This is a genomic window from Methanoculleus sp., assembly GCF_035363275.1.
In the GTDB taxonomy this organism is placed as follows: Archaea; Halobacteriota; Methanomicrobia; order Methanomicrobiales; family Methanoculleaceae; genus Methanoculleus.
The window spans coordinates 1-48,874 of sequence record NZ_DAOSET010000017.1 but is presented as its reverse complement, the minus strand read 5'-3'; the positions used below and the strand labels follow the sequence as shown (position 1 = coordinate 48,874).

Sequence of the window (48,874 nt, the reverse complement as noted above, 5' to 3'; positions counted from 1 at the left end):
CCTTTCATCATCTTCACCGGCCGGGGACGTGAGGAGGTCGCAATCGAGGCGCTGAACAACGGTGCCGACTTCTACCTCCAGAAGGGCGGGAACCCGAAGACACAGTTTGCCGAGCTTGCAAACGCGGTGCGACAGGTTGCCGGGAGGCGAAGAGCAGAGGTGGCGGTCCGCAGGGGTAAAGAGCTGTTGCATAATGCCGAAAGCATTGCTCACCTCGGCAGCTGGGAGTTCGACCACAGGACCGGGCGGCTGACCTGGTCGGACGAGACCTACCGCATCTCCGGCCTTGACCCCGCAGAACCTGCGCCGACCTATGAGGCGTTCCTCTCGATGGTCCACCCGGATGATCGAACCCGGGTCAATACCGCGTACTCCGCCTCGATCGCGGACGGGAGGGACGCATTCGAGGTCGAGCACCGTCTCCTTCGCGGCGATACCGGAGAGGTCCGGTACGTCGTCGAGCGGTGCGAGCACCAGCGGGACGAATCCGGCAGGGTCTTCCGCTCCATCGGGATGGTGCATGACATCACGGACCGCAAACTCACCGAACTCGAACTGCTCTCGCAGCACGAGGAACTGCAGGCGGCCTACGAGCAGCTGGCCGCCGTCGAGGAGGAGCTCCGGTCGAGTTTTGACGACCTTGCCGGGAGCCAGCACCGGCTTCTGGAGAGCAAGGAACACTACCGCCAGATCTCCGAGAGCATCTCCGACGTCGTCTACTCGTGTGCCCTCGAGCATTCGGGCGAGTACACCATCGACTGGATTGCCGGAGCAGTGCATGAGATCACCGGGTATACAAACGGCGAGATCCTCGCGATGCGGTGCTGGAAGGCTATCATCCTCCCGGACGACATGCCCGTCTTTGAGCGCGAGATCTTCTGGCTCTCCCCGGGGACATCGTCGTTCTTTGAGATCCGGATCGTCCGCCGGGATGGTCCGGTCCGGTGGCTCCGTGTCTCGGCCAACTGTACCGACACCACGAACGGCGAGATAAGGTTGTATGGCGGGTGGCAGGACATCACGGACCAGAAGGAGGCCGAAGAGGCGTTGCGGGAGAGCGAGCTGCATTTCCGCACCCTTGCAGACAGCGGCCAGGCCCTGATCTGGACGTCCGGGCTGGACGCAAAATGCGACTACTTCAACGAGCCGTGGCTTGCCTTCACCGGCCGGACGCTCGAGCAGGAGACCGGCGACGGCTGGGTCGAGGGGGTGCACCCGGACGATCTCACGCGATGCGTCGAGACCTACATGGGTGCCTTTGCCCGCCGCGAGCGGTTCAGCATGACCTACCGCCTGCGGCGACACGACGGTGAGTACCGCTGGATCCAGGACGACGGCTCCCCCCGGTATGACACCCACGGCAACTTCCTCGGCTATATCGGGCACTGCCTGGACGTTACCGAGCAGAGACGGGTGGAGGAGGCGCTGCGGGAGACTGCGGAGAAGATGGAGAGCATCTTCCGCGCCGCCCCCACCGGCATCGGGATGGTGGTTGACGGGCTCATTACGGAAGTCAACGGACGGCTCTGCGAGATCGTCGGCTACACCCGCGGCGAACTCATCGGCCAGCCCGTAGAATTGCTCTACCCGGATGAAGGGGAGTACGAGTCTGCCATGCAGGTGGTGTATGCAGAGATCACGAAGGCCGGGACGTGCACCCTTGAGACCCGGTCCCTCCGCAAGGACGGCGGGATCATCTATGTTCTGCTCTCCATAACACCACTCGATCCGGCGGACTTCTCCCGGGGCGTGACGTTCACCGCCCAGGATATCACCGTGCGTAGAGCAATGGAGCGGGAGATCGAGTATCATGCCGGGGAACTTGCCCGGCAGACGAACAGCCTCGCGGTCGCGAACAAAAAGCTCAACCTGATGAGCAGCATCACCCGGCATGATATCCTGAACCAGCTGACGATCCTCCTCGGGAATCTCTCGTTTGCAGAGGAGGCCGTCCAGGAGCCCGAGGTCTCGGAGTACCTTGCCCGGGTGCAGAGTGCCGCCGACCGGATACACCGCCAGATCGAGTTCACCCGGGACTACACGGATCTCGGCGTCAGATCGCCGGAGTGGCAGCGAATATCCGATGCAATCCAGACGGCGGCACTTCATGGGTTACCCATCGACGACGAAGCCGGGGATCTCGTGGTCTACACGGATCCAATGCTCTCTACGGTCTTTGCCAACCTGATGGACAACACGATCCGGCACGGGGAGTCGGCGACCCGGGTCCGCGTCCGGTATCGGCCGGAGGAGAACGGGGACCTCACCCTTGTCTGGGAGGATGACGGCACCGGGATTCCTGCTGAGGAGAAGGAGCGGATCTTTTACCGTGGGTTCGGGAAGAACACGGGGCTTGGACTCTTTTTGATCCGGGAGATCCTCGAGATCACCGGGATCGGCATCACCGAGACCGGAGAGTCCGGGAAGGGAGCGCGGTTTGAGATGCGCGTGCCCCGCGGGGGATACAGAATCCTGGAGTAAAGAGGTTGCGTCTCAGATCGTCCGCACCTCCCCGGAGCCGGGCCTTCTTCCCGGGTATCGCCTGCCGTACCGGGATTTAGCCTGGAGCGCCCCTCGCTTGCCGGCGTCGGCGGCAGGGACGGTTCGCTCACTCTACCCGTTCCAGGGCCAGAGCCCCCAGGTATGCCATGGTCTGGAGGATGTCCTTATTCTCCGGCGTAAGCACCTCCTCCGGGTCCCTGAACGCGAACGCCAGGACGCCGAACGTAACCCCGGATGCCTTCATCGGAACGTAGTGTCCTATGCCCATCGGGAGGGTATCGGTGCCTCTCCCCGCTGTCCGGCCGTTCTCGAAGGCCCACCGGGCAATCGTCCGCTCTTTTGGGGTGAGCGGATAACCGGGGTCCCCGACGTTCACGAAGAGCCCCCCCGTATCCGGCGTGAGAACGGCAAATGCTCCCTCGCCGAACTGCTTCATGTGTCGATAGAGCGTATCGAAGATCTCCTGGCGGTGTGCGACGTTCACCAGATCGCGGGAGAGGACGGTGACGGCCTCAACCGTTGCCTCGCTCCTCCGTATCTGCGGGAGCAGGTAGCGGAGCCTTGTTGCGAGACCGCTGATGATGAACGCAATGACCACGTATCCCACAAATGAGATGAAATACTCCCAGTCGGTGATTGTAAGCGTGTAGTAGGGAACCACAAAAACGAAGTCGAAGATCAGGATGCTTACGATAGCGGTGATGATCGCTGTGCCCCGGCGGAACAAGAGCGCTGCCGCCACCACCGGAATCAACTGGATGATGAGCATGTTTGACGAACTGATGACATTTCGCAGGAAGTAATTCATAATCGTCACAAGCGCGATGAGTATTGCGCTGACGACGAGATCTGAGTTCACAAATTGCGGCAGTTGCCTGTGGATTGGGATGCTTACCGCCGCTTTCGGTTCGTAGAGGAAGATATCGATCCCCTTTGACCGGACCATGATGCGGTATACGGGAGAGTAGAAGATGTCCAGTCCGCGGGGTTTACCGAGCATGATCATGGTGACGTTGTGCTGCCGGGCATACCGGATCAGCTCCCCCGGAACGTCCCCTCCGCGGTAACGGACGATCCGCCCCCCGAGGTTCCTTGCCGTCTCCATCGCGTCGTTGAGCCACCGCCGTTCCCGGTCCGTGAGGTTCTGCTCGCTCTCGGTCCCGATGGAGATCACGATCCAGTCCGCACGGAACCTGTCCGCAAGGCGGTATGCCGCACGAACCATCTGGTCCGCCGTCGGGCCGGGGCGTATCCCCACGAGAAGCCGTTCCCCGGCAGGCCACGGGCCCGGGATGGCCCTTGCCCGCATGCAGGTGAGCATCTGGCGGTCGGTGACCTGCGCCATAAACCGGAGAGCGATCTGCCGGAGCGCCAGGAGATTCTCGACGCTGAAGAATCGCCGGACGGCCTGTTCGGCCATATCCCGGACATAGACCTTCCCGGCGCGGAGGCGGATCCGGAGTTCCTCCGGCGGGATATCTATCAGGCGAATCTCGTCGGCATCGTAGAAGAACGTGTCCGGGACCGTCTCCGCGACACGGATGCCCGTGATCTGGGCGACGATGTCGTTCTGGCTCTCGATGTGCTGGATGTTGACGGTGGTATAGACCGATATCCCCGCGTGAAGGATCTCCTCGATGTCCTGGTAACGTTTTATGTGGCGGCTCCCCGGAGCATCGGTGTGCGCAAGCTCGTCGATGAGGACGATCTGCGGGCGCCGCCTGAGAATCGCGTCGATATCCGGCTCCCGCAGCGTGAGTCCCCGGTAATCGCTGCGAACCGGGGGGATTGCTTCGAGCCTTGCGGCGAGCGCGTTCGTCTCTGCCCTGCCGTGCGTCTCCACATACCCGATCACGACGTCGAGCCCGTCGCCCCGGTGGCTGAGTGCGTCCTCCAGCATCGCGTAGGTCTTCCCGACACCGGCGGCGTAACCCAGGTAGATCGTCAGCTGCCCCTTCCCGGCTCTCTGCTCCGCCCGCTCTGCAACGGCGAGCAGGTCCTCCGGCAGAGGGCGGCCTTCCTCAGCGATCCTTTCTGCCGTGTTCAGTCCCTCCCGTCCAGGCGGTCCAGCTCACGGTTGAGCGAGAGGACATTGATGCAGGGTTCTACGAACGGGGCCGGCAGGCTCTCTGCCCAGGCGAGAACGAGCGCGTGGACTTCGTTCTCCGGGAGACCGCGCGCCTCTGCGACGGCGGGGACCTGCACCAGCGCGGCATCCAGACTGATCGCGGGGTCAAGACCGCTCCCCGAAGCCATGACGAGATCGGACGGGATCGGGCCCTGCACGCCGGCGTTCCGGAGAGCCCTCACCCGGTCCGCGATATGTTCGAGGAGCAGGGGATTTCCGGGCGCAAGGTTCGACCCTCCGGAGGCGGAGGCGTTGTAAGCGGTGATCGGTGTCTCCGAGGGGCGGCCCTGGAAGTAGAACGGTGCGCTGAAGTTCTGGCCGATCAGGTCCGAGCCGATCACCCGGCCCTGGCCGTCGACGACCAGGCTCCCGTGGGCCTGGTACGGAAATGCCGCACCGGCGATGAGCGTCACTGCCAGGGGGTAGGCGAATCCCGTGATGGCGAAGAGGACGAGGAAGAGGAGCAGACCGCTTGTTACTGCCTGTCGTATCGCCGTCATGGGTATACTCTCTACAGAACTCCGGCGATCAGGAGGTCGAGCGCTTTGATGCCGATGAACGGGGCGGCGAGGCCCCCGATCCCGAAGATGATCAGGTTGTAGGCAAAGAGCCTCGATGCCGGCATCGGTTTGAACCGCACTCCGGCAAGCGCGACCGGTATCAGGAGCGGGATGACCAGGGCGTTGAAGATGACCGCGGAGAGGATGGCCGACTGCGGGGTGGCGAGGTCCATGATGTTCAGGACGGCGAGCTGCGGGTAGATCCCGACCAGTGCAGCCGGGATGATGGCGAAGTACTTGGCGATGTCGTTTGCTATGGAGAACGTGGTGAGGGCTCCGCGGGTCATCAGGATCTCTTTGCCAATCTCGACGATATCCAGCAGTTTGGTGGGATCGCTGTCCAGATCGATGATATTGGCCGCTTCCCGCGCCGGCTGGGTCCCGTTGTTCATGGCCACCGCCACATCGGCCTGGGCGAGGGCGGGCGCATCGTTGGTCCCGTCGCCGGTCATGGCGACCATGTAGCCCTCGTCCTGCGTCTCGCGGATCAGCCTCAACTTGTCGTCCGGCTTCGCCTCGGCAAGGTAGTCGTCCACACCCGCTTCCGCTGCGATTGCAGCCGCGGTGAGCGGGTTGTCGCCCGTGATCATGACCGTCCGTATCCCGATCCGGCGAAGGTCGGCAAACCGTTCCCGGATGCCGGTCTTTAAGATATCCTTGAGGAAGATCACGCCGAGGACCGTCTCGTTCTCGGCCACCACGAGCGGCGTGCCTCCTGCCGATGCAATCCCGTTCACTTTCGTCGCCAGGTCCGGGGGCACCGTTCCTCCGCGTTCGGGGACGAGCCTCGTGATCGCGTCGGCGGCTCCCTTCAGGTACAACGTCTCGCCGCACTCGGCGCCGCTCACCCGGGTGGCGGCCGAGAACGGGATGAACCGTGCACCCGGGGGGCAGGCCGGTGCGGTGCCGGTCTTCTCCCGGACAAGGGCAAGGATGCTCCTCCCTTCCGGCGTCTCATCGGCGTACGAGGAGAGAAGGGAGGCCTGCATCAGTTCGTCCCGGGACTGCCCTTCCACCGGGACGAACTCCGTCGCCTGGCGGTTTCCAAGGGTGATCGTCCCGGTCTTGTCGAGGAGCAGGACGTTGACGTCGCCTGCCGCCTCGATCGCCCGGCCGGAGAGTGCGACGATGTTGCGCTGGAAGAGCCGGTCCATGCCGGCGATCCCGATCGCCGGGAGGAGTGCCGCGATGGTCGTCGGGGCCAGGCAGACGAAGAGTGCGACCAGCACCGTGAGGCTCGCAGGAGCGCCTGAACCGGTGAACGAGGCGCTGTAGGCGGATACCGGGTGAATGTTGCCGACGACTGCCAGGAAGACGGCGGTCAGCGCCAGGAGCAGGATCTCGAGCGCGACCTCGTTGGGCGTCTTGCGCCGTTCGGCCCCCTCGACCATGGCGATCATGCGGTCGAGGAAGGTCCGGCCGGGCTCCGTGGTTACCCGGACGATGATCTCGTTTGCAAGCACCGTTGTCCCCCCCGTCACCGCGCTGCGGTCCCCTCCCGCCTCGCGCACCACCGGCGCGGACTCTCCGGTGATGGCCGCTTCGTTGACGAGGGCGGCTCCCCTGACCACCTCCCCGTCGCCGGGGATAATCTCGCTTTCCCTCACCAGGACGAGGTCGCCCGGCCGGAGGTCGGAGGAGGCGACCTCGTTTGCCGGGGCATCGAACGTCTCTCTCTCGAGGCGGCGTGCGGGCACGCTGGTGCGGGACTGCCGGAGCGACGCCGCCCGCGCCTTTCCCCTCCCCTCGGAGAGGGATTCAGCGAAGTTAGAGAAGAGCACCGTCAGCCAGAGCCAGAGGGAGACGAGGCCGGTGAATAACGACTGTTCTCCGGTGGCGGCCGAGAGGCCGACGAAGAACCCTGCCGTCGTGACGATCCCCCCTACCTCCACCGCCAGCATCACGGGGTTCTCGATCTGCCTGCGCGGGTCCAGCTTGAGCACGCTCCCGACTAGTGCTTTGCGGATGAGACCCGGTTCGAAGGCCCCGAACCGGGGGTACCGCTTCCTGGCCATCGGGCTACCCGCCTCCGAAGAGCAGCAGGTGGTCGGCGATCGGCCCCATGGCGAAGAGAGGGAAGAACGTGAGCGCCCCGACGATCAGGATCACCAGGATCGTCCAGACGGTGAACGTTGCCGACGCGGTTGCCAGGGTCCCGGGTCCCGGTGGGACGGTCTTCTTCTGCGCTATCGACCCGGCGAGGGCGAGCATCGCGACCGCCGGGACAAACCGCCCGATGGCCATCGCCGCGGCGCCGGTGAGCGCATAAAAAATCCCTGAAGCGTCGAACCCGGCAAACGCGCTCCCGTTGTTGTTGGACATGGAGGCAAACGTGTAGACGAGTTCGGAGAGGCCGTGCGGACCCGGGTTGTGCATCGCTTCGGCCGTGCCGGGGAGGAGCAGCGCGATCCCCGTGAGGATGAGGACGAGGACGCCCGGCACCAGGACCGTGAGAACGGCCATGCGCATCTCCCGGACCTCGATCTTCTTTCCGAGATACTCGGGGGATCTCCCGATCATCAGCCCGGCGATGAAGACGGCGAGCACGATAAAACCGATAAAGGTATAGAACCCCGATCCCACTCCGCCGAAGACGACTTCGCCGAGCAGGATCAGGAGCATCGGTACCATGCCTGCAATCGGCATGAAGGAGTCGAACATGGCGTTGACCGCCCCGCAGGACGTCGCGGTGGTGGAGGCGGCAAAGAGGGCGGTGCCGCCGAGCCCGAAACGGGCCTCTTTTCCCTCCATCGAGACCCCGGTCACGTCGAACTGCTCCATGAGCGGGTTGCCGCCCAGTTCCGCAACATAGAGCGTGCCGAGGGCGGGGAGGTAGATCGCGAGCATGACGATGTAGATGGCCCATCCCTGCCGCATCGACCCCGCCATCCGCCCGAAGGCAAAGGGCAGCGAGACCGGGATCAGGAGGATCAGGAAGATCTCTACGAGGTTGGCGAACGGTGTCGGGTTCTCGTAGGGGTGGGCGGAGTTGGCATTGAAGAACCCGCCCCCGTTCGTGCCGAACTCCTTGACGGCCTCCTGGGAGGCGACAGGCCCCATGGCGATCGTCTGCGGTCCGGCCGGGCCGTACCCCGCGGCATGCACGTAGGGGTCGACGTTCTGGATGACCCCCTGCGAGACGAGCAGGAGGGCGGCGGCGAATGCAACCGGGAGGAGGATGTAGAGGACGCACCGGGTCACGTCCACCCGGAAGTTGCCGATCCGGTCGGTCGACCGGCGGGTGACTCCCCGCATCACCGCGACGGCGATGCAGATCCCGGTGGCGGCCGAGAGGAAGTTCTGGACCGTGAAGCCGGCCATCTGGGTCAGGTAACTCGCGGAGACCTCCCCTGCGTAGATCTGGTAGTTGGTGTTGGTGACGAAGCTTGCCGCCGTATGGACTGCCGTGCCGGGGTCGAATGCACCGCAGCCTTCCGGGTTCAGCGGCAGGTAACCCTGCAGCAGGAGAAGCGCGAGGAGAGCGATAAACCCGATGCCGTTGAAGATGAGCATCTCCCGTGCGTATCCCTTCCAGTCATCCTCCTCGCCGGCGGACGTGCCGATGAAGCGAAAGAGCCGGGCCTCCAGCGCTCCGGGGATGCCGCGGGAGTAGTCCCCGGAGAACACGTGCGCCATATACCGGCCAAAGAGCACTCCCGTGATGGTGACTGCTGTGAAGAACGCGATGAAGAGTGACCCGTCGAGGAGCGGTGCAGGTTGTGCCATTGCGGACCGCCGATTTCTATCTGCTCGGAAGGATATTCCTATTACTATAAAAGTAACTCCTTCGCGCAACGGCATCCCCCGTGGCAGGATGTCTCGTCCTCTCCCTGCTCGACCATCGGGTCCCGACGGCGGCGGGATCGGTGAAGGGTTATGTTGCTTTCCTCAGCGTAAACCGGAACACCGCCGTATCTCTCCACCAGTCCGGACGGTGAAGCGGCCGAGACTTTCGCCCTGCACCGCTCGAACCGGTGGAAGATCCGGAACATAGCTCCCCTGTCGACGGCCTCTGCACCGCTCCGATTGCCGTTGCGGTTCTCCCTCCCGGCAATCCGATCCCTACATTCATTACCTGCCGGTTCGAGACTCTATCATGAGTCGTTCTCACATTCCACTCCCCGCCGTCCTCGTGGTCCTCGCCGCGGTCTTCGCCTGCGGCTGCACGAGCCAGGAGACCGTGCTCTCCGGCGAGGAGGCGGCAGAGGTGCTTGCCTACGCCGACCCGGTCGCCGATAACGTCATGCAGGGCTTCAACGAGGGCAACTACACGATGTATTCCCGCGACTTCGGCCCGGAGATGAAGCAGGCCCTGGACGAGGCCGCGTTTGAGCGGAACCGTGAGTCGGTCACGTCCCGGATCGGGCTCTATGAATCCCGAAGGGAGCCCGCCGTCACGGAGACCGGTGAGTTCATCGCCGTGACCTACAAGGCGGCATTCGAGCGGGAGGACGGGGTGGCTCTCCGGTTCGTCTTCAAGCAGGGCGATGAGTCGCACCAGCTCTACGGCCTCTGGTTCAACTCGCCGATGCTGCGCAGTTAAAGCGTTCCATCAGAAAAATGAACCTCCGGGGAGGTCCTGGGCTCTTCTTGCAACGGCCCGTATCAGGCCGGCACCTGCTCCTTCTTCTCCCGGTCCCAGTGGCGGTGCTGCGCAATGGCCGTCTTGAACTGGTCGGCAAACGAGGTCACGTTCCCCCGGCTCCCGCAGGTCACGACCCCCATCTCGGCGACGGCCTCTCCCCCGGAGCCGGCATCGACAAAGGCGACCCCCTTGATCCCCGACGCCTTCAGAAGGTCGATGCCTTCTCCTATCGCACCGATCGGCTTGCAGTGTTTGAAGGCCTCGTTGACGAAGTGGATAGCATAACCCTGGTTCTTCAGGGTCTCCACGTGCTTCCCGCCCGGGATGTAGACGGCGTCGTAGACGACGGAGGTGGTGGTGACGTAACTCTTGTCGACCTCCATCTCCCTGCCGTCGGCGGATTTGACCGTGCCGAGGAACTGCGAGATGATCTGCGGGTGAGCCCCACCTTCTTTCAGTGCCTGCTTGACCTGCATCACCTCGTCGTGGTTATACCCCTCCATGGCGAGGATCGCAACCTTCCTGCTCTTGACGGTGTCCTTGACGGTCCTCTCCTGGCTGAGGTTCGGGGATTTCTTCGTCCCGGAGGACGCGCCCTTCTCCGCGGGGGGCGGCACCCCGATCCCTTCGGCGATCCGTATCGCAAGGTCGCCGTCGACGTTGTTGATGAGGTCCACCACCCTTTTGCGGACCCCGAAGTCCGAGACCTTCCCGAGCTCGAAGTGGAAGGCCTTGACGATATGCTCCTTCTCCGGATCCGACATGCTGTTCCAGAAGAGTTTCGCCTGGCTGAAGAAGTCGTTGAACTTCTCGCTCCGGGCCCGGATCTTCTTTCCCTCGATCTTCTCCTGGTAGTGGGCAAAGCCCCCCTCCTTCACCGATGCCGGGCGGGGCTTGTTCTCGCCGAGCGCGTTCGGGAAGTAACTCGCCTCGCCCCTGTTGATCGTCATCCGGTGGTAGCCCTCGCGCTGGTTGTTCGCGACGGGCGCGAGCGGCCGGTTGATCGGGATCTCCTGGAAGTTCGGGCCCCCCAGGCGTATCAACTGGGTGTCGAGATAGGAGAAGAGCCGGCCCTGGAGGAGCGGGTCGTTGGAGAAGTCAATGCCCGGCACGATGTTCGCCGGGCAGAAGGCGACCTGCTCGGTCTCCGCGAAGAAGTTGTCCGGGTTTTTGTTCAGGGTCATCTTCCCGATCCACCGGATCGGCACCTCCTCCTCGGGCCAGAGTTTCGTCGCGTCCAGGATGTCGAAGTCGAAGTTCTGCTCGTCCGCCTCCTCGATCATCTGCACCCCGAACTCGAACTCCGGGTAGTCGCCCATCTCGATCGCCTCCCAGAGGTCGCGGCGGTTGAAGTCCGGGTCTTTGCCGGCGATCTTCTGCGTCTCGTCCCAGACGAGCGAGTGGACGCCGAGCAGCGGCCGCCAGTGGAACTTGACGAACCGTGCCTTCCCCCCGGCGTTGACGAACCGGAAGGTGTTGACTCCGAAGCCCTCCATCATCCGGTAACTCCGCGGGAGCGCACGGTCCGAGAGGACCCACATGATCATATGCGTGATCTCAGGGAGGTTCCCGACAAAGTCCCAGAAGGTGTCGTGTGCGGCGGAGGCCTGCGGCATCTGGTGGTGCTGCTCCGGCTTGATGGAGTGGACGAGGTCGGGGAACTTGATCGCGTCCACGATGAAGAAGACCGGCATGTTGTTGCCGACGATGTCGTAGTTCCCTTCTTCCGTGTAGAACTTCGTCGCGAACCCCCTGACATCCCTGACCGTATCGGCAGAGCCCCGAAAGCCGACGACGGTCGAGAACCGGACGAAGACCGGCGTCTTCTTCTCCGGGTCCTGCAGGAACGCCGCTCGCGTATACTCGGTCATCGGTTCGTAGACCTGGAAATACCCGTGAGCGCCCGATCCCCGGGCGTGGACGACCCGCTCGGGGATCCGCTCGTGGTCGAAGTGCGTCAGCTTCTCGCGGAAGTGAAAGTCCTCCAGAAGCGTCGGCCCCCGCTCCCCCGCCTTGAGCGAGTCGTCGGTATGGCTCACCCGCACCCCCTGGTTCGTCGTCAGGTACTCGCGCTCCGGGTCCTCGCGGACCTTATCGAGCTGCTCCTGTTTGCTCTTTTCATCCACCGTCCTTTTCTCATCCATACTCTCTCACCTGCAACCCTCGTGCCCCGGCCGATCGTACCGCTGATCCCCCGGCGTGCCCCCACATCCCGGTGGGTCATCATAAAAGTAACTGCACGCCGGAGGCAGGCGTGCAGAGCGGTTGCTTTACCCGAATTTCCCTGAAAAACCGGTTTCTCCGGTAAGACTGCCGTCTTCCCCGGGTATTCCCGACCACGGCCGGCCCGGACCCTCCTCCCGGCACGGCCGTGGTGGGCAGCGGGAGAGAGGTGTCTGCACGTCCAGCCGGGCGCTCTCCCCCGCTCGCTCACGGTATCGGTGCTCCTGGAGGAGACCTCTCTTGCGCGACAGAACGGTTAACGTATCGTACCTCCCTACATTGCGCCCTGGTGACAGTGGGACCCATGGATGTCTCGCGGGTATCAAGCAGTCGCCGATCCCCGTCTCTGTCGCGAGTGTGGAGAATAATATGGCAGAAATGGTGCCGCACGGCGGAATTCAGGCGAGCAGGCTCTCGCGAACGCTGAATACGGGAGATGCCATCTTCATCGGACTCGGCTCCATGATCGGGGCCGGGATCTTCACGGCTCTTGCACCGGCGGCGGCTGCAGCCGGGGCAGGGCTGGTTCTTGGCCTCGCGATTGCGGCCACTGTGGCGTACTTCAATGCCAGTTCTTCGGCACAGCTCGCCCGTCTGTATCCCGCTTCGGGTGGCACCTATGTGTATGCCGGAGAACGGTTGAACGAGTTCTGGGCCTGGGTCGCGGGCTGGGGTTTCGTCGTCGGCAAGTTCGCGAGCTGCTCTGCGGTCGCGCTCACCTTCGGCTACTACCTGATCCCGGAGTATGCGCGGTATCTTGCCGCAGGGGCGGTGATCGCATTCACGGTGCTGAATTTCTTCGGGATTCAAAAGACCGCCGGCGCCACGAAGATCATCGTCTCGGTAGTTCTGCTCTCCCTGGCCGTGATCGTTCTCCTCCTGCTTGTCGGCGAGCCGGCGCTCAGCAACCTGCGCCCGGTCCTGGGCCCGAACGGCGTATATGGGATCTTACAGTCTGCCGGAATCTGGTTCTTTGCGTTTGCCGGATACTCGAGAATCGCTACCCTGGGCGAAGAAGTCAAAGACCCGAAGACGTCTATCCCATGGGCAATCATACTGGGCCTGAGCGTCACCCTGGTCGTTTATGCCGCCGTCGCCATCTCGGCGTTGCTCCTTGTCGGGCCCGATCTGCTCTCCCGCTCCGATGCACCCCTGGTGACGGCGCTCGCCGGGGCAGGTTTTGGCCAGTGGCAGTGGATCGTCAGAATCGGTTCGACCTTTGCGACGCTCGGGGTGCTGCTCTCTCTGATGGCGGGCATCAGCCGGATGCTCTTTGCCATGGCGGCTGACCATGACATGCCTTCATACCTCGCCCGGGTTCACCCGATACACAGGGTTCCGCACCTCTCTGAAGCGACGGTCGGCGTAATCCTGGTTGTGGTGGTGATGCTCGTCGATCTCCGTGCGGCAGTTGGGTTCAGTTCCTTCACCGTGCTGCTGTACTATGCGGTCACGAACCTCTCTGCATACACCCTAACTGAGCAGGAGAGGTTGTATGGGCGATCCCTCGCGGTACCTGGCCTTCTGGGCTGTCTCGTGCTTGCGTTTACGCTGCCGGCAACAGCCGTCGGCATCGGGAGTGCCGTCATGCTGGCAGGCATACTGGTTTATCTCATCCGGAGGCGGCGCAGCCCGTGACAGAGACCCGACCGTCAATCCTGGTTCGGGTCGTACGTCGGGATGCCACCCTTTGATCCGGGTAGCGGACGCGAACCTCGTTGAGACCGGCCTGGTCCTGGATGCCGGGCAAGTTCTACCGCCTCCCTCACCCCCCCGGCAGTTATTGCGACGAAGATGCGTGTACGGCATCAGCAGGGTACGTATTGCGAAGTGCTCGGAGCGATCTCTTTTTGGTCGCAGAGATCCACTAAAAAACAAGTCTTATGGCAGATAGACCGACGATCATCTACTTAAACAACGCCGCCACAACCTGGCCGAAGCCCCCGGAGGTGCTGGAGGCCGTCAGGCAATCGCTTGTCCTCCCTGTTTTCGGGTCGGGAAGGACCACCGGCAGCCAGGGTGAGGACTACATCTCACTGGCACGGGAGGCGCTCTCAGGTCTCCTTGCCGCAGGTCCGCCGGAGCACGTAATCTTCACCCAGAACGCGACCGACTCCTTAAATGTCCTCATCCAGGGTTTTCTTGCCGCCAATGGGGATGGCTGCCATGTTATCACGACCGAACTCGACCACAACTCGGTTCTCCGGCCGCTTCACGAGCTCGAGCGGCAGGGCCGTATCCAGCTGACGGTCCTCCCCTTCGAGGACGGCGCCGTCCGCCCCGATACGGTTGAACCGGCCATCACGCCCGAGACCCGGCTCATGGTCACGGCCCACGGGAGCAACGTGCTCGGGTCGGTGCAGGACGTCTCCCGCATCGGCGAAGTCCTGTACGACCACGGCATCTTCTTCATCGTCGACGGGGCCCAGACTGCCGGCCACATCCCTATCAACCTCCGGGACCTCCCGGTCGATGCCTACGTCTTCACCGGCCATAAAGGCTTCTTCGGCATCCCCGGTACCGGCGGATTCTACCTGCGAGACCCGGACTCGATCGCCCCCGTCCGCTACGGGGGGACCGGGACGGACTCCTTCTTGCTCTACCAGCCCCACGAGATGCCGGAGCGGTTCGAGTCCGGGACCCACAACTACCCCGGCCTTGCGGCTCTCGCGGCCGGGGTGAACTATGTCGCGTCGGTAGGGGTGAACGCCATCGCAGAGAAGGCAGAGCGCCAGATGGCGTTTCTCGTCGGGGAGTTGAAGGAAGAACCAAACATCACGATCTACAACGAGTCCCCCCTCCTTCCAATCGTCTCGTTCAACATCCATGGGATGGAGAACGACGACGTGGGATTTATCCTGGCCCGGGCCTACGGGATCGTCGCCCGCACGGGGCTGCACTGTGCGCCCCTCGTTCATCGGGCGATTGACGGGGGGACTGGCTCTGTACGGCTCAGTCTCTCCTGGTTCACCACGGACGAAGAGTGCCGGATTGCCGCACGAGCAGTAAAGGAGATTGCACAACATGCGAATTCTTCGTTCGGTTCGCCATAAATCCTGTGCCGACGGCTCGTTCATGAAGGAGTTCCTCCTCAGTGACCCGGTCCCGGCGGGGTTCTTTGCCTACCTCGGGAACTTCGGGGAGGTTGAAGCGCTCCCCAACCTCGGCGAGGGCTTCTACAGGTTCGAGAAGCCCGATTGGTTCTCCATCAGGGGCCTTGCCGGGGATACTACCGTTGAGGTCAGGTTCAAAAAGGAGGTCATGCACCTGACGGTGGACTTCCTCCATCTCCTTTTCTCCTCCTACCGCGAGGAAGGAACGGATCTCCGGGTGCTGAGGCGGAGGGAGCAGGGGGTCGGGAAACGGGTGAAAGAACACCTGTATGGACATTAACGGGGGAAAAATGCCCGAAGACGTATTCGAACGATTCGCCGAAGAATACGATCGCTGGTTTGAGGAGCATCAGGCCGGGTACCGCGCGGAACTCGCCCGGATCCGGCGCCTCTTCCCTCGCCCGGACTCTCGTGCCCTCGAGGTGGGCGTCGGGTCCGGGCGGTTTGCCGCACCCCTCGGTGTCCCGCTCGGGCTTGAGCCCTCGCGAGCCCTCGGCCGGATGGCGCGGGGACGGGGGGTTGAGGTCATCCGCGGGCGGGCGGAATCGATCCCGCTCCGGGGCGGGTCATGCTCGTCAGTCTTGATGGTGACGGTTATCTGTTTCCTTGACGACCCGGTTCCGGCATTCCAGGAGATCCGCCGGATCCTCGTCCCGCAGGGGACCCTCGTGATCGGGTTTCTCGAGCGCGAGGGGGAGGTTGCACAAAAATACCTGCACGAGAAGGGAAAGCACCGGTTCCTCTCCCGCGCCCGGTTGTATTCGTCGGGTGAGGTTCAAGGGTTTCTCAGGCACACCGGACTTCGCGTCATAGCGATCGACTCGATGGCCGGGTTCTCCGTTATCGCTGCACGGAACGACCGGTAGGAGACTCGCCCCCCCCGTTGCCGGCCTCACGGCTGTGGCGGCTGCGCTCCGCTCCGTGCTTCTCTCATGCCTTCTTCAGGGTAAACCGGAACGCTGCTCCTTCCCCGGGGGTGCCCGGCACCCGGTCGTCGGCCCAGACCCGTCCTCCGTAGCGCTCCACCAGGATCTGCACGAGGTAGAGTCCGAGCCCTTCCCCGACCCCGCGTTTTTGCTGTTCGTATCGGTGGAAGATTGCTTTTTTGTCCTCATCCGGCACGCCCCGACCGGTATCCTCCACCGAGATCCGGACTTCGTCGTCGCACTCTTCAACCCGGATCGCGATCCTGACATCAGGGCCGCCGTGCTTGATGGCATTGCCGATGAGGTTGTTGAAGACCTCGGGGAGCAGGTCGTCTGCCAGGACCTGATGACAGGCCCCGTTATGGTAGATGGCGCCGGTGGGGAACCCCTCGATCGCTCCCCGGATTGCCACGTCTAGATCGGTCTCTTTGAGATCCGGTGAAGCCTCATATATCCGGCGGATCGTGGAGACGGTGCCCAGGATCTCGATGCTTTTGCGGACGCTGCGCTGCAGTTTCTTAACGTATCCGGCTGCTTCTCCCTCCAGGGATTCGATCAAGAGGTCGGCATAGAGGTTCGAGACGTTCTCGGTGTTGCCGATATCATGCGTCAGGATGTCCAGGTAGAGGTTCGCCTCCCGATTCGCGGTCTCCAGTTCGCGGTGAAGCCGGGTGAGTTCTTCAGTATGATGTCTGAGCGCTTCCTGTACACGTTTGCGCTCAGTGACATCCGTGAGGATGGCAATGGCTCCGACGACGGCACCGGCGGCATCGCGGATAGGAGCTGCTGACGTGTCCACCCAGAGCGGTTCCCGGTTCAGGCGGGTAACCATCACCTCTTCTCCCTGCACGGTCTCGCCGTGCAACGCCCGGTAGTAGGGGGTCGCTTCGAGAGGAAGCGGCGTCCCATCCTCCCGCAGGACCCCAAAGACGGCCTGCCGCTCCTCGAAATGAACTGGATCCAGAGATACCGACGCTCTGTCGATCATCTTACGCACCGCTTCGTTCATCCGAACGATAGTCCCGGTGGTATTGTAGATGATGACGCCCGATGCGATCGATGCAAGCGTCGCATCCAGTTCGGTGGCTCTCAAATGCTCTCGTTCCATGACGGCACGGAGTTTCGCCTCGGCCTGCTTCTGCTCGGTGATGTCGGTGAAACTCTCGAGCGCATGCGTTACCCGGCCGGATGCATCTTTCACCGGCTGGGCCACAATGCCGAACCAGCGCCCACGGTGCGGGATATACTTCTCTATCCTCGTGACCTCGCCCGTCGCAAAGGCGGTCCGGGCTGCACAGACCTCGCACGGTTCGCTCATGCCCTCGAATAGACGGTAGCATTTCTGCCCGACGGGCTCATATTCAGGGAAAAATTCCCGGGTCTTCTGGTTGAGCCACACGATCGTCATGTCCGGTTCGACAAGGGACTGCCCCGTATCGAGCGCGGACAGGATGGCACCTACCTCTTCCTTCTCCCTGCGCAGCGCCTCCTCGCCTCTCCTGCGTTCGGTCTCGGCCAGCCTGAGCTCTGCATTCTCCCGTCGAAGAGCATCGATCTCTGCCTGGAGTTCGCTGATCCGCTCTTCGACGAGTCGTTCGGTCTTTGCAGGGCTGTCCTGTCGAACCTCATCCTGTCCGACGGGATCAGACCTTGTCCGTGAGGCTTCTGGGGGCGCTGGCATCTGACCCGGGGGCTCCTATATCGAGCACTAACAATGAGTTTTCCATAGGCAGTAATAACGGTAGCGCTCGGGAACTACGCAGGATCTTCTGGGGTATGGTGGAAAAACGCCTTTATACCAACACTGGGCCGGGGGTTATGAAGTATCGTTAACCGGGAACGTGTCACGCGAGATGATGGAGCAGACCGACGAATGACCGGCGGATTCTCTCGCTCCCGGTTGATTCGGGAGAGCCTCTCCCTCTACTGCCAAAACAGGTCCGCGATCAGATCGGCGGAGCCGGCGTCGACGCCGAGACTATGATGGATGCGCTCCCGGGAGGGTGCGGATGGAGCGGCTGGCCGAGGTGGTGATGCACGGGCGCATGGGCCCGTCGCTCATGGCGACGCATGTCTTTAAGGGCGTTGATAACCCGGAGGAGGCTCTTCTCCTGATGAAGGATAAGAGCCGGGGGACCTGATCAAATCGGTCGTCATCGTGAAGCAGTAGTTCTTCGAATCATCTCCCTTTTTGGACTCGCCGCCCGCGGCCGTCCCGGACGTGCCTACTGCTTCCCCGAGACTTTTGCGATCACGCCATCCAGGTGCTGCCGGTAGAGCGCCTGCGGGTCGAGTTCCGCGAGCCCTTCCGGTGTCCTGACGACCACCCTGCCGATGCCGGCATTCACCAGCATCTTCGAGCACATCAGGCAGGGCGGGTCGTACGAGGGCGCTCCCGTCAGGCGCTCGAACCCGGCCAGGTACATCGTACAGCCTGCCGCGGCCCGTCCCGCCTGCAGGAGCGCGTTCATCTCCGCGTGCACCGAGCGGCAGAACTCGTAGCGTTCGCCGGAGGGGATGTTGTACTGCCTGCGTATGCAGGTGTTCAGCTCATCGCAGTGCGCCTCCCCCCGCGGCGCACCGTTGTGCCCGGTAGAGACGATCTCTCCTGCGGAATTGACCACGACCGCCCCGTAGCACCGCCGGATGCAGGTCGACCGCCGGGCGGTCTCGATCGCGATGTTCATGTACCATTCGGTCCGTGAGGCGCGAGGCGGTACGGCCGGCGCACCGGAAGAGGCGGTATTCCGGTCCGTCATGGCCGCTTCTCCTCCGGGGGCAGGGGTCGGCCCACTCGGGTCTTCGCTCATGATAGATCTTCCACAGTATGGGATTAAAAAGAGGTGTTTTATGTCGAAGGGATGGTTGTTCGCTAAGGGTTTTCAACGCGGTTTGAAGGGGGCCAGGAGATCTCCTGCCATCAGTGTGGCGCCGTCCCCGCCGAACACGACCCCTCGGCGTTCCGACCCGCAAATTAATCACCCCCCGGTTCGACTCTGTATGATGAACCTCCCTCGGGTATCGTCGCTTGCCGTTCTGGTCATCCTTGTCGGGGTCTCTGCATGCGGCTGCATGAGCCAGGAGACCGTGGTATCCGATGAGGAGAAGGCGCGGGTGCTTGAATATGCGGACCCGATCGCCGACAACGTCCTTTTAGGCTTCGATGAAGGCAAGTATACGGTGTACCGCGAATTCGTCACATCCAGGTTAGGGTTCTATGTCTCCAGAGATAACCCCGTCGTTACGGAGAGGGGCGAGTATATCACCGTAACCTACAGGGCGAACTTCGAGCGGGAGGATGGGGTGAGTCTCCGGCTCGTCTTCCGGAAGGGCGACGAGTCGCACCAGCTCTCCGGGCTCTGGTTCTACTCCCCGATGCTGCGTAGTTGAGGCGCTTCACCGGCAGAACTGCGGATGATCGGGACCTACAAGGAGGGCGTTCCCGCCGTGCCCCGCTATCCGCCGGTGTCATCATCCTCAGGCTTCTTGAAGCAGAGGAAGCGGTGCCGGCATCGGACAAGGTCGCGGTCGGCCAGGAGCTGCATCAGCCCGGCCGTCAGGCTCTCGCCCGCGAGGCTCAGAGAAACGATCGAGGAAGCCAGGGACGAGAACGGGTCCGGCAGGCCCCGGCGTCTTGCGGCGTCGCGGACGGCGACGAACGGCCAGTAGAGGGGCGATGCGCTCGAGACCGCGCTCACCTTCATCGCCATGCCGCATCCCTCAAAGAGCGACCGGTACTGCTCCAGCCTCCGGTACACTGCCGCCCCGCTGAAATCGCCCTCGTGCTCCTTGAACTCCGGCTCATTCTTCGCGATCATCTCGATGAGCGTGACATACCCCCCCGGCCGGACAACACGGCAGATCTCCTCTACGGTGCGTGCGAGTTCGTCGTCGTCGACGATATACCGCAGGACCCAGACGGCATTGACGAGGTCGAACACGCCGTCCTCGAAGGCCAGCGGCATGCCGTCGAGGGCATGGTGCTCGGCGTTCTGGATGCCCGCCTCGTCCGCCGCCTGCCGTGCCGCTTCCACCATCTTCGGCGAGAGGTCCACCCCGACGACGCGGTGCACCTGCGGGGCGAACCAGAGCGTCCACCGGCCGACGCCGCACCCGTAGTCGAGCACGGAGTAGTGCGGCTCGAGCCTCACCGCCCTTGAGACGAGGCGCTTCTGGCTGCCGTCGATGTAGGCGTTGTTCAGGTCGTCGACGCTGATCACCGCCCTGAGCGGATGGCGGTGGTGCCGTGCATTCACCTCGTCCCAGGCGTCGCGTTGATAGTCCGAATCGTGCGTGAACTCACCCCGCTTGACTCACTCTTGAATCTCAGGCGAGTATTTAGTGTTTTCGTTATGGGGTGCGGCTCTGTGAGGGGGCTCAGTATACACCCTCGCCCGTCACGAGAACGCCCCTCACCGGGTAAGTGCCGTTGCACGGCCCCCTGAACTCGTGGGATATCCTCTCGAAATAGGTGTTATACTGCCAGCCGAGAACCCACCACTCGTTTCTCCCGTGAAACTCCGATGTGATGGTGAGAACATTCCCTTCGGCCGCATCGAACGAGAGGATTACCGGCACCTCGATGATATACCCGGACGCCCCGGGGCCCAGATAGTAATACTCGTCGTCGGACCTGCTGACGGTGCCGACGACCCGGTACGGCATAAAGAGGGGTTCGGCCCCTACCGGGGTTCTGGTCTCGATCTCGTGGCCGGGGTCGGTATCGAGCATGGAGAGTTCCATATCGACGAGCACCGGCGTCTCTGCCGAATACCTGTCGGAGTAGATATGGGTCGGCTCCGGGAGTTCGGACTCGTTCTGCCCCGGCATGATCGCTATCGGCTCGATGCGGTTTTTGTAGATGGGAGCGAGCCGGTCGGCCGAGATGTTCAGCATGGGAATCCCGTCGACATCCTCGATCCGTACCGAGATATCGCTCCTGTCGAAGTTGCGGAAATAGGCGCGAGAGAGGTTGACGGGAGTCACGTTTGTCCCGGAGTCCGGATCGTAGCGGGACGGGAGGGGGAGCAGGAGGACCGCATTCTCAATGGGGCCCGACGTGGAGATCTTCAGTTCATAACTGTAGGAGGACTGAAAACTCTCTTCCGCGGACCGGTCCAGAGACCCCATGACCAGCGCTATGAAGCCGAACAGGAGTGCGGCGAGGACGACTGCCACGACGAGCACCACCTTCAGCGCCTTTGATAGATTTACCATCGCCTATCAGGGTGTCAGGGAGTTGCTGGTATTATGCCCTTCGATTCTCTCCGGGCCCGTCTCCGCCCCACAACTATATATGCCATGGCCGGTGTCGGGAGCCCGCAGAAGAGGAGGTTTTCATGTCCTACATCACCGTTGGTAAGGAGAATTCGGGCACCATCGACCTCTACTACGAGGACCACGGCAGGGGCGAGCCGGTCGTCCTGGTTCACGGCTGGCCGCTCTCGAGCAAGTCCTGGGAGAAGCAGGTGCCGGTATTGCTTGATGCGGGCTACCGCGTCGTCGCCTACGACCGGAGGGGGTTTGGGAACTCAAGCCGGCCGGCCACCGGCTACGACTACGATACCCTGGCAGAAGACCTGCACAAGATCATGACGGAACTCGACCTCGCCGACGCCACGCTCGTCGGGTTCTCGATGGGCGGGGGCGAGGTCGCCCGTTATCTCGGCACCTACGGGAGCGATCGCGTGGAGCGGGCGGTCTTCATATCCGCGATCCCGCCGTTCCTCTTAAAGACGGCCGACAACCCCGAAGGCGTCGAGGGCAGCACCTTCGACGGGATCATGGAGAGCATCGCCGCCGACCGCCCGGCGTTCCTCTCCGGGTTCCTCTCGGACTTCTACAACGTCGACGTCTATGGGGGCGACCGGGTGAGCGACGAGGTTGTCCGCCTCAGCTGGAATGTAGCGGCCGCCGCCTCTCCTGTGGGCACACTCGACAGCGTCTCTGCGTGGCTGACCGACTTCCGGGGCGACCTTGCGAGCATCGACGTGCCGGTCCTCGTCATCCACGGCGATGCAGACCGGATCGTCCCCCTCGCCGCCTCGGGGAAGCGCACCCACGAACTGGTCAGGGGGAGCCGTCTCGTGGTGGTCGAGGGCGGGCCGCACGGGATCACCTGGACCCATGCCGACAGGGTCAACCGGGAGCTGCTGGACTTCCTCGGGGAGAAGGCCCAGCCGATGGAACCGGTTGCCGGGCTCTCCTGAACGGGCGGGAGGGGTTCCTCCCCCTCACCCAACCGGGACCAGCCCGGCGTTCTTGCCGGTGATGCACCGGCCCCCGCCGCGGGTGACCACGAAGGTGTTCTCGATCCCGACCATCCCGACGCCCCGGACCCCCTTCTTGGGCTCGAGGGCAAAGACCATCCCTTCTTCGAGCGGCTCATCGAACCCTCTCGCGATCGCAGGCGCCTCGTCCACGGCGAGGCCGATCCCGTGGCCCAGGAACTGCGCCCGCCGGCCTCCGTAGCCCATGAAGTTCTCGAGGAACGCGGGCTCCAGGCCGCCGAGTATCGTCTCGTAGATCTCGGAGGGCCGGAGTCCTGGCCGGAGCATCGCGGCCGTTCTATCCTGCACCTCCACGCACCGGTAATGGGCCTCTGCCGCCTCTTCGGGGACCGATCCCCAGAACATATACGTCACGGTCTTGTCGGTGTGGTAGCCCTGCACCCCACAGGCGCAGTCGACAAAGACCAGATCTCCGCTCTGAAGTTTCCGGTCGTGGCTGCCGAGGACCGGGGCGCCGGGGGCCGCTCCCCGGCACCCGCCCGGCCCGTCGAAACTGGTCGGGTAGAGGGAGTTCTCCCCGAAACCGAGCTGGCCGAGGATCATCTCCGTCCCGAACCTACCGAACCGGGCGATGCCATGATGCCCTTCCCGGACCATGCGGGCAAAGACCTCGCCGCCGAGCTCGGCCTCGCTCATCCCCTCGCGGAGCATTGCGGGGACGACGTCCTCGAGGACGTGCCGGTGGATCTTCCCCGCCCGCTCCATGAGAGAGAGTTCGTAAGCGCTCTTCTTCGCCCGGACCACCGTTGCCTGCGCATCGAGCGACCTCGTCTCGCGGAAGGGGAAGTACTTCCGGAACCGCTCGAGCAGCGCGAGGGGCACCGTCTCCGTCTCCACGTGGACCGTCGCCGGGCACGCCCCCATCCCGGCCGCGGCGTCGCGGAAACTCTTCATCGGCCGGATATCGGGGAAGAACGACTCGTCGAGCGCCCTCTCAAGGCTCCTGCGCACCCAGAGCACGGCCTCGCCGTTTTTGGGGACGAGGAGAACGCCGTCCTGCATCGTCCCGGTGAGGTAGAACTGGTTCACCCTGCCAAAGATAGCAGAAAACTCCCACGACGGGTCTTCCGTGTCCATGCGGAGCCGGAACCGCTCCATGCGGTCCCGGAGTTCGGAGGCAGGGGTCTTTCGCTCCATACCCATGATCTCTGCGGCGATGCTATTAACTATGACCGGACGGGCCCGGGCGGCTGGATGCCGCTCCGTGCGGGTTTATGCGATCGCACGGCGCACGCATACCTATCATGGATACTCCCTTTATCTTTACCATGCACGAGAACCTGCCCCGCCAGGGGCCGGGGAGCAATGCCTGTACACGGAAGGCCTTCTCGATGCTTACCGATCTTTCGGCCCAACCGGCGATCCTGGATATCGGGTGCGGGGCCGGGATGCAGACCGTCGAACTCGCCCGGATCTGTCCCGGCTGCCGCATCACCGCCACCGACGTCCACCAGCCCTACCTCGATCAACTTGCCGGGAGCGCGGCATCGGCGGGGGTGGGAGACCGGATCACCACGGTCCGCGCCTCGATGGACGACCTGCCGTTCTCCGACGGATCGTTTGACGTCCTCTGGGCGGAGGGCTCGATCTTCATCATGGGGTTCCGGGAAGGGCTCGTCTCGTGGAGGAGGCTCCTCCGGCCGGGCGGCTACCTCTGCCTCACCGAGGCCGCCTGGTTCGTTGAAGAACCCTCGCCGGAGGCGGCGGCGTTCTGGAACGAGTGCTACCCGGCGATAACAACGGTCCCGGCGAACCGCGCGATCGCCGAAGACGCCGGCTACGAGGTCGTCGCGACCTTCCCGCTCCCGGCATCAGCGTGGTGGGACGATTACTACACGCCGATGATCGAACGGCTCGCGGACCTGCGGTCGAAAGTCGCCGGCAACCCTGAAGCGGAAGGCCTCATCGCGTTCGAGGAGCGGGAGATCGCCCTCCACCGGGAACACGGCAGCGAGTACGGCTACGAGTTCTTCATTCTGCGGAAGAGAGCATAGGGAGGCCGTTACTCTCCCTTCATCTTCCCGATATCCCTCTGAATCTTGCCGATCGCCTTCCAGCGTTTCTTTTCAAGCCTTACAAGCCCTATCTCCGCTTTCGCCTGCTCGAACGCGAGTTCCTGCACGAGCCTCTGATAACTCTCCAGCCGTGCCGCGGGGAGGGTCCCGGCCGCGACGGCCGCCTGCACCGCACAGCCCGGCTCCCCCTCGTGCCGGCAGTCCGAGAACCTGCAGCCCTCTGCGACTTCGAGGATGTCGGGGAATGTGTCGGCGATGCCGGCAAAAGCCGTCCCGATCCCGACCTCCCGCAGGCCGGGGTTGTCGATCATGAGCGCCCCGCCGTCAAGGACGAAGAGCTGGCGGACGGTCGTGGTGTGCCGCCCTTTGCCGTCATAGTCCCGGGTATCCGAGGTCTCCTGCACCGGCCGGCCCATGAGCCGGTTGATCAGGGTGGACTTGCCGACGCCCGACGAGCCGATGAGGGCGACCGTTCTTCGCGGCGGGAGATACGGGTCGAGCCGGTCGACTCCCTCCCCGCTCACGGCGCTGATGGGAATGACCGGTATGCCGGGAGAGGCCGAAGCAATCTCGTCGGCGAGCGTTGTAGGGTCGTCTGCGAGATCGGACTTGTTAATGACGATGACCGGGAAGGCGCCTGACGCGTGGGCGATCGCGAGAAAGCGCTCGATCCGGCGGGGGTTGAGGTCACGGCCGGCGGCCGTGACGATGAAGACCGTATCGATATTCGCCGCGATGACCTGGTCGGTTCCCTCGCGCCCCGCGCTTCCCCGCGTAAACCGGGTCTTCTGCGAGAGGATATCGACGATCATCGAGGTGCCGGTCTCCGGCTGACGGAGCAGGACGACGAAGTCCCCCACCGCGGGGAACCGGCCAAGTCTCCGGAGTGCCCCGGAGATCCCGGCCGTGACCGATCCCCCGTCGACAAGCACGTCCCATACGGTCTTCTGCCGACAGGCCACGCGGCCGGCGAGATAGGGGCCGGCGTATTTCGAGAATGCCGCATCGTGTTCCTCAGTCCAGCCAAGTTCTTTCAGCGTATAGCGATGCTGTTGTCCGCATTGGGAAGTGGGTTGGCTCATAAATGACCGGGCCTCCGTGACAGGGGTGGCATCGGAGGCGTAAAGTGCTTTGCGGTCGCGATCCTTGACCGCAGGGTCTTCTCTGTGGCAGCCCCCATGCCTGCGTGCTTGCATCATCCATCCGTGCACGGACCGCCCTCTTTCCTCGCAACCGCCCGCCATGCCCGGGGAGGAACCAGAATCTCAAACCGGGCCCCCCGGCTCGCCGTCCCCGTCTCCCGGATCCCGATCTCGGTTACGGAAAGGATGTCCCGGGAAAAAGCCAGCCCGAAGCCGGTGTTCTTCCCGTAACCGTAGCGGAAGATCTGCTCTTTCTCGTCGTCCGGAACCCCGGGCCCATCGTCCTCGAACGTTATGGTGAGCGTCCCGTCGGCCTGCTCGCAGGCTGTTATCTCGATCCTGGTGAGTTCCCCCCCGTGCCGGAGCGCGTTCTCGAGCAGGTTGTATACGACTTTGGGCGAGAGCGGATCGGCATAAATCTCCACCGGGGCGGTCCGGACGGAGATCTCAATCCCGGGATGGTGAATGGCGCTGACGGCATGCTCGATCATCGTCTCAAGCGGCTGCCAGACCGGCTGGTACACGCCGATCATCTGGTATTCGCGGGAGAACTGGAGATGTTTCTTGATCCTCTCTGCGGCCTCGATGGATCGGGATAGATACACATCGCCGTCGTGATGCATCCGGTCCTCTGAGAGGAGGCTCAGGTACCAGGAAAGCCCGGTGACGTCGTTGCCGATGTCGTGGCAGGTCAGCTGGGATAAGAGTGACAGTTTCTGGTTGGCAGTCCGGAGGGCGGTTTCGGCTGCTCTCCGGCCGGTGATATCCCTGATTATCAGGACAACACCGGCAGGTTCTCCATCCGGGTCGCTGACAGGTGCCCCGGCGATGCTGAGAACGCGGTTCTTCTTGCCGTCGGTCACCACCTCCAGATCCGAAAACCTCCCCTGCTGCGTGACGGCGGTCCTGATCGCGGCGTACGCCGTATCGGGAATGAACCGCCCGACCGGCTGTTCGGAAAGATCCCCCTCGGCTACGCCGAAGACCTCCGCGGCCGCCGCATTCGTCGCGATGATCCTGCCGTCCATATCGGTAAGGACAAGGCCGTCGGGCATCGTCCTGAGGATCTCCGGGACCGCCGTCTGGGGACTCAGGGTGAACATCCCATATCTGTGGATGGCGTGGGCGATGAGCAGGGAGAAGACGACGATACCGATGAAGACGAGATTGACGGTGTAGATCCCGAAGGTCGGGAGGATCAGTCCAGAGAGAGCGCCGAAAACGACGACGGTTGCGGTGCCGATACCGACGAGCCGGTTCTGGCGCCGGATCCTCCCCGGACGCACTCTCCGCCAGGACGAAATACCGGCGTATACCGCCCAGACCATCACCAGTGAGACGTAGGCCTTCGCGGCCAGGGAGATAGGTCCTGCGGAGGACAGGTAGACATACCCCGTTCCCGGCTGGAGCGTCACCGTGTAGATCTGGTCGGTGAAGAGACCGAGCAGCGTAAAGAGCAGGGCGGGCAGGTACAGAGAAACGAGGAGAATACCACGTTTATTCTTCCGGGCGAGGGGGTGGTTGGTGAAGGTGAGTGTAAAGTGGGCGGTGAAGACGGCGACAAAGACCCAAAAGGAACTGGCCCTCAGCCAGAAGAGGCTGCCTTCGTAACCGGCCGAATGCCAGAAGAGGAACTCCCCGATGGCCCAGCAGGTTGCCGAGAGCGTTACTGCAAGGAAGAGGCGGTTGACGGCCGACGAGGGGTTTTGCGCAAAAGCATACATCCCGAGACCGTAGGTGGTGAATGCCGAGACAGCGCAGAACCCGACCAGGATCAGAAAGAAGATCGTGAAGATGTCAGACACGGCCGCTCACGTCCCTGCACCGCCCGGTCTTTCCCGGGCCATCCTGCTCCGGTCCAGATTAACATGGGGGATCATCGGGGGACTGCTGTGGGTATTATTACCCTGTTCCCGGGAAAACGCTTTGCTTTTTGATCGGTGCTAGAGATCTCAGGTGAATAAAAATGAGCCTGCCGGGGCACCGCAAACGCTCTTGTGGATCCGGTCCGTGCAGGCACGGTCTTCCCGCGCCGTGCGGCTTACCACAGACGCTTAATAGCGGGCTCACGTTATAACTCCTGCAGGGAAACGGTATGAACGGCAACTACGTCCACGGCTACACGGGGCGGGAAGCGGAACGGCTGCGCGACCAGGCGGAGACCCTGACCGGGCTCCTGCACGGCGACACCCGGTACCCGGCAGGCTCGAGGGTGCTCGAGGCCGGGTGCGGCACCGGCGCCCAGACGGTCATCCTGGCGAGAAACAGCCCGGAGGCCCGGATCACGTCGGTCGATATCTCCGAGGCATCGCTTGGCGAGGCAGAGAGGCGCGTTCTGGCGGAAGGCATCACGAACGTCACGTTCGAGGCCGGGGATATCTTCGCCCTCCCCTACGAACCGGGGAGTTTCGACCACATCTTCCTCTGCTTCGTCCTCGAACACCTGGCGGACCCCCGCCGTGCGCTCGAACGCCTCCGCCCGCTCCTCCGCGAAGGCGGCACGATCACGGCGATCGAGGGAGACCACGGCTCGGCATTCTTCCACCCGGACAGCGACTACGCCCGCCGGGCGATCGGGTGCCTCGTCGACCTCCAGCGGGAGATGGGCGGCAACGCCCTGATCGGGCGGGAACTCTATCCCCTTGTCACCGGCTCCGGCTACCGCGACGTTCGCGTCTCGCCGCGGATGGTCTACGTGGACGCTTCCCGGCCGGACCTCGCCCGCGGGTTCACGCGGCTGACCTTCACCGCCATGGTCGAGGGCGTCGGCGATGACGCGGTGGGCCGGGGGATGATGAGCCGGGAGGACTGGGAGCGGGGAGTAACCGACCTCTACCGGACCGCAGGATCGGACGGAGTCTTCTGCTACACGTTCTTCAAGGCGACGGGAAGGAGGTAGCCTCCCTCACCGCTTCCCCGTAACCGGTGCCATGAGGTATCCCCCGAACCCCGCAAGCCAGAAGAGCGCGGGGTAGACGATCATCCGCTCCGACCCGCCGTGACCGATGGGGCCGTAGAGGTTCATGATACCGAAATCGCTTGCCGCATGCGTCACCAGGAAGACGAGACCCAGGACGCCTGCGATGATCGCGATCGCTCTTATAGGTCCCCGGACCAGGGTGGCGCCGGCGATTGCCTGGATATTGAAGAAGATGAAGGCCATAAGCGCAAAGAGGCCGTGGATCCCGGGGATAGCCAGCGTAAAGACGGCGGCACCCAGTGCACCGATGCCCGCGAGGGCGAAAAGGGGAAAGATCCAGCCTCTGCCGTAGAAGCGGTAGAGGAGGTAGCCGCTGATGATGTTCAGGAGGCCTGCAAGGAAGAGGGAGCCGTTGAAAAGCCATGCCGTCGCGCCGATCACGCCGAGGTCGCTGATCGCGTTCGTGTTGATGCTGTACCCGGGTGCCATGGCCGCGCCGACCATGAGAGCCATCATAAACTGGACCGGGAGCAGAAAGAGCAGTACGCCTGCAATCGTCCGGCTGCTCTCCGTGAGATCGAACCTGCGCATGCTTAAGGAGGTGGAGCCTCTCCCATAATAATTCCTGCACTGGCCCGGACCGTGATGGGGGTTTGCAGAGCGGCCGGACTCGGGTGAACGGCCCTACTCCGGCAGAGGGCCGGTCAGGAGAAATGAGCAGCCACGGCGCTCATTTTGTCGCCATCGTCTGCAGGATTGCCATGATCCCCGGTTTCCCTTTCCTCCGGGACCGCGGGCCGAACCCGCCCATCCCCATATCGGCGGATCCGAACATCTCGCTGTTCAGCCGGTCGGTGATCTCGTCGAATATCCGCTTGTAGGCGGTGCAATGGGGATCCACTCCCCGGACCTCGCCGTTCGTGGGGGCTATCGCGTTGTAGGGGCACCCGCCCCGGCAGTACCTGATGTGGGCGCACCCGGCGCATTCGCGGTCGACGTAGTCCTTGAACGCGTGCATCAGTTTCCAGGCATCCGACCGGGCGAGGTCTTCCTGCGTGGGACGGTCGCGGACGTTCCCCATCACGTACTCAGGCATCCCGACGAAGCGGTAGCAGGGGTATATGCTCCCGTCCGGCCCGACGGCAAGGGTGGTTCCCATGCAGTCGACGAATGTGCAGACGGTCCCGTGCCGGGTGAAGATGCACTTGCAGAGGTCGTTGATGTTCATGATCTCGATCTTGCCGAGGTTCTCAAGGTATGTATCGAGGAGGTAAACCAGCAGTTTCCCGTACTCCTCCGGCTCGAGCGCCCACTCTTTTGGGTTCTCGCTCCGGAGCGACGGCAGCGCCGGGTGGAGTTTGAGGGGAAACCCGCTCTTGAGGAAGAAGTTGACGATCTCCTCCTTCTGCTCGACCGACTTGTTGGTGAACGTGCAGATGAACCGGACCTCAAGCCCGTTTGCCGTCGCGATCTCATACCCCCGCATGGTTTTTTGATAGTATCCCTTCCCTCTCTGTGCGTCGGTGATCGCCTCGGGGCCGTCGATGCTGGAACCGATGGGGATATGGTATTCTGCAAAGATCTTCGCCATCTCCGGGGTGAGCAGCCAGAGGTTGCTCTGCAGGGCGAACGTCGGTGCAAGACGGGCGAGGGCCCCGGAGAGGATGGGGAGCGCCTGCCGGTAGAACTCCGCGCCGGCGAGGAGCGGTTCCCCCCCGTGGAAGGTGATGGTGACCTGGTCGGACCGGTAGTCCTTGAGCCACGCCGCTATCTCCCGGACCGTCTCGATACTCATGATCGGAGACCCTTCATCAGAACTCCAGCAGTAGTGGCATCTGGACGGACAACCGAGCGTGGGGATGATCATGACGTGAAAGGGGCTCTTCATTGTACCGAGCTTCTCCTCAAAAGATGTTAAAACCTATTCATATGGGTGCTGACACCTGCAGCCGCGGCAGGCGTCTCGGTATGACGGGCCGTTGTGCACCGTGCTCGCCCGGGTGAGCAGATGCCTCCGGGGACTACAGCGAATGAGTGCAGCCCGGGCTGCACGATTCATCACAAACAGGATCGAACTCGTTCTCGGTCGCGGGGAAGATCGCGTGAGAGGGGCTCTCCCGATCCCCGCCGCGAGTTTGTTCGCTTGCTTCACCGATGATCGGGCGACGTCACCTCGTCCGCGATGGGGACGGCGACGCCGAGATATCGGCGCCCGTTACCCCCTCGATCGTGTACCGGTCCTACGCCTTCTTGGCGACCGAACTCCCCATATCGACGCCCACAATCCCGACGATGGCGCCGGTCGAGTCCTTCACGGGAGCATACCCGGAGATGATGGTGGCGGTCGTGTTGTCCCACTCTTCAGTGGAAAGTTCGCTCTCTGCAGAGGGGCCGGCAAACCCGGCGAGCAGCCTGGAGTCATCGTCCGTAGGCCGGTAGGTGCTGCCTATCGCGGGTGTGTCGCCGGGCCTGTAGTCCGCATCCACGACATACTCGATGGTATCATTGACGTTGCGCATCGTGTAGACGTAGAGGACCCCGGTATTTGCGTCCCGGAAGGCCGCGAGCCGGTCGCGGATGGCGGTGAACTCCGGTGTGGTCTCGTCGCCCGGCTTGAGCGCGGCGAGGGCGTCGCCGTCGATCATGCCCGCAGCCTCCACCGCAAGAGCCTTCAACTCGTCCTGCATGGTCTCTGCCGGGGCAGGACTCTCCCCTCCGGGGGAGAGTACCATCAAAAGCCCTGCAACAACGACGATCAGGGCAATGATACCGACCACTAACTTGGTCGGAATGTTTTGCTGCGTCAAAACACACAACTCCGATTCAGACTGGGTACGGTGCCCACTAAAAGGTTTCTAAACATCCGCTGCCTTCCCGGAGTTCGTTCTGGTATTTCGCCGTTAAACGTTGCATTTGATGCAAAAAACAGAATCTACTGCCACCGATTCGGCACTGCGCAACAGTTGCCGGGGTAACGACAGTCCCGGAACCATTTTCTGCTCCCCCTCCGTATGGATGTATGAGGAAGAAGAATGGACTTCTCTGACTGCGTGAAATTTGCAAACGCCAACCCCGTGACCTACATCGCGACAATGGACGGCGACCAGCCCCGGGTCCGGGCGTTTGCCATGTGGTTTGCCGATGAGACCGGGTTCTACTACCACACCGGGACGCCGAAGGCCGTCTGGCAGCAGCTCGTAAAGAACCCGAAGGTCGAGCTCTGTTTCTACGAGCCCGGCGACGCAGGGCAGATGATGCGGGTCGCGGGTGAGATCGAGGTTGTCGAGGATCCGGCCTTAAAAGAGCGGCTGGTTCGCGAGCGGCCTTGGCTCCTCCAGATCGGTCTCTCCGGCCCCGCCGACCCGAAACTTGCCGTCTTCCGCGTGGCACACGGCGAGGCTTACTTCTGGACGATGGAGTACAACATGCGGGAGGCCGAGGCACCCCGCGTCAGGTTCTGAGCCTCGCCATCCCCTCACCAATCCTTTTTCATCGCTTCCGCCTTCAACTCCTTCGGCATCAGTTCGATCGCGTACCGCAGAGCCGTCCGGGGCATGGCTCTCTTGTTCGCCATCACGTAGCGGAATACCTCGTCCGTGTGCTTCCTGCTCGCCTCCTTGAGGAGCCACCCGTAGCCTTTCTGCACCATGTCGTCCGTATCGGTGAGGAGGAGATCGGCGATCGCAATGGCCTCGTCGAGGAACTCCCCGTGCTTTGCCGGCACGATCAGCGAGACCGCCGCCGCCCGCCGCATCCAGCGGTTCTTTGACTGCGTCCAGCGCTTCAGCTCGTCGATCGCTTCCGGGTACCGGACGACATAGTCCCCGACGGCATGGTTGCAGAGGCCGTCGCAGGTGGCCCAGTTGGTGATATAGGTCTCAATCCAGTGGCGGAAGATGGTGATATCACCGGGTTCGTAACGGTCGGCGAGCTGCTGGGCCCACTGGGAGACGACGAACGCCTCCTCCATCATCCCCGACGAGTAGAGTTCCTCGCAGAGGGAGAAGATCTCCCGCTTCTCGCGGGCTTTGACCTCCTTCCAGTACTTCTTTGCGATCGCGATTCCGGTTGCCGTCTTCATCCCGTAGCACCGGACCTCCTCCTTGAAGAACCGCCGGCCTTTCTCCCGGATCTCTGGGTCCGCGTGCGCCGCGAACTCCTCCCGTATCGCTTCGACGACCGTGTCCATATGCAGGTGTACGGGGGGAAGGGGGATAAACAATACGGCACTCGTATCCCTCTGCCGCTCAATCCGTGCGCGGAGCATACTCGATGGCGACATGCAACCCTGGGTCGGACTCTGCTCCAGTGGCCCTGCGGGCGAATAAAAAAGCGGGGTTTATCGGAAGATCATGGCTGCCGGCCGGGAGATCCCGCGTCTCCGGCCGGTCGGGAGGGTGCACTCTCCCGAACCTGTTCGAGCACCGTTCGGCGGGGATAGAACCCGAACCTCCGGTAGAACGGGAAGGCCTCCTCGTTTCCGTCGGCGACCGCCACCCGGTTCTCGACCGAGCCGTTCTCGTCCAGCCACATAAGCGCCCGGCGGACGAGTGCCGTGCCGATACCCTGCGAGCGGTAGGTCTCGTCGACGTAGAGCGACTCGATCTCCCCGATGCGCTCTGCCGAGAGCGAGGTTACGCAGTAGGCGACGCACCGGTCCGCCGCCGGATCACAGGCCTGGTCGACCCGCAGGTCTCCGGTCTCTGCACACCGGACAAAGTGCGCCTTCCGCTCGTCGAAGGTCGTGTGCTCGAAGAAGGCCCGGAACGTCCGCGCACGGACGCGGTGGTGCTCGCAGATCCGGTTCCAGAGCGGGCGGATGACGTCGATGCCGGCGATGTCCGTGGTGCGGTACTCGATGGACGGCGCCGGTGCGGTCATACTCTCTCCGTCCCTGCTTTTGCCGGGCACCGGGCCGGTGCTGCATCGTCGGTGCCGAGATACTGCGTTCCCCAGGCGCAAAGCGCCTCCAGGATCGGGAGGAGGGTCCTGCCGAACTCGGTGACGGCGTACTCCACCCGGGGCGGCACCTCGGGGTAGACCGTCCGCTGCACGACTCCGTCCCCCTCCAGTTCCCGGAGCTGCCGGGTGAGCATCTTCGCGTTGACGCCGGGGAGTTCCCGCTGCAGTTCGGAGAAGCGTTTGACCCCGTCGCAGAGGTGCCAGAGGATGAGCGCTTTCCACTTGCCGCCGATGACGTCGAGAGCCGCTTCGACCGGGCAGTGGAAGGTCCTGCCGTTCTTTGTGTAGGCCATGGTTCCACCAATGAAAGTAAGTTACAGGAGTGCCTGTATTCCCTATATCTCCTCTTATGGAGTATTTATCCTGGTGGTCCGTAATGCCTGAGGCGAAAGGACTATCTCTGCTGACGCGCCCGGCATCCTGCCGGGAGTGAGGTGTAACGATGGAAAAGAGCGAGATTGGAAAGAACTTCTTCATCCCGATGCCGGTCGTGCTCGTCGGGACGCAGGTGAACGGAAGGGCGAACTTCATGGCCGTGGGCTGGTGCTCGCGGGCGAACGGCAACCCGCCGATGATCCTCTGCGGGATCGCGAACGCCCACCACACGCCCAGAGGCATCGCCGGGACGGAGACCTTCTCGGTGAACCTCCCCTCCTCGGCCCTGCTGGAGAAGACCGATTACTGTGGGCTGGTATCGGGGAAATCGGTCGACAAGTCGACCGTCTTTGACGTCTTCTACGGGACGCTCAAGACCGCACCGATGATCCGGGAGTGCCCGGTCAACCTCGAGTGCCGGCTCGTCGAGACGGTCCTGCTCCCGACCCACACGGTCTTCATCGGCGAGATCGTGGGGGCATATGCGGACGAAGGGGTGCTCCGGGACGGGAAGCCGGACTACGCGGCGATCGACCCGCTCCTCCTGACCATGCCCGACAACCGCTACCACCGGCTTGGGGAGCACGCCGGCGACGCCTGGAGTGCCGGGAAAAGCCTGATGCGGCAGGCTCCGGGGGCCTGAATGGAGACCACGCTTGTCGACGAGGCCCTCTGCACCCGCTGCGGGACCTGCTCGACCGTCTGCCCTTCGGCAATCGTCGGTGCCGCGGACGAAGACCCCCTCCCCGGGGTCCCGGAGGAGAAGGCCGGGATGTGCATCGCCTGCGGCCACTGCGAGGCCTTCTGCCCTACGCAGGCGCTTACCCTGAACGTCAGGCCGGAGGAGAAGGCGGACGTCCCGGCCGGTGCGGGGACGCTCTCGCCCGGCGACCTTGGCGTCTACCTCCAGAAGCGCCGGTCGGTGCGCCGCTACACGGACGAGCCCGTCCCCCGGGAGACGATCCTCGCGGTCCTCGACGTCGTCCGGTATGCGCCGTCGGGAGGGAACGGGCAGCCGGTGCAGTGGATCGTCGTCCACGACCCGGCGAAGGTCCGGAAGATTGCCGCCCTGACAGTCGACTGGATGAAGACCCTGGTCGAGAGCCGCCACCCGATGAGCGGCCACGTGCCGGGGCTCATCCGTGCGTGGGAGGTGGGCAACGACGTCATCTGCCGCGGCGCTCCGCACCTCCTCGTCGCCCATATCCCCGAAGGGAACCCGGTCGCGTCCGTGGACGCGATCATCGCGATGACGCACTTCGACGTCACTGCCCCGGCGTTCGGCATCGGCACCTGCTGGGCCGGGTTCGTCTCGATGGCCGCGGCATCCTACGGGCCGCTCCAGGAGGAACTCGGCATCCCCGCAGGGCGGTCCCTCTTCCGCTGCCCTCCGAGGTACCGCTCGATGTGCGTCTTCCTGATCCCCATCGCGAGCAGGCGCCGGGTGACCTCCTCCCGGCCATGGATGGAGATCTCTTTCTTTGTCCGCCGGAGTGCCTCGACCTCCTCGCGGTAGGGGAGCGTTCCCCGCCCCTCCGTCAGGTCCCGGAGGAGCGCCGGGTCGCATCCGGTCGCGGTGATCCCCTCCTCCGGGCGCATCTCAACCCGGCACGCCCCGGCAACATACTCGACCCGCCGCCACCCCTGCTCCCACTCGATCGCCGCATACGAGGACGGGGAGCAGTCGAGGGCGACATACACCTTCCCGGCGACGACGCCCGCCATCATCCCGTAGTGGCCGGTGACGATGCACGCCGCCGGGAGGTCAAAGAGCCAGACCCGGTTCGCGAGAGGGGCGTGGGCCACCACGATATCGACCGTCTCTTCGGCCTGGCCGGCCATCCTCTTCTCCTTCCCGGTGGGGACGCCGAGGAAGCGGATGCCCTGGACGGTCTCCGCCTTCCCCGAGATCTCGTGGATACGGGGGCTCTCCTCCGCCGCTTCCCGGACGCGGCCGTAGGTGCCCATCGTGTCGTCGTTGTTCCCCTCGACGATGACGCAGTGCCTCCCCACCGCTGCGATCTCCCACAGAAGGCCGAGGAAGAGTTCCGTCTCGTCGAGCCCCGACCGCGAGCACCGGTCGTAGGCACCGTCGCCGGCAAAGACGACGATTGCCGGGTCCGTCTCCCCGACACGGCGGAGGAACGAGGTGGCATCGACCTTTCGGCCGCCGGGCGCACCCCGCTCCCTCGTCCCCCAGGCGAGATCGCTGAACGCGAGGATCCTTGCCATGGGCCGGGGTTGAGTGCCCGGGGGTAATAGGTCTCGCGGTCGTCCAAAGATTGATGCCGACGGCGGCCAAGAAGGGGGCGCAATGCCGCGCACGACGAGCCCATCCCCGAACGCTACGGCGGGTCCCGCCCTGATCTCATGGAACATCACCCTCCGCTGCCCGCTGAAGTGCGCCCACTGCTACGCGGATGCAGGCGAAAGCGAAGCAGAAGGAGTCCTCTCGACAGAAGAGGCGTTCTCGGTCATCGACCAGATCGCCGCGGTCGGAAGGCCCGTCGTCGTCCTCTCCGGGGGAGAACCCCTCCTCAGGGAAGATATCTTCGAGATCGCCCGGTACGGGACCGAACGGGGACTCGTGATGGCGATGGGCACGAGCGGGTATCTCCTTGACGCTGAGACGGCGAGACGGCTCGCTGCGTCGGGCGTCCGGTCGGTGGCAATCAGCCTCGACTCGGCGGATCCGGATACCCACGACGCGTTCCGCGGGGTTCCCGGCGTCTGGGAGCGGGCGGTCGCGGCGATCGGGCACTGCCTTGAAGCGGGGCTCGCCGTCCGGATCAACATGACGGTCATGCGCCCCGTCCTCGCCGACGTGGAAGGGGTGCTCGCCCTGGGGGAATCCCTCGGCGTGCGCGACTACCAGATCTTCTTCCCCGTGGAGACCGGGAGGGGACGCGAACCCGGCCAGGGCGGTCCCCGCGAGTACGAGGACCTGATCCGGGACATCCTCCTCCGGTACCGGGAGAGCGATCTTCGAGTCCGGCCGACGTGCGCACCCCAGTTCCGCCGCATCGCAGAGGAGGCCGGGATCGAGGAACCATCAGGCTGGAGCCGGGGCTGCATGGCCGGCATCAGTTACTGCCGGATCTACGCGACCGGGGAGGTGACGCCCTGCCCCTACCTGCCGGTGAGCGCGGGCAACCTCCGCACCACGACGTTTGCCGGGATCTGGAACCATTCGGTACTCTTTGACGTCCTCCGTGACCCCCAACGGCTCACCGGGAAGTGCGGCCGGTGCGGCTACAGGGCAGTCTGCGGCGGGTGCCGGGCACGGGCCTACCGCGGGGCCGATGCCGTTCCTGCCCGGTGGTGTGACGGCCTCATGCGGCCCGACAACCCCTGCGGGGAGGTCTCGCGCGAGGACCCGTGGTGCCCCTACGAGCCCGGCGGCATCGACCGGACCGATCTCGCAATCCTCGATGCCCTCCAGGACGACCTACCCCTGGTGCCCCGGCCGTGGGCCGCTATCGCGGCGAGAGTCGGGATCGCGGAAGACGACCTCCTCGCGAGGATGCTGCGGCTTCAGGCCTCAGGCATCCTCCGCAACGTCTCGCCGGTCTTTGAGTCACGGAGGTTCGGGCTTGCCGCCGCGTCCCTGATCGCCCTCCGCGTCCCGGAGGACCGGGTGCGGGAGGTGGCGGAGATCGTCAGCGGCTACCCGGAGGTCTCGCACAACTTCCGGCGGGACCATCCCTACACCCTCTGGTTCACCCTTGCCGCCCCGACAGAGGAGCGGCTCAGCGAGGTGCTTGCGGAGATCCTCTGCCGGGCCGGCATCCCCGAAGAGGACGCGCTCGACCTGCCCACCGTCCGGGCATACAAGATCGATGTCCGCTTTCCCCTCTCCGGGGAGGAGGTGACCCGTGGACCCGATTGACGTCCGCCTTCTTGCAGAACTGGAGAAAGGAGTCCCGGCAGTCAGCGAACCGTTTGCCGGGATCGGAAGGCGGCTCGGCATACCTGAGGCAGAGGTGCTCCGCCGGGCGCAACGCCTCCGCGACGATGGGGTTATCCGGAAGATCCGGGCCCGGATCAACCAGCGGCTCGTCGGCATCACGGCAAACGCCCTCGTCGCATGGCGGCCGCCGGTGGAGTGGGACGAGGAGGCGCTCTCCCTCCTCGCCTCCTCGCCGGGGGTCTCCCACTGCTACCTGCGCCGGCCGGTGCCGGGGAGATGGGAGTATACCCTCTACACCGTCCACCACGGCAGGAGCCGGGAGGAGGTGCGCTCTGCGGTCGAGGAGATTGCGCGGACGGTCGGGTGCCGGGAGTATATCGTGCTCTTCAGCACCAAGGAGTACAAGAGGGTGCCGAACGTGCGTATCGGCGAGAATGGAGGAGATCTGCAATGAACAGGATTACACAATGCATGCACGGGCGGGGAACGGTCAGCAGCGTCGCCCGCCACCGGGATAGGCTGCTTACAGAAGTGCCGGGGAAGTACCTCGCGTTCGTGCGGGAATACCGGCCGGTCGTCTTCTGGAACCTCACCGACCGGTGCAACCTGGCCTGTGCCCACTGTTACGGCAGGTCCGGACCGGACTCGCGGACGGAGGGCGAGCTCTCGACCGCCGAGGCGCTCGCGCTCATCGATGACTTCGCCGAAATGGGCGTGCCGCTCATCCTTCTCTCCGGCGGCGAACCCCTCCTCCGCGAGGACCTGCCGGAGCTCGCGCGTGCGGCGGGCGAGCGCGGGATCCGGACCGCGCTCAGCACGAACGGCACCCTGATCACCCCCGGCGCCGCCCGGATGATCCGGGATGCGGGGATCGGCTACGTCGGGATATCGCTCGACGGTGCGTCCCCGGAGACCCACGACGCCTTCCGGGGGACCGCGGGAGCGTTCGAGCGGGCGACGGAGGGGTTTGCCCGGTGCCGGGAGGCCGGCATCCGGACCGGCCTCCGGGTCACCCTGACAAAGGAGAATTATGGCGAGCTCGCGGCCCTGATCGACCTCGCGGTGGCCGAAGGCGCCTCCCGGTTCTGCCTCTACTGGCTCGTCCCCAGCGGGCGGGGGGGCGAGGTCTACGACCGGCTCCAGGTAGGGCCGGAGGAGGTGGACGGGGCGCTCACCCTCCTCTACCGGAGGGCCAGGGAGATCAATCCCGGCGCCATGGAGTTCCTGACCGTCGACGCCCCGCAGGACTGCGTCCACCTCCTCCGGGCCATGGAGCGGGACGGGTCTCCCGACGTCCGCGAGGCCGAGGCGCTCGTCCGGTCCCTGAACGGCGGGTGCAGCGCGGGTACGCGGGTGGCGAACGTCGACCCCCGGGGGAACGTTTATCCCTGCCAGTTCGCCCGGTCGCCGGAGTTCCGCGTCGGCAACGTCCGGGAACGGCCGTTCTCCCGGATCTGGCAGGACGCGGAGAACCCCGTCCTCTCCCGGTTCCGGGCGACACCGCGGGACCTCTCGGGGAAGTGCGGGCGGTGCGGCTACCGGGACCTCTGCGGCGGCGGCTGCCGGGTGCGGGCGTATGCCGCCGCCGGGGACCACGCCGCCCCCGACCCGTTCTGTTTCGTCGAGGAGTAAAAAAGAGGGGTGGCGGCTCCGCCGCTACTGCACTCCGTCGAGCGGGATGCCGAGCGCGTCCGCGACACCCTTCCCGTAGGCCGGGTCGGCCTTCAGACAGTTACCAATGTGCCGGACCTTGATGAAGTCGGGCGCATCCCCCATGGCGCGAGCGGTGTTCTCAAAGAGGACCTGCTGCTCGCCGGGGCTCATCAGGCGGAAGAGTTTGCCCGGCTGGGTGTAGTAGTCGTCGTCGTCCTCGCGGAAGTTCCAGGCACCCGCGGCGCCGGAGATCTCGAGATACGGCTCCCGGTACTCGGGCTGCTCCTGCCACTCGCCGAAACTGTTCGGCTCGTAGCCGACTGCGGAACCGGCGTTGCCGTTCACCCGCATCTGGCCGTCGCGGTGAGAGGGGTTTGCGGCACATTTCGAGCGGTTGACCGGGATCTGGTGGTGGTTGACGCCCAGGCGGTAGCGCTGAGCGTCCCCGTAGGCAAAGAGGCGCCCCTGCAGCATCTTATCGGGCGAGATCCCGATCCCCGGCACCACGGCGGCGGGGTTGAACGCGGCCTGCTCCACATCCTGGAAGTAGTTCTCGGGGTTCCTGTTCAGTTCGAGCACGCCCACCTCGGTCAGTGGGTACTCCCCCTTGTACCAGACCTTGGTGAGATCGAAGGGGTTGTAAGGCATCTTCTTTGCCTGCTCCTCGGTCATCACCTGGATGTACATCGTCCAGCGGGGGAAGTCGCCCCGCTCGATGCTCTCGAGGAGGTCGCGCTGGTGGCTCTCGCGGTCTTTCGCGACGATTGCCGCGGCCTCCTCGTCGGTCAGGTTCTTGATGCCCTGCTGGGTCCGGAGGTGGAACTTGACCCAGACGCGCTCGTTCTTCGCGTTGATCATGCTGAACGTGTGGCTTCCAAAGCCGTGCATGTGGCGGTAGGAGAGGGGGATCCCGCGGTCGCTCATGGTGATGGTCACCTGGTGCAACGACTCGGGAAGGGAGGTCCAGAAGTCCCAGTTGTTCTTTGCCGACCGCATGTTCGTCTTCGGGTCGCGCTTGACGGCGCGGTTGAGGTCCGGGAACTTGTGGGGGTCGCGTATGAAGAAGACGGGCGTGTTGTTCCCGACCAGGTCCCAGTTCCCTTCCTCGGTGTAGAACTTGATGGCGAAGCCGCGGATGTCGCGCTCCGCGTCGGCCGCACCGCGTTCGCCGGCGACGGTCGAGAATCGCACGAAGACCTCGGTCTTCTTGCCCACTTCCGAGAAGATCTTCGCTTTCGTGAACCGGGTGATGTCGTGGGTGACGGTGAACGTTCCGAACGCCCCGGACCCCTTGGCGTGCATCCGCCGCTCCGGGATCACCTCCCGGTTGAAGTGGGCGAGTTTCTCCTGGTACCAGACGTCCTGCATCAGCATGGGGCCGCGTGGACCGGCGGTCATGGCGTTCTGGTTCTCCGGCACGGGTGCGCCGGCAGCGGTGGTCAGTTTCTTCCTATCATCCATACGTTATGCCTCGTTTCTCTGTGGTTTATGGGTAGAGCAGGGTTGGTGGTTTGCTGTAACCTTACTTCAGGCAGATTTAATTCTGTCGGGGCAGTCTGCAACCCGAGATCGGGAGGTCCGGGCCGTAAGACGCCCGGTGTCTCCGGATCTCCTCAGGAACCATCAGGCTGGTTCGTTTCACCTCTTTGCGGCAGAATGCCCCCTCCGCAAAGGCGGGGTAGTTGACTCTACCGCCAACGGCGTCACATTAATCTTCATCCTTGAAGAGATGGTATACTGAAAAACCCTCTCGTTTCCGCTGAACGATCGAGAAAGGGGCAGCTCCTGCCGACGCCGATCGCTCGACGGTCGTCCGCTACACCCATGAACGTCAACTGGCGAGCCATACCCCAGGCGAACAACACCCTCGCCGTCTTATCCGCGGCGTGCGAAGGCTCCGGGTACCACTTCGAGATAACCGATGCGCCGCAGCGCGACGTCACCGTCTACAGCCTGAACTCCATCAACGAACGCTTCTATCGTGACGAGATCGCAGGAGCCGACTGCATAACGATCGCGGGAGGTCCTCATCCCTCCGCCTGCTACCGGGAGGTGGCGGAGTACGCCGACTACGTCGTCGTCGGGGAGGGCGAGTACACCCTCCCGGCGCTTCTCTCTGCCATCGAAGAGGGGAGGGACCCGCCGCCCGGGGTCGCCACCGCCGCCGGCTACACGCCTGCCCGGCATACCGTCCTCCTCGACGGCTATCCGCCGTTCTCGGACCTCAAGGGGTTCGTCGAGATCACCCGGGGGTGCCCGTTCTCCTGCGGATACTGCCAGACCCCCCGCCTCTTCGGGCGGTGCATGCGCCACCGTTCCGTCGAGGAGATCGCTCGCTATGCGTCACGTCACCGGGATATCCGGTTCGTCACCCCGAACGCGTTCGCCTACGGGTCGGACGGCGTTCACCTCCGGCTCGATCGCGTGGAGCGGCTCCTCGAGAGCCTCGATGGGCGGATCTACTTCGGCACCTTCCCCGGCGAGGTGCGCCCGGAGTGCGTCTCGCGGCAGTCCGTCGAACTCATCCTCGACCACTGCGCCAACACCCGCCTGCACTTCGGGGCCCAGTCCGGGAGCGACCGGGTGCTCCGCCGCCTGCACCGGGGGCATACCGTGGAGGACGTCATCCGTGCCGTCGAGATCTGCCGGGAGCACGGGCTCGTCCCGGTCGTCGATTTCATCCTGGGGCTGCCGTTTGAGAGCGACGACGACCAGCGCGCGACGCTCGACCTCGTGCGCCAGGTCACCCGGGCGGGGACGGCACACATCCACTACTTCATGCCGCTGCCCGGGACCCCCCTCGGGAACAGCCGTCCTCGCCCGCTCCTTCCGGAAACCCAGAAAGTTCTTGGCAAACTGGCGCTCGGCGGCAGGATAACCGGCTCCTGGATGGATCAGGAGATAAGGTTTTTTAGACGCACTCCTCATCTATAGAGCATGACGGATGTGCTACTCTTAGCAGATCTGCACGGTAACTACGGAAAGCTTGACGCTTTTCTCAGCTACGACTACGATGCAGTCATCATTGCAGGCGACATCACCAACTTTGGTCCACTTGAGCCTGTAGATTCGGTACTCTCCAACTTCGAAGTACCGTGTTTTGCAATCCCCGGCAACTGTGACCCCCGTGAGATCGTCGACGTGCTCGAACGCTCAGATGCAGTCTGTCTGCACAACTCCTGGATAGCGCTCGGAAAGATAACGCTCGCAGGTCTTGGGGGTTCGAACCAGACGCCTTTCGGCACGCCGTTTGAACTTACCGAGAAAGAGATTGATGGTGAACTCACCCGGATCGTCAACCACATGGACAAGAACATCCACAACGTCCTGATCAGCCACGCCCCGCCCTACGGAGCCCTGGATTCCATCGGCGAGGAGCATGTCGGCTGCCAGAGCATCCGAAAGCACATGACCCGGTTCGACCTGGTCTGCTGTGCTCACATTCACGAAGCACGGGGGATCGCCGAGGTCGACGGCGTCACTGTCGTCAACCCCGGGCCCGCATCAGAGGGCTACGGCGCACTCATCCACTTTGGGACGGAGCCAAAAGAGATTCAGATCGACCTTATCGCTGTTTAGATAACAGCATCTCAAGATACGAGGTGTAGATCGGTGGACCGTCTACACCCAACCCTTTTGCAACCGCTCCTATCCGTTCGGCAGCGTCTTCTGTACCAACTTCGGTCAGGATCTCGATCTCGATGAACGTCCCGAGACCCTCGACGTCGTCGAGCGTCACTGTCACCTCCCCCTTCTCGTAGAACTCCCGCACCTTTGAGACCGTGGCGGCCCGCCGGAAACCGAGGCGGGAGAGGATCTCTTCAAGGGTCTCTCCCGAGGCCACCGCGAGGTTGAACTCCTCGCGGGCCTTTGCGCTCCCTACCCGGATCTTGGGGGCTTTGTAGGTCACGGTGACCCCGGTATCGTCGTACCTGACCCGTAATGCCTCGTCAGTCTCTCCGAAATCACGGTGGGGGGCGTTGTAGTAGACGTCGCGCTCCTGCTGCCTCCTCGTCATCCGCACTCCCTGCCGGTTGAGCCGGGCCCTGATGCGGGAGGTATCAGGGACCGCAAACTTCGCTTCTACTTCGAGCATGACAGTCGCGTCAGATCGTCTCTTTCGGAAGCATGATAAACCCTCACTGCACGGGCCGGACCGGGCCGGTGATCGCCTGCCGGACAAGGTCTCTCTGGTTCCGTGCGGCGGCAAGGAGAGCACCGTCCCCGAGATGCTCCGCAGAGACGATCGCCCGCTCTGTCATCACCAGAGCCGTGTCGTGATCCTCGCGGTGATGGAACCGGAGCCCCAGCTCCAGGTTCAGGTCCGCCGCCTTTCCGTACTCCCGCGCGTGGAAGTAGTGGCAGGCAAGCGAGAGGAGGACGTGCAGCCTGCCGGAGAGGCGGTGCATGGAACGCTCGAAGCAGTCTGCCGCACGGGCATTGAGCGCTACCCGTGCACCCGGGATGAGTTCGCGCCTGCAGTGCTCCTGGAGGAGGGGGTGCGCGAAGGCGTATTCGCCGCCGGGGAGCCTCCGGAATATGCTGCTCCCCTGCAGCCGGTCCGTCACACTCGTCCCCGGGATGTCGAGCATGCAGCCCATGACCGGCACCGGGAACGGGGGGTTTAAGACAGAGAGCCCCTCCGCCCATGCCCCCTCTGGCCCGGGGAGCGTGGCGAGGGCAAGCCCTGCCGGGTCTTCTGCCCCGGCAAGCACGTCTGCGATCGTTTCTTTAGAGGGTGTAATGCCGCGGTGGCGCAGGGCGTTGAAGCAGGCCATGAGGCTGAACGGGTCGCCCCCGGTCTCCTCGAGGAGGGCGGCTGCTGCTGCGTCATCGATGGAGAGGTCAAACCGCCTCTCCGCCAGTTCCCGGATCTCGTGGGGCTGCATCCCTGATAGCGGCACTTCGGGGATCTCAAGACCCTGGATCTCCTCCTTCCCCGGGCCGGCCGCATCCCCCGTCCGGCAGGTGAAGGCAAGGAGGATGCCGGGCGGAAGATCGCGGACGGTGTCCAGGAGGAGGCGCCGGTCGAGGCTCGAGGCGAGATGAACGTCGTCGAGCAGGACTGCCGCGGCCCGACCGGTCCCGGCCATCAGTCCCCCGAGTTCCCGGAGCAGCTCCTCGAACGCCTGGCGCACCCGGTCGTACCCGACCTCAGGCGACCGGGCGAAGATGCCGATAATCTCCTCGCCGGTCTTGGAGAGCAGGCCCACCGGCTCCACCGGGGCGGCATACTTCTCCAGCACGTCGTCGGCATACCGGACTGCCTCCTTCATCCCCTCGGTACCGAGGATCTCCCCGAATCTCGCGGAAGCGGCGTGCCCTCGCAGGTCCTTCAACAGGTCGCGGAAGACCGAGAAGATCATCCCCGGGAGGTCGAAGACCTCACCCCTGAGGACGGGCGCCTCGCCCCCGGCGGGGTTCTCCTGCACCTCGTAGGCGAGCCGGTTCAGGAGCGAACTCTTCCCGATGCCGGGGGGGCCGGAGATCATCACCGCCTGCCCGTGCTCTGTTGCCCGCGAGAGGATGGCCGAGAGTCTCTCTCGCTCCTTCTCTCTGCCGCAGAACTCTCCAGGGGGAGAGGGGGCGTACGAGACACTCTCCGCCTGCTGCTCTCCCTCGTCTATGATCCTGTCCGGTCCCATTCCCCTTCCTCACCCCCGCAAGATAAATACCATTCCATCCAAATAAAGTGGGACAACGAGACGCAGGTATGCGGCGGGCCTGTACGCGTCCCGTATCGGCCCGATAACGCAGCTGCTATTCAAGGTGAATGGAATGGCACTTCAGGAAGGAGATTTTATCAGGCTCAGATACACCGGCCGCGCCGGTGAGAATATCTTCGATACCACGGATGAGGAGAGCGCAAAGGAAGAGGGGATCTACAACCCGCGGGCGGAGTACGGTCCTGTCACCGTCCGCCTGGGGAGCCACCACGTCATCATCGGCCTTGAGGACGAGCTGATCGGGAAGGAAGTCGGCGCCGAGGGCCAGGTTGATATCCCGCCCGAGAAGGCGTTCGGGCCGCACGAGGAAGACGGCATGAAGTCCGTCCCGACCTCGCAGTTCCGCGAGAAGCCGAAGCGCGGAACGCGGATCGAGGTTGAGGGCCGCGAGGGCGTCGTCATCGACGTCATCGGAAAGCGCGCGGTCGTCGACTTCAACCATCCGCTTGCTGGCCAGACCCTGACCTACTCCTACTCGATCCTGGAGAAGGTCGAGGACCCGATAGAGCAGATCAAGGGTCTCATCAAGCTCTTCTCGGGCCGAACCGACATCGGGATCAGCATCGCCGACGGCGTGGCCGAACTGACGCTTCCGCCCGCGATCACATATGACCGGCGCTGGATGGTCTGGCGGGGCACCCTCGTCCGCGAGATCTTCGAGAACTACCCCGATGTCAAAGACGTCGTCATGAAGGAGACGATCTCGCGCCCGGCCACGCCGGAGACTGCGCCCGAGATCGAAGAGACGGAAGAGTCTGAGGAGTAACCTCCTCCGCTCTGACTTTTTGCTTTTTTTTGAAGAGTAGTTTTACCCTAAGGTTTTTCCTCATCTGGACATTTGCTGTAACTGGTGGTGGGAAAGACGGGGATTTGAGCACCGTGAGTCTGCTTTACGGCGACGTAGTTGAAAGTGAGGACAAAGCCCCGTAAACTGGACCGTGGTGGATATCGCGTCTGGGGAGGGGTTTCAGGGGAGGGGGGAGACCCCCATATGCGCTAACTTTATCGACATGTATTTTACTGTGGCCGGTGCACTAGTACCTTGTAATCAGGGAACGGGAGAGCGGACTGGGCATGGAAATAGCATTCGATGAGAACTGGAAGTTTCTGTTACAATTTCTGCCTGAGGGTTGGGAAGACAAAGCCCAAGAACTTGGCGCCCTAACCCGCCGGCGTAAAATTGTCTCTGCAGACGTGTTGCTGCGTGTCCTTCTCATTCACTTAGCCGACGGTTGTTCGATGCGAGAAACTGTCGTACGGGCAAAAGAAGCTGGATTAGTGGATATTTCCGATGTTGCTCTCTTGAAGCGTCTTCGGGCCAGTTCGGAATGGCTGCGATGGCTCTCGATCCATCTTGCAGACCAGGTTCATGGGGCTGTTCACAAACCGCAGTGGTTGCAGGACTTCACTGTCCGTCTTGTCGATGCGAGTGTCATCACCGAACCCGGCAGTACCGGGTCTGACTGGCGATTACATTACAGCATTGAGTTATTTGGCCTTTCGTGCGACCATTTTCACATTACCGACCCAACCGTGGGAGAATCCTTCCGCAATTTTCCGGTTCGCAACGGAGATCTCCTGGTCGGTGACCGGGGCTATGGGACGATTACCGGGATAACGTATGTTCTCGACCATGAGGGAGATTTTCTGGTCAGGCTCAGAAATAAGGCGTTTAAATTGATGAAAAATGAGCATGAAGAGTTTGATGTGTTAGAGCAGTTTCGTACCTTGGATTATGGAGAGCTTGGTGATTTTGATGTCTTCTATGGGTTTTCGGAGAACCAACGAAAGCCCGTTCGCCTATGTGTGATAAAGAAATCTCCTGAAGCTGCAGAGCGTTCAAAGAAAGCGGTTATTCAGAGTCAGATCAAAAAACAAAGGCCAATCAGTGAGGAAACACTTGAGTTACACGAGTACGTCTTTGTTGTCACCTCGCTCACGAGGGATGTGGTCACTGCGGAAGAAGTCCTGTCGTTGTATCGGATGCGATGGCAAGTGGAATTAGCATTCAAACGATTAAAATCACTATTGGGTCTGGGACATCTCCCAAAAACGGATCCGGTCAGCGCAAAAGCGTGGTTACACGGGAAGATGGTTGTGGCCCTTCTTACGACGGCAATCGTCGACGAGGGACGTTTTTTTTCCCCCTGGGGATACCCCCTCCATGCCCGGGGATGAGGAAGATCCCGAACAAACCAACCTGTGGCGAGAGACGTCGTTTGCAGTTCACTTGCTGCGATGTGCAGTAAATCCGATTCTGTCGCTGAAAAAATGTCTCGAACGCTGGCATCTCATTGCAAAACAACTTGCAGAGAGGAAGAGAAAGAGAACTCGTCAGGTGTTCGCAGCGTACCAGTATCAACAGGGATTGGCGGTACCGGTAGGTTAGGTTAGCGCATATGGGGGAGACCCCCCTCCCCTGTCCCCACCCCCCGCGTGGTGATATCCACCTGAAATCCGTAGACAGTGACATGCGACCGACATCAGCAATGTGATCCGCTTAAGGATCTCAAAGAGTTACAAAATCCCCGAAGTCGTCGATCCCTTTCTATTCCCCCAGGACACAGCGCATCCATCTGCCCGATCTCCATCTAATCCGGATCCTGTGCCGCTTGCCCGTACCCTTCTTTAGGTACCGGGCCGAATGTATTCTGGAACCAATGGCAACATTACAGGGAATGAGCGGGGTCGATCTTCGGGCGCTGGTGGCGGAGTCTGCCGATCGCCTCCCGCTCTGGGTCGGCAAGATCTACCAGTTCGACGCAAAGACCCTCGGTATCAGGCTAAACGGGGAGGACCGGGCAAAATACCTGTTGCTCATCGAGACCGGACGGCGCGCCCACTTCACTGCGGAGTTCCCCACACCCCCGAAGAACCCGCCGAGTTTTGCGATGCTGCTCAGAAAGCACCTCGAGGGCGGGAAGGTGCTCGGCATCCGCCAGCTCGGGCTTGAGCGCACCATGAGCATCGACGTCGGGAAGCGGGATACGACCTACCATCTCATCTTCGAGCTCTTCGACGAGGGGAACGCGATCCTCTGCGACGAACGTTACACGATCATCAAACCCCTCTGGCACCACCGGTTCAAGACCCGGGAGGTGGTCCCCGGCGCCGTCTACGCCTTTGAGGGGGCCGACTGCTCGTCTCTCTCCCCGGAAGCGTTCCAGGGGATGCTTGATGGGTCCGACCGCGACATCGTCCGGACGCTCGCGGTCGGGTGCATGCTCGGCGGGGCGTACGCCGAAGAGGTCTGCCGGATCGCGGGTGTCGAGAAGAGCGCCGCGGCCGCCGAGGTGGACGCGGCGGCGGTCCGGGAGGCATTTGAACGGTTGATGGCCGCGGTCTCTGGGCGGAGCGATCCGGTAATAACGCCGTCCGGGTGCTGGCCGGTGGTGCTTGCCGGCGAGGAGGTTCGCGAGCGGTTTGCGACCTTCAGCGAGGCTCTGGATGCCTTCTACCCGGAGGTCGCGGGGGAGAAGGAGGCCGCAGCCACCGAGAAACCCCGCCTCTCCCAGGCGGAGGTGATCCGCCGGCGCCAGGCGGAGGCGATCAAGGGGTTTGAGAAGAAGGTCGAGCGCTACCAGCGGGTCGTAGAGGTGATCTACGAGAACTACACTGCTGTTGCCGGAATCATAACGACGCTCGATGACGCGAGTAAAGAGCGCTCGTGGCAGGAGATCGAGCAGATCCTCAGATCCAACGGCGATAACCCGGCGGCGAAGATGGTCCGGGCGGTCCACCCTGCCGAGGCGGCGGTGGAACTCGACCTTTCGGGCGAGCGGGTGAAGATCTACGTCCACGAGACGATCGAGCAGAACCTCGGCCGCTACTACGACCAGATCAA

43 protein-coding genes are annotated in these 48,874 nt (G+C 63.4%); 22 read left to right on the top strand and 21 right to left on the bottom strand.

Annotation, left to right across the window (positions count from 1 at the left end):
* Positions 1 to 2,481: PAS domain S-box protein (locus PLN84_RS05215; protein WP_348531958.1), on the top strand; the 2,481-nt coding region annotated here is incomplete at its 5' end.
* 127 nt (positions 2,482 to 2,608) lie between these two features.
* Here PLN84_RS05215 and PLN84_RS05210 read toward each other — a convergent pair.
* From PLN84_RS05210 to kdpA, 4 genes are read right to left on the bottom strand one after another with little or no spacing between them, the layout of a single operon-like run.
* Entirely contained in the window at positions 2,609 to 4,498 is a 1,890-nt protein-coding gene (locus tag PLN84_RS05210; protein ID WP_348531959.1) for a DUF4118 domain-containing protein, read from the bottom strand.
* 47 nt (positions 4,499 to 4,545) lie between these two features.
* A complete protein-coding gene (kdpC, locus tag PLN84_RS05205) occupies positions 4,546 to 5,130 on the bottom strand; it encodes a potassium-transporting ATPase subunit KdpC (RefSeq protein ID WP_292385476.1) in 585 nt (194 codons plus the stop codon).
* 11 nt (positions 5,131 to 5,141) lie between these two features.
* Complete coding sequence (gene kdpB, locus PLN84_RS05200; RefSeq protein WP_292385474.1) at positions 5,142 to 7,205, bottom strand: potassium-transporting ATPase subunit KdpB; 2,064 nt, start codon at positions 7,203 to 7,205, stop codon at positions 5,142 to 5,144.
* 4 nt (positions 7,206 to 7,209) lie between these two features.
* A complete protein-coding gene (kdpA, locus tag PLN84_RS05195; RefSeq protein WP_292558668.1) occupies positions 7,210 to 8,916 on the bottom strand; it encodes a potassium-transporting ATPase subunit KdpA in 1,707 nt (568 codons plus the stop codon).
* Positions 8,917 to 9,286: 370 nt separating this feature from the next.
* Between kdpA and PLN84_RS05190 the strand changes: the two genes are divergently transcribed.
* Positions 9,287 to 9,733, top strand: a complete 447-nt coding sequence (locus tag PLN84_RS05190; RefSeq protein WP_292385470.1) for a DUF3887 domain-containing protein — start codon at positions 9,287 to 9,289, stop codon at positions 9,731 to 9,733.
* A 62-nt stretch (positions 9,734 to 9,795) separates the two neighbouring features.
* On the opposite strand, the gene PLN84_RS05185 is transcribed toward PLN84_RS05190, so the two are convergent.
* Positions 9,796 to 11,919 (bottom strand): catalase, encoded by a 2,124-nt coding sequence (locus PLN84_RS05185; protein ID WP_292385468.1) that lies wholly within the window; start codon positions 11,917 to 11,919, stop codon positions 9,796 to 9,798.
* 448 nt (positions 11,920 to 12,367) lie between these two features.
* On the opposite strand from PLN84_RS05185, the gene PLN84_RS05180 reads away from it, so the two are divergent.
* The 4 genes from PLN84_RS05180 to PLN84_RS05165 all read left to right on the top strand — a co-directional run bounded on the left by PLN84_RS05180 (position 12,368) and on the right by PLN84_RS05165 (position 15,977).
* On the top strand, positions 12,368 to 13,636 hold the full coding sequence (locus PLN84_RS05180) for an amino acid permease (RefSeq protein WP_292385465.1): 1,269 nt from the start codon (positions 12,368 to 12,370) through the stop codon (positions 13,634 to 13,636).
* A gap of 245 nt (positions 13,637 to 13,881) precedes the next feature.
* Complete coding sequence (locus PLN84_RS05175; RefSeq protein WP_300033085.1) at positions 13,882 to 15,051, top strand: aminotransferase class V-fold PLP-dependent enzyme; 1,170 nt, start codon at positions 13,882 to 13,884, stop codon at positions 15,049 to 15,051.
* Positions 15,023 to 15,391, top strand: a complete 369-nt coding sequence (locus PLN84_RS05170; protein WP_292385460.1) for a hypothetical protein — start codon at positions 15,023 to 15,025, stop codon at positions 15,389 to 15,391. The genes PLN84_RS05175 and PLN84_RS05170 overlap by 29 nt, the downstream gene beginning before the upstream one ends.
* 10 nt (positions 15,392 to 15,401) lie before the next feature.
* Complete coding sequence (locus PLN84_RS05165) at positions 15,402 to 15,977, top strand: class I SAM-dependent methyltransferase (protein ID WP_292385458.1); 576 nt, start codon at positions 15,402 to 15,404, stop codon at positions 15,975 to 15,977.
* Between the two features lie 64 nt (positions 15,978 to 16,041).
* On the opposite strand, the gene PLN84_RS05160 is transcribed toward PLN84_RS05165, so the two are convergent.
* Positions 16,042 to 17,718, bottom strand: a complete 1,677-nt coding sequence (locus tag PLN84_RS05160; protein WP_292385456.1) for an ATP-binding protein — start codon at positions 17,716 to 17,718, stop codon at positions 16,042 to 16,044.
* 328 nt (positions 17,719 to 18,046) lie between these two features.
* On the opposite strand from PLN84_RS05160, the gene PLN84_RS05155 reads away from it, so the two are divergent.
* Positions 18,047 to 18,178, top strand: coding sequence for a hypothetical protein (locus PLN84_RS05155; RefSeq protein WP_292385454.1), 132 nt, complete (start codon positions 18,047 to 18,049; stop codon positions 18,176 to 18,178).
* A gap of 84 nt (positions 18,179 to 18,262) precedes the next feature.
* Here PLN84_RS05155 and PLN84_RS05150 read toward each other — a convergent pair whose 3' ends face one another.
* Positions 18,263 to 18,796, bottom strand: a complete 534-nt coding sequence (locus tag PLN84_RS05150) for a deaminase (RefSeq protein ID WP_292385452.1) — start codon at positions 18,794 to 18,796, stop codon at positions 18,263 to 18,265.
* A 241-nt stretch (positions 18,797 to 19,037) separates the two neighbouring features.
* Here PLN84_RS05150 and PLN84_RS05145 point away from each other — a divergent pair, with 241 nt between their 5' ends.
* A complete protein-coding gene (locus tag PLN84_RS05145) occupies positions 19,038 to 19,427 on the top strand; it encodes a DUF3887 domain-containing protein (protein ID WP_292385450.1) in 390 nt (129 codons plus the stop codon).
* Between the two features lie 65 nt (positions 19,428 to 19,492).
* On the opposite strand, the gene PLN84_RS05140 is transcribed toward PLN84_RS05145, so the two are convergent.
* Together PLN84_RS05140 and PLN84_RS05135 are read right to left on the bottom strand one after the other, a co-directional pair.
* Entirely contained in the window at positions 19,493 to 20,293 is an 801-nt protein-coding gene (locus PLN84_RS05140) for a class I SAM-dependent methyltransferase (RefSeq protein ID WP_292385449.1), read from the bottom strand.
* A gap of 121 nt (positions 20,294 to 20,414) precedes the next feature.
* Positions 20,415 to 21,254, bottom strand: a complete 840-nt coding sequence (locus tag PLN84_RS05135) for a hypothetical protein (RefSeq protein ID WP_292385448.1) — start codon at positions 21,252 to 21,254, stop codon at positions 20,415 to 20,417.
* A gap of 122 nt (positions 21,255 to 21,376) precedes the next feature.
* On the opposite strand from PLN84_RS05135, the gene PLN84_RS05130 reads away from it, so the two are divergent.
* Positions 21,377 to 22,246, top strand: a complete 870-nt coding sequence (locus tag PLN84_RS05130; RefSeq protein WP_292385447.1) for an alpha/beta hydrolase — start codon at positions 21,377 to 21,379, stop codon at positions 22,244 to 22,246.
* 24 nt (positions 22,247 to 22,270) lie between these two features.
* Here PLN84_RS05130 and PLN84_RS05125 read toward each other — a convergent pair whose 3' ends face one another.
* Positions 22,271 to 23,464 (bottom strand): Xaa-Pro peptidase family protein, encoded by a 1,194-nt coding sequence (locus PLN84_RS05125; RefSeq protein WP_292385446.1) that lies wholly within the window; start codon positions 23,462 to 23,464, stop codon positions 22,271 to 22,273.
* 107 nt (positions 23,465 to 23,571) lie between these two features.
* Between PLN84_RS05125 and PLN84_RS05120 the strand changes: the two genes are divergently transcribed.
* On the top strand, positions 23,572 to 24,321 hold the full coding sequence (locus PLN84_RS05120) for a class I SAM-dependent methyltransferase (RefSeq protein WP_292385444.1): 750 nt from the start codon (positions 23,572 to 23,574) through the stop codon (positions 24,319 to 24,321).
* Between the two features lie 8 nt (positions 24,322 to 24,329).
* On the opposite strand, the gene rsgA is transcribed toward PLN84_RS05120, so the two are convergent.
* Positions 24,330 to 25,424 (bottom strand): ribosome small subunit-dependent GTPase A, encoded by a 1,095-nt coding sequence (gene rsgA, locus PLN84_RS05115; RefSeq protein ID WP_292385442.1) that lies wholly within the window; start codon positions 25,422 to 25,424, stop codon positions 24,330 to 24,332.
* Positions 25,425 to 25,537: 113 nt separating this feature from the next.
* Positions 25,538 to 27,289: a histidine kinase N-terminal 7TM domain-containing protein gene (locus PLN84_RS05110; RefSeq protein WP_292385440.1), complete on the bottom strand. Its 1,752-nt coding sequence runs from the start codon at positions 27,287 to 27,289 to the stop codon at positions 25,538 to 25,540.
* Between the two features lie 290 nt (positions 27,290 to 27,579).
* Here PLN84_RS05110 and PLN84_RS05105 point away from each other — a divergent pair, with 290 nt between their 5' ends.
* Positions 27,580 to 28,383, top strand: coding sequence for a class I SAM-dependent methyltransferase (locus PLN84_RS05105; protein WP_292385438.1), 804 nt, complete (start codon positions 27,580 to 27,582; stop codon positions 28,381 to 28,383).
* 6 nt (positions 28,384 to 28,389) lie between these two features.
* Here PLN84_RS05105 and PLN84_RS05100 read toward each other — a convergent pair whose 3' ends face one another.
* The 3 genes from PLN84_RS05100 to PLN84_RS05090 all read right to left on the bottom strand — a co-directional run bounded on the left by PLN84_RS05100 (position 28,390) and on the right by PLN84_RS05090 (position 31,181).
* On the bottom strand, positions 28,390 to 28,995 hold the full coding sequence (locus PLN84_RS05100) for a DUF998 domain-containing protein (protein ID WP_292385436.1): 606 nt from the start codon (positions 28,993 to 28,995) through the stop codon (positions 28,390 to 28,392).
* A gap of 139 nt (positions 28,996 to 29,134) precedes the next feature.
* Positions 29,135 to 30,292, bottom strand: coding sequence for a TIGR04083 family peptide-modifying radical SAM enzyme (locus PLN84_RS05095; RefSeq protein WP_292385435.1), 1,158 nt, complete (start codon positions 30,290 to 30,292; stop codon positions 29,135 to 29,137).
* A gap of 352 nt (positions 30,293 to 30,644) precedes the next feature.
* Positions 30,645 to 31,181, bottom strand: a complete 537-nt coding sequence (locus tag PLN84_RS05090; protein ID WP_292385434.1) for a hypothetical protein — start codon at positions 31,179 to 31,181, stop codon at positions 30,645 to 30,647.
* Positions 31,182 to 31,436: 255 nt separating this feature from the next.
* On the opposite strand from PLN84_RS05090, the gene PLN84_RS05085 reads away from it, so the two are divergent.
* A complete protein-coding gene (locus PLN84_RS05085) occupies positions 31,437 to 31,865 on the top strand; it encodes a pyridoxamine 5'-phosphate oxidase family protein (protein ID WP_292385433.1) in 429 nt (142 codons plus the stop codon).
* 14 nt (positions 31,866 to 31,879) lie between these two features.
* Here PLN84_RS05085 and PLN84_RS05080 read toward each other — a convergent pair whose 3' ends face one another.
* The 3 genes from PLN84_RS05080 to PLN84_RS05070 form a co-directional block, all read right to left on the bottom strand.
* Positions 31,880 to 32,593, bottom strand: coding sequence for a DNA alkylation repair protein (locus tag PLN84_RS05080; RefSeq protein WP_292385432.1), 714 nt, complete (start codon positions 32,591 to 32,593; stop codon positions 31,880 to 31,882).
* A gap of 161 nt (positions 32,594 to 32,754) precedes the next feature.
* On the bottom strand, positions 32,755 to 33,285 hold the full coding sequence (locus PLN84_RS05075; protein WP_292385431.1) for a GNAT family N-acetyltransferase: 531 nt from the start codon (positions 33,283 to 33,285) through the stop codon (positions 32,755 to 32,757).
* Positions 33,282 to 33,659: a helix-turn-helix domain-containing protein gene (locus PLN84_RS05070; protein WP_292385430.1), complete on the bottom strand. Its 378-nt coding sequence runs from the start codon at positions 33,657 to 33,659 to the stop codon at positions 33,282 to 33,284. Before PLN84_RS05070 ends, PLN84_RS05075 begins: the two co-directional genes overlap by 4 nt.
* Before the next feature lie 149 nt (positions 33,660 to 33,808).
* On the opposite strand from PLN84_RS05070, the gene PLN84_RS05065 reads away from it, so the two are divergent.
* The 5 genes from PLN84_RS05065 to PLN84_RS05045 all read left to right on the top strand — a co-directional run bounded on the left by PLN84_RS05065 (position 33,809) and on the right by PLN84_RS05045 (position 39,283).
* The gene (locus tag PLN84_RS05065) at positions 33,809 to 34,384 is read left to right on the top strand and encodes a flavin reductase family protein (protein ID WP_292385429.1); all 576 of its coding nucleotides are present in this window, start codon (positions 33,809 to 33,811) and stop codon (positions 34,382 to 34,384) included.
* Positions 34,385 to 35,257, top strand: coding sequence for a nitroreductase family protein (locus PLN84_RS05060; RefSeq protein WP_292385428.1), 873 nt, complete (start codon positions 34,385 to 34,387; stop codon positions 35,255 to 35,257). It abuts the gene before it with no gap.
* 798 nt (positions 35,258 to 36,055) lie between these two features.
* Positions 36,056 to 37,630, top strand: a complete 1,575-nt coding sequence (locus PLN84_RS05055) for a radical SAM protein (RefSeq protein ID WP_292385427.1) — start codon at positions 36,056 to 36,058, stop codon at positions 37,628 to 37,630.
* Entirely contained in the window at positions 37,617 to 38,105 is a 489-nt protein-coding gene (locus tag PLN84_RS05050; protein WP_292385426.1) for an AsnC family transcriptional regulator, read from the top strand. Before PLN84_RS05055 ends, PLN84_RS05050 begins: the two co-directional genes overlap by 14 nt.
* On the top strand, positions 38,102 to 39,283 hold the full coding sequence (locus PLN84_RS05045) for a radical SAM protein (protein WP_292558670.1): 1,182 nt from the start codon (positions 38,102 to 38,104) through the stop codon (positions 39,281 to 39,283). Before PLN84_RS05050 ends, PLN84_RS05045 begins: the two co-directional genes overlap by 4 nt.
* Positions 39,284 to 39,307: 24 nt before the next feature.
* On the opposite strand, the gene PLN84_RS05040 is transcribed toward PLN84_RS05045, so the two are convergent.
* Complete coding sequence (locus PLN84_RS05040) at positions 39,308 to 40,765, bottom strand: catalase (RefSeq protein WP_348531957.1); 1,458 nt, start codon at positions 40,763 to 40,765, stop codon at positions 39,308 to 39,310.
* A gap of 363 nt (positions 40,766 to 41,128) precedes the next feature.
* Here PLN84_RS05040 and PLN84_RS05035 point away from each other — a divergent pair, with 363 nt between their 5' ends.
* On the top strand, positions 41,129 to 42,238 hold the full coding sequence (locus PLN84_RS05035; protein WP_292385423.1) for a TIGR04013 family B12-binding domain/radical SAM domain-containing protein: 1,110 nt from the start codon (positions 41,129 to 41,131) through the stop codon (positions 42,236 to 42,238).
* 3 nt (positions 42,239 to 42,241) lie between these two features.
* Positions 42,242 to 42,883 carry a metallophosphoesterase gene (locus PLN84_RS05030; RefSeq protein WP_348531956.1) on the top strand — a complete coding sequence of 214 codons (642 nt, stop codon included), beginning with the start codon at positions 42,242 to 42,244 and terminating at the stop codon, positions 42,881 to 42,883.
* On the opposite strand, the gene cyaB is transcribed toward PLN84_RS05030, so the two are convergent.
* On the bottom strand, positions 42,870 to 43,400 hold the full coding sequence (gene cyaB, locus PLN84_RS05025) for a class IV adenylate cyclase (RefSeq protein ID WP_348531955.1): 531 nt from the start codon (positions 43,398 to 43,400) through the stop codon (positions 42,870 to 42,872). The genes PLN84_RS05030 and cyaB overlap by 14 nt on opposite strands.
* Positions 43,401 to 43,443: 43 nt before the next feature.
* Positions 43,444 to 44,949, bottom strand: a complete 1,506-nt coding sequence (locus PLN84_RS05020; protein ID WP_348531954.1) for an ATP-binding protein — start codon at positions 44,947 to 44,949, stop codon at positions 43,444 to 43,446.
* 133 nt (positions 44,950 to 45,082) lie between these two features.
* Here PLN84_RS05020 and PLN84_RS05015 point away from each other — a divergent pair, with 133 nt between their 5' ends.
* The 3 genes from PLN84_RS05015 to PLN84_RS05005 form a co-directional block, all read left to right on the top strand.
* On the top strand, positions 45,083 to 45,796 hold the full coding sequence (locus PLN84_RS05015; RefSeq protein WP_300033079.1) for a peptidylprolyl isomerase: 714 nt from the start codon (positions 45,083 to 45,085) through the stop codon (positions 45,794 to 45,796).
* A 308-nt stretch (positions 45,797 to 46,104) separates the two neighbouring features.
* Positions 46,105 to 47,208: an IS4 family transposase gene (locus tag PLN84_RS05010; protein WP_348531953.1), complete on the top strand. Its 1,104-nt coding sequence runs from the start codon at positions 46,105 to 46,107 to the stop codon at positions 47,206 to 47,208.
* 482 nt (positions 47,209 to 47,690) lie between these two features.
* The coding region (locus tag PLN84_RS05005; RefSeq protein WP_348531952.1) for an NFACT family protein at positions 47,691 to 48,874 on the top strand (1,184 nt) is incomplete at its 3' end.

What these genes read in the sequence shown, in the direction of transcription:
- PLN84_RS05165 (WP_292385458.1), top strand. Translation starts at nt 15,402, where the DNA reads ATGCCCGAAGACGTATTCGAACGATTCGCCGAAGAATACGATCGCTGG.
- PLN84_RS05155 (WP_292385454.1), top strand. Translation starts at nt 18,047, where the DNA reads ATGGAGCGGCTGGCCGAGGTGGTGATGCACGGGCGCATGGGCCCGTCG.
- PLN84_RS05125 (WP_292385446.1), bottom strand. Translation starts at nt 23,464, where the DNA reads ATGGAGCGAAAGACCCCTGCCTCCGAACTCCGGGACCGCATGGAGCGG.
- PLN84_RS05120 (WP_292385444.1), top strand. Translation starts at nt 23,572, where the DNA reads ATGGATACTCCCTTTATCTTTACCATGCACGAGAACCTGCCCCGCCAG.
- PLN84_RS05185 (WP_292385468.1), bottom strand. Translation starts at nt 11,919, where the DNA reads ATGGATGAGAAAAGGACGGTGGATGAAAAGAGCAAACAGGAGCAGCTC.
- PLN84_RS05045 (WP_292558670.1), top strand. Translation starts at nt 38,102, where the DNA reads ATGAACAGGATTACACAATGCATGCACGGGCGGGGAACGGTCAGCAGC.
- PLN84_RS05015 (WP_300033079.1), top strand. Translation starts at nt 45,083, where the DNA reads ATGGCACTTCAGGAAGGAGATTTTATCAGGCTCAGATACACCGGCCGC.
- PLN84_RS05040 (WP_348531957.1), bottom strand. Translation starts at nt 40,765, where the DNA reads ATGGATGATAGGAAGAAACTGACCACCGCTGCCGGCGCACCCGTGCCG.
- PLN84_RS05060 (WP_292385428.1), top strand. Translation starts at nt 34,385, where the DNA reads ATGGAGACCACGCTTGTCGACGAGGCCCTCTGCACCCGCTGCGGGACC.
- PLN84_RS05105 (WP_292385438.1), top strand. Translation starts at nt 27,580, where the DNA reads ATGAACGGCAACTACGTCCACGGCTACACGGGGCGGGAAGCGGAACGG.
- PLN84_RS05150 (WP_292385452.1), bottom strand. Translation starts at nt 18,796, where the DNA reads ATGACGGACCGGAATACCGCCTCTTCCGGTGCGCCGGCCGTACCGCCT.
- PLN84_RS05160 (WP_292385456.1), bottom strand. Translation starts at nt 17,718, where the DNA reads ATGCCAGCGCCCCCAGAAGCCTCACGGACAAGGTCTGATCCCGTCGGA.
- kdpC (WP_292385476.1), bottom strand. Translation starts at nt 5,130, where the DNA reads ATGACGGCGATACGACAGGCAGTAACAAGCGGTCTGCTCCTCTTCCTC.
- kdpA (WP_292558668.1), bottom strand. Translation starts at nt 8,916, where the DNA reads ATGGCACAACCTGCACCGCTCCTCGACGGGTCACTCTTCATCGCGTTC.
- cyaB (WP_348531955.1), bottom strand. Translation starts at nt 43,400, where the DNA reads ATGCTCGAAGTAGAAGCGAAGTTTGCGGTCCCTGATACCTCCCGCATC.
- kdpB (WP_292385474.1), bottom strand. Translation starts at nt 7,205, where the DNA reads ATGGCCAGGAAGCGGTACCCCCGGTTCGGGGCCTTCGAACCGGGTCTC.
- PLN84_RS05100 (WP_292385436.1), bottom strand. Translation starts at nt 28,995, where the DNA reads ATGCGCAGGTTCGATCTCACGGAGAGCAGCCGGACGATTGCAGGCGTA.
- PLN84_RS05010 (WP_348531953.1), top strand. Translation starts at nt 46,105, where the DNA reads ATGGAAATAGCATTCGATGAGAACTGGAAGTTTCTGTTACAATTTCTG.
- PLN84_RS05095 (WP_292385435.1), bottom strand. Translation starts at nt 30,292, where the DNA reads ATGAAGAGCCCCTTTCACGTCATGATCATCCCCACGCTCGGTTGTCCG.
- PLN84_RS05035 (WP_292385423.1), top strand. Translation starts at nt 41,129, where the DNA reads ATGAACGTCAACTGGCGAGCCATACCCCAGGCGAACAACACCCTCGCC.
- PLN84_RS05085 (WP_292385433.1), top strand. Translation starts at nt 31,437, where the DNA reads ATGGACTTCTCTGACTGCGTGAAATTTGCAAACGCCAACCCCGTGACC.
- PLN84_RS05130 (WP_292385447.1), top strand. Translation starts at nt 21,377, where the DNA reads ATGTCCTACATCACCGTTGGTAAGGAGAATTCGGGCACCATCGACCTC.
- PLN84_RS05180 (WP_292385465.1), top strand. Translation starts at nt 12,368, where the DNA reads ATGGCAGAAATGGTGCCGCACGGCGGAATTCAGGCGAGCAGGCTCTCG.
- PLN84_RS05075 (WP_292385431.1), bottom strand. Translation starts at nt 33,285, where the DNA reads ATGACCGCACCGGCGCCGTCCATCGAGTACCGCACCACGGACATCGCC.
- PLN84_RS05070 (WP_292385430.1), bottom strand. Translation starts at nt 33,659, where the DNA reads ATGGCCTACACAAAGAACGGCAGGACCTTCCACTGCCCGGTCGAAGCG.
- rsgA (WP_292385442.1), bottom strand. Translation starts at nt 25,424, where the DNA reads ATGAGCCAACCCACTTCCCAATGCGGACAACAGCATCGCTATACGCTG.
- PLN84_RS05080 (WP_292385432.1), bottom strand. Translation starts at nt 32,593, where the DNA reads ATGGACACGGTCGTCGAAGCGATACGGGAGGAGTTCGCGGCGCACGCG.
- PLN84_RS05135 (WP_292385448.1), bottom strand. Translation starts at nt 21,254, where the DNA reads ATGGTAAATCTATCAAAGGCGCTGAAGGTGGTGCTCGTCGTGGCAGTC.
- PLN84_RS05145 (WP_292385450.1), top strand. Translation starts at nt 19,038, where the DNA reads ATGATGAACCTCCCTCGGGTATCGTCGCTTGCCGTTCTGGTCATCCTT.
- PLN84_RS05175 (WP_300033085.1), top strand. Translation starts at nt 13,882, where the DNA reads ATGGCAGATAGACCGACGATCATCTACTTAAACAACGCCGCCACAACC.
- PLN84_RS05030 (WP_348531956.1), top strand. Translation starts at nt 42,242, where the DNA reads ATGACGGATGTGCTACTCTTAGCAGATCTGCACGGTAACTACGGAAAG.
- PLN84_RS05190 (WP_292385470.1), top strand. Translation starts at nt 9,287, where the DNA reads ATGAGTCGTTCTCACATTCCACTCCCCGCCGTCCTCGTGGTCCTCGCC.
- PLN84_RS05055 (WP_292385427.1), top strand. Translation starts at nt 36,056, where the DNA reads ATGCCGCGCACGACGAGCCCATCCCCGAACGCTACGGCGGGTCCCGCC.
- PLN84_RS05020 (WP_348531954.1), bottom strand. Translation starts at nt 44,949, where the DNA reads ATGGGACCGGACAGGATCATAGACGAGGGAGAGCAGCAGGCGGAGAGT.
- PLN84_RS05065 (WP_292385429.1), top strand. Translation starts at nt 33,809, where the DNA reads ATGGAAAAGAGCGAGATTGGAAAGAACTTCTTCATCCCGATGCCGGTC.
- PLN84_RS05170 (WP_292385460.1), top strand. Translation starts at nt 15,023, where the DNA reads ATGCGAATTCTTCGTTCGGTTCGCCATAAATCCTGTGCCGACGGCTCG.